This window comes from Dactylosporangium sp. NPDC049140 (genome assembly GCF_040648435.1).
The window spans coordinates 1-57,671 of the sequence record NZ_JBEZDS010000025.1; the positions used below are offsets into that span (position 1 = coordinate 1).

Sequence of the window (57,671 nt, forward strand, 5' to 3'; positions counted from 1 at the left end):
CACTCCTCGGCCGCCCCACGGACCTCGCCCGTCACCTCCGCAGGCTCCGGTGCCGGCGCGACGAAACTGTGCCCATGGTGAGCGGTCCGGAGCGGAGGGGCCGCTCATGGGACGAGCGGGCGGACGCGTTCCGCCACGAACCGTACGAAGCCCTCGGGGTCCGGGTCGTCCGGCGTGGGCTGCAGGATCACCCGGTCGACGCCGGCCTCGGCCCAGCGCCGCACGCTGTCCGCGACCGCGTGCTCGTCCCCGGCGACCAGCACGTCGGCGTCGGCGGCGTACTTCCACCGGACCCGCTCGGCCGCGAGCCGTGCCTCGGCGTCGGGGCCGGTCGCGCAGTGCAGGTACATCACGATCTCGTGGGCGTCGGTGCGGCCCGCGGCCGTGCGGCCCTCGTCGATCAGGGCGCGCGCCCGGTGTACCGTCGCGACGTCATTGCCTGCCGTGAGCACCGTGCCGTCGGAGACCTCGCCGGAGAGCCGCAGCGTCTTCGGCCCCGTGGCGCCGACCAGGATCGGCGCGGGCCCGGGCGGCGGCCAGTCCAGCGCGACGTCGTCGAGGCGGACGTAGCGGCCCTGGGTCGACAGCCGCTCGCCGGCCAGCAGGGCGCGCAGCGCGAGCGTGTACTCCCGCAGCAGCGTCAGCGGCGACTCCGCCCGCACCCCGACCTGCCCCATCCAGTCCTGCACCCCGTGCCCGCCGGCGATCGTCGCGCGGCCCGGGAACATCCGGAACAGCGTCGCGGTCTCCATTGCGGCGATCGCCACGTTGCGCAGCGGTACCGGCAGCAGCCCGACCCCGACCCGCAGCCGGCTCGACCAGGCGAGCGCGGCCGCGGCCGTGGTCAGCCCGCCCTCCAGGAAGCAGTCCTCCCACAGCCACAGCTCCTCGAGCCCGGCCTCGTCGGCGGCGGTCACGATGGACCGCAGCCGCTCCGGCGGCAGCTGCGGCAGAAATACGGCACCCAACGTCGTCATCTGGTAAGTGTTTCGCGCTCCCCTCGGTCGCTCCCCATCGGGGGAGCGCACCACGTTCGACCTCGGGGATGTGTCGGAAACCCGGCCGTTCCGCGCCCTGGCCCGGGATGGAACGCCGGGGGGAGCATGACGCACAGACACGCCGTCGTACTCGGCGGCAGCATGGCCGGCCTGCTCACCGCGCGGGTCCTGACCGAGCACTTCGAGCGCGTGACGATCGTCGAGCGCGACGAGGTGGAGGGGGACTGGAGCGCGGAGTCCGTGGAGCACGCGGTGCGCCGGGGGGTGCCTCAGGGGCGGCACGCGCACGGGCTGCTCGCGGCCGGGCTGAACGTCGTCGAGGGGCTGTTTCCCGGGGCCGCGCGGGAGCTGGCGGCGGCCGGGGTGCCGGTCGGCGACGTGCTGGGCAACGTGCGCTTCTGCGCCAACGGGTACCGGCTGAAGCAGGCGCCGATCGGCATGGAGGCGCTGTCGTTCAGCCGGCCGTACCTGGAGGCGTACGTGCGGGCCAAGGTGTTCGCCCGGCCCGGGGTCACCGTGCGCGGCGGGACCGACGTCGTCGGCGTCGAGGCGGACGCCGCGCGGACGCGGGTGACCGGTGCGCGGATCCAGTCCCGGGGCGGGGATCCGGAGGTGCTGGGGGCCGATCTGGTCGTCGACGCGACCGGGCGCGGCTCGCGGGCGCCGCGCTGGCTGGCCGAGCTCGGCTACCAGCGGCCGCAGGAGGAGCGGCTGCACGTCGATCTCGCGTACGTCTCCCGGCGGTACCGGGTCGATCCCGCGCTGCTCGACGGCGACATCGCGATCATCATCGGGCCGTCGGCCGCGGCTCCGCGCGGGGGCGCGGTCATGCTGCAGGAGGGCGGGCGCGCGGTCATCACGTTGTTCGGCATCCTCGGCGACCACGCGCCGCTGGACGACGCCGGCTACCGCGCCTACGCCAAGCGGCTGCCGCTGCCGTACGTCTCCGACATCATCGAGGCGTCCGAGCCGCTCGAGGACGAGGCGGTCAAGTTCCGCTACCCGGGCAGCACGCGGTACCGCTACGACCGCCTGCGCCGCTTCCCGCTCGGCTTCGTGGTCCTGGGCGACGCGATGTGCTCGTTCAACCCGATGTACGGCCAGGGCATGTCGGTCGCGGGCGTCGAGGCGCTCAAGCTCGGCGAGTCGCTGGCCCGGGGCGGCGAGCTCGACGCGCCGCGGTTCTTCCGCGCGGTCCGGCCCGTCGTCGACATCCCGTGGCAGATCGCCACCGGCGGCGACGCGGCCCTGCCGGGCGTGGACGGGCCCCGGGACGCGCGGACGCGGATGGTGAACCGGTACCTCGACCGCCTGTACGCGACCGCGGCGCACGACGAGGTCGTCTCGCTCGCGTTCAGCCGCGTCACGAACCTCCTGGACCCGCCGACCGCGCTGCTGCGGCCGGGGATCGCCCGCCGGGTGTTGGGCAGGCGACGGTTGGCGACGGTCTGAGTACGGCTCGTGGCACCATCGGGGGGTGCCGTACCGCCGGATCGCCGACATCGACTTCGCCGAGCTCACCCGGGGGCCGTTCCACCCGTCCCCGGACGACTGGGCCGACGAGGTCCTGTACTTCCTGCTGGTCGACCGCTTCTCCGACGGCGGCGAGCGCGGCTACCGGGGCAACGACGGGGAGCTCGTCGCCACCGGGAGCACGCCGCCGCTGACCGAGGCCGACCACGGCAACGCGGTCGCCACGCCGCAGGACGCGCAACGGTGGCGGGCGGCCGGCGTCGACTGGGTCGGCGGCACCCTGGCCGGGCTGCGGGGCAAGCTCGGCTACCTGCGCCGGCTCGGGGTCAGCGCGATCTGGGTGAGCCCCGTGCTCAAGCAGGTCGCGGGGCAGGCGTCCTACCACGGGTACGGTATCCAGGATTTTCTCGACGTCGACCCGCACTTCGGGCGGCCGGAGGATCTGCGGGCGCTGGTCGCCGAGGCGCACGCGCAGGGGCTGCGGGTCATCCTCGACGTGGTGCTCAACCACGCCGGGGACGTCTTCGGCTACGAGGGCGACCGCCAGCCGGTGTGGACCGGGCAGCGCTACCCGGTCAAGGGCTTCCGCGACGCGGACGGCGCCGCCGTGCTCCCGGTCGGCCCGGTCCCGCAGGCGTACCCCGACGGCGGCGTCTGGCCCGCCGAGCTGCAGAGCACCGCGACGTTCACCGGCAAGGGGCGCATCGTCGACTGGGACCGGTTCCCGGAGTACCTGGAGGGCGACTTCGAGGGCCTGAAGGACATCGCGCTCGGGGAGGGCCCGGCCGACGACTACCGGCCCTCGGCGGCGCTGGTGGCCCTTGCGCGCGCGTACCAGTACTGGATCGCCTACGCCGACCTCGACGGCTTCCGCGTGGACACGGTCAAGCACATGGACCCGGGCGCGGCGCGCTGGTTCGCCTCCGCCGTCCACGAGTTCGCCCAGTCGATCGGCAAGGAGCGCTTCTACCTCGTCGCGGAGATCACCGGCGACCGGGCCTTCGCGTACCAGACCCTGGACGCGGTCGGCATGGACGCCGCGCTCGGCCTCGCCGACGTGCAGGACCGCCTCGAGCGCGTGGTGAAGGGCACGGCCGACCCGGCCGAGTACTTCGCGCTGTTCCGCAACTCGCTGCAGGTCGGCCGCGAGTCGCACGCCTGGTTCCGGGACAAGGTCGTGACCAGCTACGACGACCACGACCAGGTGCGCAAGGGCCCGTGGAAGGCGCGGTTCGCGGCCGGCGAGCCGGGCCGGCGCCTGGCCCTGGTCGCGCTCGCCTTCAACGCCGTCACGCTGGGCATCCCGTGCATCTACTACGGTTCCGAGCAGGAGTTCGACGGCGAGGGCGGGCACGACCGGTACATCCGCGAGGCCATGTTCGGCGGCGCCTTCGGCCCGTTCCGCAGCCGCGGCGGCCACGCGTTCGACGAGGAGCGCGAGACGTATCGCCAGCTCAAGCAGGTCCTGGCCGTGCGCCGGCGGCTACCGGCGCTGCGGCGCGGGCGGCAGTACCTGCGCCCGGTCTCGGCCGACGGCGTGGTCTTCGGCCCGCCGGGCCCGCGGGGCCTGCTGCCCTGGTCGCGGATCTTCGCCGATCAGGAGGTGCTCGTCGCGGTCAACACCGACCCCGACCGCGTGCGCACGGCCTGGGTGACCGTCGACAACGACCTGCACGCCGAGGGCGACCGGCTGACCTGCCGGTACTCCAGCGAGCCGGCCTTCGCCGGCGGCCAGGTCTCGGTCTCGGCCCGCAACGGCAAGGCGGTCCAGCTGACTCTGCCCCCGGCCGGGGTCGTCATCTATTCCCGTTAACCCTTCGAAGCGGTAGGATCACCGGTCGTTACATCGATCGGCGGGAGTGCGATGGTGCGAACGCGCGAGGTGCCTGACCACATCTTCGAAAAGCTCATCGGCGCGCTGGTCTGCGAGTCCGCGGCCACGCTGCTGGCCCAGCGGGCCCGCGGCGCGAGCCTGCACGCGGGCGAGGCGTTCGGGTCGGTGCTGGCGTGGCTCTGGGAGACCTCGAGCGACGACGTGGTGCCCTACGTGGCCGACCTGATCGCCCAGGCGCGCTACCACGCGCCGGGCGCGGACACGACCGTGCCGCTGGAGGAGGTGCTGGCCGCGATCGGGCGCGCCGCCGCGACCATGTCCCCGGCGGAGAGCGCGGCGATGCTGGCCTGCCTGAGGGCGGGGCTGCCGGCCTACCTCTGACGCCACTCGCGGAGCAGCTCGGCCTCGCGCTCCTTGCTGAGGCGGCCGGGCTGCGGAGGTTCGTTGCGAAGGTCTTCGATCGTCTCCCGCAGCGGCCGCATGGTGAGGCCGGCATTGATGGCCTTCGCCGGGTCGGCCTGATTGACGGCGGCCTCTTCGTCGAGGGCCGGCCAGAGTGGCAGGTCCTCGTGGCCGACACCGCGCTCGATCAGGAACTCGGGATCGACCCAGGTGAGGGTGGCGTCGGTACCCTGCTGCATCGCCGTCAGCAGCTCGCCGAACGAGAGCCGCTCCGCCGGGCCGGAGGGGTGGAAGATGCCCGGGCTGGGCATCTCGGTCATCGTGAGCGTCCACCTGGCAAGATCGCGGGCGTCGATGAGCTGGATGGGCTCGTCCGGGTGGCCGGGCGCCAGGATCTCCCCACCCGCCGCGATCCGCTTGACCCACCAGGTGAACCGCACGAGGTGGTCGTAGGGTCCGACGACGTACGGCAGGCGCAGGATCAGGGGATCCTTGAAGCGGGTCCGGGTGACCCGCTCGCACGCCACCTTGCGGCCGCCGTAGGAGTCGTCCTCCCGGAGGCGGGCGTCCTCGGTGTAGCCGGGCGGCGGGTCGGCATACACCGACACTGTCGAGATGAACGTGTAGTGCCCGGTGCTGAGCACGTCGGCGAGGCGCCCGACCTGCTCCGGCTGATAGGCGCTCACGTCGATGGTGGCGTCCCAGCGCTCGTGCTCCAACCCGCTCAGGTCACCGTTGCGGTCGGCGATGATGTGCCGCGCCTCCGGGTAGAGATCTCCGCCGGTCTTCCCCCGGTGCAGCAGCGTGACGTCGTGCCCGTTCGCCAGTGCCGCCTCGACGATGTGCCGCCCGACGAACTGCGTCCCGCCGACGATGAGCATCCGCATACCCTGCATCTTCGCAGAGCCGGCCACCCGGAATGGCTCGCCCGTTGTGCCGTTCGCCGCGTCTGATCAACGGAGTGCTTCCGGATGGGGACCGACAGTACGGTGCCTGCATGTCCCCTGCGGCAACGTTGGCGCACTGGTGGGACGGGCCGCCGCGCCGCCAGGTGAGCCATCTCGACGGGGCGGCGCCGGAGTTGCTCAGCGTGGCGCTCGACCCGCTGCCGTCCGCCGCGCCGGCCGTCGTGTCGTTCCGCCCGGCCCCGCCCGGGACACCCGGCGATCAGGTGCACGTCATCCTCCGGGAGCTCGACCGGGCGGCGATCGCCCTGTACCCGCTGTGGCTGCCGGGCGCCGACGCCCTCGACGGACCGAGCGCGCTCGGGGTCGCCGCGGTCCGGGCCCTGGCCGAGCGCGCGGCCGCCGGCTCGCACAACTTCGGCCCGTTCCTCGCCGACCTCGCCACCCGCGCACTGCGCGGCGCCGTGGAGCGCACCCCCGCCCTGCCGGCCGAGGTCCGGGCGGCCGGCCTGGCCCGGGTCATCGCCGCGGCGTACGGCCGCGACCATCTCGTCGTCATCATCGAGCTGCCGGCCGGTGAGCACCCGGCCGCGGAGCGGGCGCTCGTGCACGCCGCCGAATGGCTGGTCCGCCACGCCGGCGTGACCGTCTGGCTGGCGGGGTCGCCACTGCGCAGCGTCGACCGGGTGCGTTCGGTCCGGATCGCCCTGCCGTTCCCGATCGCCACCCTGGGCCCCTCGGCGGCCGGCCCGGCCCCGGGCCCGCGGGTGACGTACCCGCCGCGCTCGGGCTACCCGCGGGCCGACAGCCGGGCCGAGCAGGCCCTGGAGCGCGCCCTGGCGGCCTGCGAATGGGCCCGCGGCCGCCACTGGAACCACGACTACGACCCCGACATCCTGGGCCGCCGCTACCGGCTGGACCTGTTCTGGCCGGCCGAACGCCTGGTGGTCGAGGTCGACGGCGAGGAGCACCGCGGCGCGGTCAAGTTCGCCGACGACCACCGCCGCGACGTGCACCTCCACCTCCACGGCCACGTCGTCCTGCGCTTCACCAACGAGGACGTCCTGACCGACGTCCGGCTCGTCGTTCACAACATCAGACAGCTGCTCGAGCAGCTGCGGAGAGGCTCCTCGCAATGAAGCAGTCCCTGATCAAAGTCCTGACCGCCCTGCGGGACCACGGCCCCTCGAACAACAAACGGCTCAAGGAACTCGGCGTCAGCGGCCTCACCGGCGCGGACAACGCCGAACTGGTGGCGCAGGGCCTGGTCACCACCGAGAAGGCCGGGCGAGTCCTGGTCCACACCCTGACTCCGGCCGGGGACGACTACCTGAAACGGCCGGCGCCCGAACTGCTGTCGCCGACCCAGATCCTGGCCTTGGTCGTGCTCATGGCCGAGGCGCGCGAGCTGAGCAACAACGAGTTCGCCCGGGCGGCCGGCTTCTCGCTCACCGGCAAGGACAACGAGGCGCTGGTGAAGCGCGGCCTGGTCGAGACCGACAAGAGCACCAGACCGTTCGTGCATCAGCTCACCGACAAGGGCTGGAAACTCGTCCGGACGCTGCACGAGGGCGAGGTGCCGAAGGAGGGCCGCTCGGCGATCCGGACCCTGTTCAGCCTGATGGCGAACGTCGGCCGGGCGCTGGACCGGCTGCAGATCAGCCACGGGGAGTTCTTCAAGCAGACGCAGACGGTCACCGCGGTGCCGCAGGACGTCGAGGGTGCGATCCGGGCCGCCTATGTCGCGCTGGCCAACCCGCCCGGTGACTGGGTCGGGCTCGCCGATGTGCGGGACCGGTTGCCGGGGGTCGACCGGGCCGCCGTCGACGCGGCCCTGCGAGGCATGCTGTCCCAGCCCGGCGTCCGGGTCATTCCGGTGGCCAACCTGAAGGCGCTGCAGCCCCGGGACCGGGAGGCCGCGGTGCGGATCGGCGGCGAGGACAGCCACATGATGGCGATCGAGTCGTCATGATCACCGAGATGCAACGTGCGGTCCTGAAGGCGTTCGACTTCAACCCGGCGCCAACTCCGGACGACGTCTGGCGGGAGTCGCGGTACAACGTTCCCGAGCTGCACGAGAGGGCGGCCAAGGAGATTGTCAGCGGGGTCAACCGGGCGCGGCGGGACGATGTCTCCAAGCCGTTGAGCGTCGCGATGCAGGGCCGGGCCGGCGCCGGCAAGACGCACCTGCTGGGCGCCATCCGGGGGACGATCCAGGCCAGCGGCGGCTACTTCGTCCTGGTCAACATGATCAGCGGGCGGACGTTCTGGGCCAGCACCGCGCTGTGCATGGTCGAGTGCCTCGATCAGCCGGCGAAGGGCTGGCCCAGTCAGCTGGTGCGGTTCCTGCGCACGATCACCGTCGACCTGCACCTGCCGACCGACGTGCGTAACGCCATCGCCGGCGACGCGGTGCTGACCCGGGACCACCTCGACGCCTTCATCCTGGCCCTGCGCAACGAGCACAACGATGTCGGCAAACAGTGCCAGGACACGGCCCGCGCCCTCGTGCTCAACGGGTCGAAGGACTACGAGGCGCAGGACGTCGGCTACGCGCACCTCATCTCCGAGCTCGGTGACCCCGAGGGGCGAAGGAAGTGGGGCCTCTCCCCGGCGGTCCGCAGCCCGCAGCAGATCGTGCAGGACATCTCCCGGCTGATGGCGCTGCCGATGGACCCGACGGTGATCGCGATCGACCAGATCGACACGCTCTTCGCCCAGACCACCACCACGGTGTTCGGCCCCACGGAGAGCATGGAGGACGACGAGGCCGGCCTCCTGGGCCAGGTCGCCGACGGGCTGCTCGGCCTCCGCGAGATCACCCGCCGCACGCTGGTGGTCGTCTCCTGCCTGCCCGACACCTTCTCGCTCATCGAACGGAATGCGCCGGGCCCCGTGCGGGAGCGGTTCCGGAGGGAGCTGCTGCCCGACCGGATCCCCAAGGACGAGATCGCCGAGGCGATCGTGGCCCGGCGACTGCGCGCCAAGAGTTTCGGCGCCGAATACGACACCTGGCCGGTCCGGCCCGAGGCATTCAAGGGGATCGCGAACCGGTACACGCCGCGCGCCCTGCTCCGCAAGGTCGAGGCGCACGTGCGCTGGTGCCTCGACGAGGAGCGGATCGTAGAGCTGGGCCAGTTCCGCGACGACGAGCCGGAGCCGGGGCCGGTGGTGGACGTGAGGCCGCCGCCGGCCCAGGACAACCTGGCGAAGATCGACGCGCGGTTCAAGGAACTGGTGGGGGCGCTCGACGTGTCTGCGGCGCTGCAGTACGCGACCGAGGACGCGCAGATGCCGGCACTGCTGGCCGCCGGGCTCACCGCCTGGATCGACGAGCAGGCGCCGACCGGGGTCACCTACAAGCACGATCCGTTGCCCAGCCGGAAGCCGGCGCTGCACGGCCGGCTCATCGAGGTGCTGAACGAGTCGACGGAGAACGAGGCGCACTGGGCGTTCCGCGCGATCAACAGCCCGAGTGCGGTCGCCGTCATCAGCCGGGTCAAGGCGGCCTCGACCATGGCCGGGCTCGACCGGGCCGTGCCGCAGCGGCGGCTGGTGGTGCTGCGGAACGCGCCGTGGCCGTCCGGGAAGCGGACCAAGGAGGTCACCGAGGAGTTCCTGAAGGCCGGCGGGGTCGTGGCGCGGATCTCGGAGCAGGACCTCAAGGTCTTCGCCGCGCTGAAGCACCTCACCGTGGCGCCGCCGCCGCATTTTCAGGAGTGGCTGCGCGCCCGCCGGCCGGCCGGCCGGACCGTGCTCTTCTCGGCGGTGCTGGAGCCGGCCCCGTCGGAGGGTGAGCCAGTCCGCGAACCGGTGGCCGACCCGGCCGCGCCCGTTGCCGAGGGGCGGATCACGCTGGGGAAGGTGGCCGAGTCCGCGGCGGCGTTCAGCATCGGGCTGGAGTCGCTGCGGCGGCACACCGTGGTGTTCGCCGGGTCCGGGTCCGGCAAGACCGTGCTCATCCGGCGGCTCGTGGAGGAGTGTGCGCGGGCCGGGGTCTCGTCGATCGTGCTGGACCCGAACAACGACCTGGCCCGGCTCGGCGACGCGTGGCCCGAGGCGCCGGCCGGATGGGGCCCGGGCGACGACCGGCGGGCCGCGGACTACCTGGCGAACACCGACGTCGTCGTCTGGACGCCGCGGGTGACCAGCGGGCGGCCGCTCGCGTTTCAGCCGCTGCCGGACTTCGGGCCGGTGCGGGACTCGCCCGACGAGTTCGACCAGGCCATCACGTCCGCCGTCGAGGCGCTGGCCCCGCGGGCCGGGGTGCACACCGGGGCGCGCCTGGCCAAGCAGGGCCGCGCGGTACTGACCGAGGCGCTGATCGCCTACACGCGCGCGGGGAACTCGGGGCTGCGGGGCTTCACCGAGTACCTCAGCGACCTCCCGGACGGCGTGAGCAGCATCGCCAAGGCCGGCAAGCTCGCCGCCGAGAGCGCCGAGACGCTCAAGGCCGCCATGGTCACGGACCCGCTGTTCGGCGGGCACGGGGCGCCGGTCGACCCGGGGGAGCTGCTGACGCCGCGGGCCGGGCGCCGGGCCCGGGTGTCGGTCATCAACCTGGCCGGGCTGGGCTCCGACGAGCAGCGGCAGAGCTTCGTCAACCAGCTGCAGATGGCGCTGTTCGCCTGGATCAAGCGGCATCCGGCCGGGGATCGGCCGCTGGGCGGGCTGTTCGTGATGGACGAGGCGCAGACCCTCGCCCCGTCGACCGGGAGCACGCCCTGCACCGCGAGCACGATTGCGCTGGCGTCGCAGGCCCGCAAGTACGGGCTCGGGCTGGTCTTCGCGACCCAGGCGCCGAAGGGGCTGCACAACCAGATCTCCGGCAACGCGACGACGCAGTTCTTCGGGCTGCTCAACGCGCCGGCGCAGATCGATGCGGCGAAGGAGCTGGCGCAGGCCAAGGGTGGGCGGCTGCCGGACATCGGGCGGCTGTCCAGCGGGGCGTTCTTCGCGGCGGGGGAGGGGTTCTCGTTCGTGAAGATCGCGGCGCCGATGTGCCTGTCGCATCACCCGTCGGCGCCGCTGACCCCGGAGGAGGTTGTGGCGAGGGCGCGGGGGTGAGCACCCCACGCCCTCGCGAGCGGTCCTAGCTCAGCGCGAACTTCTGCGCGGCGGAGCCGTTGCAGTCCCAGATCTGCAGGCGGGTGCCGTTGGCGGTCGCCCCGTTCGGGGAGTCCAGGCAGCGGCCCGACTGCGGGTTGCGCAGGGAGCCGTCGGCCTGCTGCTGGAAGACCTGGCCGCCGACCCCGTTGCAGTCCCAGAGTTCGACCAGCGTGCCGTTGGCGGTGCCGTTGCCGTTGATGTCGAGGCAGCGGCCCAGGGTACGCAGGGCGCCGTTGGACTGGTGGAACCAGTGCTGGTCCGCGGCGTACGACTGGCAGTCCCAGAGCTGGACGGCCGAGCCGTTGCCGCCCGTGTCGTCCGCGGCCACGTCGACGCACTTGCTGCCCGGGCCGACGTTGGTGCCGCCGCCGTTGACGGCGAACTTCTGCGCCGCGGAGCCGTTGCAGTCCCAGATCTGCAGGCGCGTGCCGTTGCCGGTGTTGCCGTTCGGGGAGTCGAGGCAGCGGCCGGACTGCGGGTTGCGCAGCGAGCCGTCCGCCTGCTGGACCCACTTCTGGCCGCCGACGCCGTTGCAGTCCCACAGCTCGACCTGGGTGCCGTTGGCCGTGCCGTTGCCGTTGATGTCCAGGCACCGGTTCAGGGTGCGCAGGGAGTTGTCGGCGAAGTGCGTCCAGTGCTGGTCCTCGGCGTAGTTCTGGCAGTCCCACAGCTGGACCCCGGTGCCGTTGGCGCCGGTGTCGTCCGCGGCCACATCCACGCACTTGCCGCCCGGGCCCGTGATGGTGCCCTGCGGGCCGTTCGGGACGTTGGTCTGGCCGCCGTAGCCGACGCTGACCACGTTGGCCTGGACCGCGTTCTCGGCGGCGTCGGAGGGGTAGCCGTACACCATCGCGCCCTCGAACCAGGTCCCGCGGTTGCGGTTGGAGTTGTCGCCGCCGATGCCCAGGATGATGCCGCCCTCCTGGTGCATCGGGCGGTAGCCCTGCTTGTCGGTCGGCAGCGCGCCGTTCCACCAGGTGGTGAGCCCGCCGGACTGCGAGTTGCCGCCCTTGAGCGCGTACGTCGTCTGGCCGTTGTTCTTCAGCACGGCGGTCACGTACGCGGAGTTGTTGCCCGGGTTCGGGTTGGAGCCGTTGCCGCCCTGGAACATGCCGTTCTCCATGTCCGCCTCGATCCACGGGCCGGAGCCCTGGCACGGCGCGAAGAAGCACGTGGTGGCGATGCTGACGGCGTCCATGTGGCCGTTGCCGGTGTCGTACGGCGTCGACTCGGCGTTGCCGTAGTCGAAGCAGCAGTCGGAGCCGACGTGCGTGCCGCTGGCGACCATGTAGACGCCCTCGGGCTGGCCGTTGACCGCCACGCCGGGGGCGCGGCCGTTGAAGCGGTAGCCGACGCCCGGCGACACCCACAGGCCGTACACCTTGTGCCCGCCCGCGGTCACCGCGATCTCGCCCGCGTCGGCGCCGCGGTCGCCGGACCCGGCCCCGCCGTCCGGCGCGATTGTCAGGTCGCTGTGGTTGCTCGTCTGGTCGTAGATCCGCGTGATGCGGCACGTGGTGCCGTTGCAGAACGCGTCCTGGTCGCCGGCGTTGGCGTACCCGCCGGCGGCGAGCAGCCCGACGTTGTGCGTGGCCCCGTTGTCGGCGCGCTGCACGGTGTAGAGCGGCCCGTTGTACGTCGCGAACAGTGCGCGGGTCGTGCTGTGGGCGGCCACGCACGCCGTGCCGTTGGAGGCGTAGATGTCACAGGGCAGCGGACCGGCCGCCTGGGCCGTTCCGCTGAGCCCGACGACGGCGGCGGCGGTGAGGGCCAGGCTGGCGGCGGCGGAGAGAAGCACTCTCCGGCGCCGGCCCGGTCGTGATCGATCGACCACGGGAAGACCTCTTTCGTTCAGGGGTCGTGGAGGGGGAGGGGCCCGATTGGCGGCGGACCCCGGCAGCATCGATGTCTCAGTATGCGTATTCGCGGTGGTCTTTGGTAGAACTTGTTGACAAGTGTTGAATCTGCGGTCCCGGCGTGTGCCGGACCCGGAACGCCTCCGCTACCGGGCGACGCTCGGCGGCGGTGGGCGGCGCCGATCGGCCGCGGGACCGGAGCGGTTTCTCGAGTCGCTGCGGGAGGCGGCGGCTGAGTAGGTCGTACCTCACGGGGGGTTGCATGGTTATGCACTCCGTCGTATATGCTTGAGTCGTGTCCAAGGTCCTCAACTCCCTGCCTGTCGGCGAGCGGGTCGGCATCGCGTTCTCCGGCGGTCTCGACACCTCGGTAGCTGTCGCGTGGATGCGCGCCAAGGGCGCCATCCCCTGCACCTACACGGCCGATCTCGGCCAGTACGACGAGCCCGACATCGCCTCGGTGCCGGGCCGCGCCACCGCCTACGGCGCGGAGATCGCGCGTCTCGTCGACTGCCGGGCCAGCCTCGTCGAGGAGGGCCTCGCGGCGCTCGCCTGCGGCGCCTTCCACATCCGCTCCGGCGGGCGGGCCTACTTCAACACGACCCCGCTGGGCCGGGCCGTGGCCGGCACGCTCCTCGTGCGCGCGATGCTCGAGGACGACGTGCAGATCTGGGGCGACGGTTCCACCTTCAAGGGCAACGACATCGAGCGTTTTTATCGGTACGGCCTGCTGGCCAACCCGGCCCTGCGCATCTACAAGCCATGGCTGGACGCCGATTTCGTCGGCGAGCTCGGCGGGCGCAAGGAGATGTCGGAGTGGCTGCTGGCCAATGAGCTGCCGTACCGCGACAGCACGGAGAAGGCGTACTCGACCGACGCCAACATCTGGGGCGCCACCCACGAGGCCAAGTCGCTGGAGCACCTCGACGCGGGCATCGAAATCGTCGACCCGATCATGGGCGTGCGCTTCTGGGACCCGCAGGCCGAGATCCCGTCCGAGGACGTGACCGTCGGCTTCGCGCAGGGGCGCCCGGTCTCGATCAACGGCAAGGAGTTCGCGACCGCCGTCGACCTGGTCCTCGAGGCCAACGCGATAGGCGGGCGGCACGGTCTCGGCATGTCCGACCAGATCGAGAACCGCATCATCGAGGCCAAGAGCCGCGGCATCTACGAGGCGCCGGGCATGGCGCTGCTGCACGCCGCCTACGAGCGGCTCGTCAACGCCATCCACAACGAGGACACGGTCGCGGCGTACCACAACGAGGGCCGCAAGCTCGGGCGCCTGCTGTACGAGGGCCGCTGGCTCGACCCCCAGGCGCTCATGCTCCGCGAGGCGCTGCAGCGCTGGGTCGGCTCGGCCGTGACCGGCGAGGTCACGCTGCGCCTGCGCCGCGGCGAGGACTACTCGATCCTGGAGACCACCGGCCCGGCGCTGTCGTACCACCCGGACAAGTTGTCCATGGAACGCACCGAGGACGCGGCATTCGGCCCGGGCGACCGCATCGGCCAGCTGACCATGCGCAACCTCGACATCGCCGACTCCCGGGCGCGCCTGGAGCAGTACGTCTCGCTCAACATCATCGGCAGCCCGCACCCGATGCTCATCGGCGCCAACCAGACCCCGTCCGCCGACCTCCTCGGCGCCATGCCGGCGGGCGGCGCGGCCGCGATCGCGTCGCGCGGCCAGGCCGACCACGACGGCGAGCTGCTGGACAACGCCGCGATGGAGTTCGGCACCGACTGAGGATGAGATCGCGGCCGACCAGCTCGCATCCGCGATCTTCCACGAGCGCCCGAACGGCTGGCCGGCGCCTGAGGGTTTCGGCCACGCCGTGCGGGTAGCGCCAGGCCATGACTGGATCGCGTCTCGCCGTCGACGTCGGTGGACCGTTCGACGACGCCGTCGCGCGGTACGAGGCGGCGGTGCCCGCGTTCCCGGCCGAACAGTTCGAACGGCTCGCCGACTGGCCGGCGGTGACCGAGCTGACGGACCGCCTCGCCGTGCACGGCTTCCTCATCTACTGGCGGTTCCAGGCCGACCCGCTCATGGGGATCGCCGGGAACACCGCACGCTGCCAGATGTACCTCATGGGCAACCACGTCATCGCCGAGCGGATGTACCGCCACGACCCGGCCGTCATGCTCTACGCCCCGCTGCGCACCGTCATCACGCAGGTGGCCGGCGGGCCGGTGCGGTTCTCGATCGACCAGCCGAGCCGGCAGTTCGCGTCGTTCGGGGATCCGGGCATCGCGGCGGTCGGGCGCGAGCTCGACCACAAGCTCGCCCACCTGCTCGAAGTCCTGGGCTGGCCGGTGCCGCCGGAGCTCGCCGGCTAGGCCGCGCGCGTGATCAGGTCGTGCATGCGCTCCCGGGCCAGCTCCATGCGTATGCGGCGGTCGCGGCGCGGGTCCGTCGTCGCCGGCACGATCGGGGCGCCCAGCACGATGACCATCGTCGGCTTGCGGCGGAACAGGCGGCCCACGCCCGACGGGGCGGTGAAGCGGATCGACAGCGGGATCACCGGCACCCGCGCCCGGGCCGCCAGGTGGAAGGCGCCCTGCTTGAAATCGCGCAAGCCGGTGTCGTACGGCCGCAGCTCCCCCTCCGGGAAGAAGTGCACGATCCGCCCCTGGGCGAGGAAGAGCTCCATCTCGTCGAGGAAACGGGGCAGGCCGGCCGCGGTCGGGGGGACGGCAACGCCGCCCAGGAGGCGTACGAGACCGCCGTACCACGGGTTGTCCAGGTTCATCGCGGCCGCCGTGAAGACCGGGCGGCGCGGGAACAGGGCGAGCCCGACGAGCGCGCTGTCGAGCAGGTGCACGTGGTTGCACACGGTCAGCGCGCCGCCGGTGCGGGGCAGGCGGGCGTCGCCCTCGGTGCGTACGCCCAGGATCAGGCGGGTCAGCACGAACAGCAGCGGGATGGCGACCGCGTAGTAGAAGGCGTTCGAGAGCAGGCGGTAAACCCGGCCGCTGTACCCCGTCGGCGCCTCCCACCCGTGGCCCGCCCGGGCGTAGACGCGCTCGATCGCCTTGACGCTGCGCTCGACCGTGTACATCTCGGCGTAGCGCGCGTACGTCGCCGACGCCGTCGCCAGGGCCTCCGGGTTCTCGATCCAGGCGTCGATCCGCTCGGCGAGCGAGGACGGGTCGCCGGCCCGGAACAGGTTGGCCGGCTCGAGCGCGAACTGGCCGGTGGCGCTGCGGCGGCTGTCCGAGATGACCGGGACGAGCCCGCAGGAGAACGCCTCCATGCACGAGAGGCCCTCGATCTCGGCGTCGGAGGCGTGAACGTACAACTGGCAGGAATGAATCAGCTCGACCAGCTCGGGCTGCGCGTAGTGGCCGAACCGGGCCGGCACCCGCAGCCTCGCCGCCAGCCGGCGCAGTCGCGGCTCGCGGGGCCCGTGCCCGGCGAAGTGCAGCTCGATGCGCCCGGCGTGGCGGGATCGCCGCACGGCGCGGATCAGCACGTCCTGGCGCTTCTCCGGGGAGAGGCGGCCGACCATGAGCACGCGGAACGGCTCGCCGGGCGCGCGCACCGGGGCGGGACCGGGCCGGAAGGCGCTCCCGACGCCGTTGGAAATGACGTGAAGGCGGCTGCGGTACCCGTGCTGGCGCAGCTGCGCCGCGATGAACGTCGACGGGCAGTGGATGTCGGTGAAGCGCCGGTAGAACAGCAGGCGCAGCAGGATGTAGACGAAATGGGCGGCGGGCGGGAACCAGCCCAACCCGATGTTGTACGTGATGTTCTCGGGCTGGATGTGGAAGGCCGCGATCGCCGGCACCCCGAGCCGCCGCGCGATGCGCTCGGCGGCGCGCCCGAGCGGCCAGGGCTGGTAGATGTGCACGACGTCGGCCCCGGCGATGGCCGCGACGAGCGTGTCGCGGACGGGCCGGGCGAACACCGTGTGCTGGCGGTGCGCGAACCGGCTCGCGACGGGCACGACGAGCTCGGGCACCCAGAACATCTCGAACGGCGTGTCGCCGCCGGGCTCCCCGCACGCGACGACCCGCACGGTGTGCCCTCGCGAGACGAGCGTGTCGGCGAAGCGCATCGCCGAGATGGTGGTGCCGTTGTTGCCGACGTTGAACGTGTCGATGACCAGCGTGATGAGCATTGCCGCCCCGCGGACCTGAACGAATGATCAGAACGTTATGCAACACGTACGGGCGGGTCAATCTTCCTGCCGTCGATGGACGCCGACGTGACGCGGGTCACGCTAGCCGGTACTTCCGCCTTGGCCACGCCCTGTCCGGGGCTTGGCCGAGCGCGGCGGGGAAGCCCGCATGTGCGCGCGGACGCGGCCGAGCACGTCGCCGAGCGCGGCCAGGTCGCCGTCGGTCATCGCGTCGAACAACAGTCGCCGGATGCTGTCCACGTGCCCGGGCAGCACCCGCGCGACGAGGTCGCGCCCGGCGCCGGTGACGGCCACGATGACGCTGCGCTCGTCGTCGGGGGAGGGCGAGCGGGTGATGAGGCCGCGCTTGTCCAGCAGCCCGGCCTGATAGGTGAGCCCGCTGCGGCTGTACACCACACCGTCGGCCAGATCGGTCATGCGAAGCCGGCCCCCGGGCGCGTCGACGAGCCGGGCGAGAATCTGGAACTGCACGTAGCTGAGGTCACCGTCGGCGCGCAGATGCTCCTCGACGGCGTAGTGCAGAAGGCTGCTGACCTCCATCAGGGCGAAGTAGGCGCCCAGCTGTTCGGAGTCCAGCCCCGGTTCGGGGTCGCTCACACCGCAAATCTACGGGTTGCACCACACTCGCGAGCGCTGCGCGGCACGATCACCGTGTGCTGGCTCGGGTCATTGCCGCGGCATTGCTCGGTTCATTGTCGCGGCAGCGCTCGGTTCATTGTCGCGGCATTGCTCGGTTCATTGTCGCGGCATCGCCGGGGACCAGCGCACCGGCGGCGTTCCGGCCGCCACGAGCGCCGCGTTGACCCGGCTGAACGGGCGGCTGCCGAGAAAACCGCTCTGGTTCATCGGGCTCGGGTGCCCGGCCCGCAGTACGACATGACGGTCGTTCGTCACCAGTGGCGCCTTCGCCTTCGCCGCCGCGCCCCACAGCACGAACACGACCCGGTCCGGCTTCTCGTTCAGGGCCCGGATCGTGGCGTCGGTGATGTTCTCCCAGCCGTGCCCCTTGTGCGAGTTCGGGGTGCCGGCGCGGACGGTCAGCACGGAGTTCAGCAGCATCACCCCCTGCCGGCACCACGCGGTCAGGTCCCCGGACGGCGGCGGCTCGACGGCGAGGTCGTCGCGCATCTCCTGGTACACGTTGCGCAGGGACGGCGGGACCGGGACACCGGGCGGCACACTGAAGCTCAGCCCGTGGGCCTGCCCGGGCCGGATGTACGGGTCCTGGCCCAGGATGAGCACCCGGGTGGCGGCGAGCGGGCACAACCGGTACGCGGCGTAGATGTCCTGCTTCCGCGGGTACACCGTGGCGGACCGGTACTGCTCGACGACGAACTCGGACAGCGCGGCGACGACGCCGGGGTCGACGTGCGGGGTTACCGCCTCGCGCCAGTCCTCGGGCATGAAGTCCAGGAGGTAGACGGTCATGGCCCGCAATCTATCGAGCGGCCGGCCCGCGAGCGCTCGGGGCTTCACGGTCCGACGCGGATCTTGTGACCGACCGAGAGGCCCCGTGACGCCATGATCAATGGTGAAATGGCCTCTACCTCTGTGGACACCTGGCCGCTGCGACGCGGCGTCAGGCGGCGTCGAAGCCCAGGTCTGCGATCTTGTCGGCGGTCGCGGCAAGGTGAATCCACGTGCCGAGCTGGTCGAGGTCCGTGCAGTTGGTGATGTCGGCACGAACGTTCTCCGGAACCTCCACGCCGCGGGCATTGAGTACGGCCAACACGGCGCGGGCTTCGCCCTTGGCTTTGCCCTCGGCTTTTGCTGACAGCGCGGTGGAGCGGGTCCCGGGCATCGCGATGAGGATCGTGTGGAAGGGGGATGGCACAGCTGAGGACGCTAGCGACGGGTGCTCACACGACGCCAGCCCTTGTGTCACGCACTGTGAACCATGTTGCCGGCGGTCACCAGCCTCGGGCGCGCCTCGCAAACGCGGAAGTCAAGGCTCTGCAGATGCGGAAAATATTTGGCTGATCTGCGGATTTAGGGCATGGTTGACGGGTGGATGGTGCGCTTACGGGCCTGGCCGAGCGGCGCTTGGCGGCCGTGCTTGGCGATCGGTTGAACGAGGAGCCGACGGTCGTGCTGAACGGGCCGCGGACGGTCGGCAAGAGCACCCTGCTCACCGGGTGTGCCCAGCGGCTCGACAGGACCGTAATCGACTGCGACGATCCGGCCACTCGGGCCGCGGTCCGGAATGACCCCGGGCGATTCGTGGAAGGGCCCGGCCCGATCTTTATCGACGAGTTTCAGCACGTTCCGGAGCTTCTCGATGCGATCAAGGCCGAGCTCAATCGTGATCTGAGCCCAGGGCGCTTCGTACTCGCCGGATCGACCCGGTATTCGACGCTGCCCCAGGCCGGCCAGTCGTTGACGGGGCGCGTCGACATCATCGATGTTCTGCCGCTCGCTCAGATGGAGATCGACGGCAACGACGCGGAGCCGTTCGTCCACCGGGTGCTCGCCGGCCTCGCGTTCGCGAACTCGGCGGAGCGCTCGATGACAAGCCGGGACGAGTACGCCCGGCGGGTGACCTCCGGTGGCCTGCCCGTCGCGTTGCGGCGTCCTCCGGGGAGGTCGCGGTCGCGCTGGTACAGCAATTATCTCGATCTTGTCATCGAGCGTGACGTCATCGAGCTCAGTCGCGTCCGGCAGCGCGAGATGCTTCCCCGCCTGCTGAACCAGCTCGCCGCGCGATCGGGACAGGTGCTGAACATCGCGGCGACCGCGCAGGCGGTCGGGATGGAGAAGAGCAGCGCAGAGAACTACCTGCGACTACTGGAAGCGGTGTTCTTGATTCAGCGCCTGCCCGCCTGGGGTACGACCTTGGGCTCCCGGGTTGCGCGTCAGCCCAAGGTGCACATGGTTGACGCCGGCGTGATGGCGTGGCTGCTCGGGCTGAGCCCGGAGAAAATCTCGCGGTCGGACCCAGCCGTTCTGACCGACTACGGTCACTTGATCGAGACGTTCGCCGTGGGCGAGATCCTCAAGCAGCTCAGTTGGTGGGACGCTCCGGTCGCGGCAGGTCATTTCCGAACCGCGACCGGCGACGAGGTCGACCTTGTTCTCGAGGGCGACGACGGCGACGTCGTTGCTTTCGAGATCAAGGCCGGCTCTCGTATCCACGGCGAGGATCTACGCGGGATTCGGGCCTTGCGGAGCCGGCTCGGCGATCGGCTGGTCGCCGCCGTCCTCCTGTACACGGGGGATCTTGCGTTCACGCATGAGGAGGGTGCGTCGGTCGTACCCCTCGACGCGTTGTGGAGATGACCGGCTACCAGCCTCGGGCGCGCCACTCGTCCAGGGATGGGCGCTCGGTGCCGATGGTCGAGCTCTTGCCGTGGCCCGGGTAGAAGGTGACGCCGTCGGGCAGGCGGTCGAAGAGCTTCGTGGTCACGTCGTGGTACAGGGATTCGAAGTCGGCCTTGTTGCCGTGGGTGTTGCCCACGCCGCCCGGGAAGAGTGAAGCACATTAGCGGGTAACATGCAATGCATGTCGATGCGCGACGCGGTGTACGCCCGGATCTCGGAGGATGACCTCGGCACCGAGAGGGGCGTGAACAGGCAGTTGGAAGACGGTCGAGCGCTCTCGGCCGCTCGCGGCGGCCAGGTCGTAATGGAGCTGCACGACAACGACGTCTCGGCCTTGAACGGTGCCCACCGACCCGGCTACGAGACCGTGATGGCCGCTGCCGCAAGCAGGCAGATCGACCGGATCATCGTCTTCCACACGTCGCGCCTTTGGCGCAACCGCCGCGAGCGCGCCGACGGCATCGACCAGCTGAAGGCGGCCGGCGTCTCGGTTCTGTCGGTGAAGGGCCCCGAGCTGGACCTGTCGACCGCCGCTGGACGCATGATGGCCGGCATCCTCGGCGAGTTCGACACAGCCGAGAGCGAGATCAAAGGGGAGCGGGTCGCCCGAGCCGCTCTGCAACGCGCGCAGGAGGGCCGTGCCAACGGCGCCGTCCTGTACGGCTGGCGCCGGGTGCACGAGTTTGACGACCAGGGCAGGGCGACCGGCTTCGCTGATGAGGTCGACGAGGAGTCGGCGGACGTGGTCCGCGCAATTGTCGCGCGTTTGCTGGACGGCGAGACGCTCCGTGGCATCACCGAGCGCCTCAATGAGCAAGGCGTTCCTGCGCCGGGCGCCGGCCGACGCCGTAGCCATCGCGCGAAGGGCCAGAGCGACACCGGTGCGCTGTGGAACAAGACCAGCGTCAAGAAGCTCGCAATTCGCCCTGCCAACGTGGCGCTTCGCGTCTACCACCGCGGCCGACCCGACGAGGCACTCCTGCCGGCCGCGTGGCCGCCGATCGTGTCTCAGGACGACCACGACCGCGTGGTCGCGCTCGTGACCGCGCCAGATCGCGGCGTGAAAAGCGTTGCCAGGCCAGGATCTCGGGTGCATCTGCTGTCGTGGGGGATCGGGGAGTGCGGCGTCTGCGGAGGTCACCTCAGAGTCGCCCGCAAGGGCAACATGAGGTACGGATCGAAGAAGCTGCTGTACTTCTGCGACACCAAAGGCTGCGTCGGCCGCGGCCGCGACCGCGTTGACGACTTCGTCGGCCGGGTGGTCATCGCTCGCCTATCCCAACCTGACGCCGCCGACCTCCTGGCCCACGACGACAAGGCGATGGTCGAGGCACTCGCCCGCGCAGACGTGCTCCGGGCGAAACTGGCGAGCGCTGCCGACGACTACGTGGATGAGCGCATCACGGCAGAGCAACTGCACCGCATCACAGCACGCCTGCGCGGCCAGCTCGACGAGGCCGAGGCCCTGGCCCGTTCAGCCCAGCTCACGCCGCACGCGAAGTTGGTACTCGACTTGGCTGGCGAGACGGCAGCCGCCACATGGGCGAGTTTTTCGCTGAGCCAGAGGCGGGCCGTGCTGGCGACGCTGTTGGAGTCCGTTCGCATCCTTCCAGTGCTTCGCCGAGGTCCCGGATTCGATCCGCGCACGGTCGAGATTGTCTGGCGCGAAGGATCCGCCCGCCACTGATCACCGGGTGGCATCGACGCTGATGCACGCCATCTGCACCACGTGCGGAACAATACTGCCGTGAACCTGCAGCAGGCGCTGGACGTCGTCAGCACGCCACTTCGAGTCCGCGGATATAGCGACGATGATCTTGTAGCTAACGTCGCAAAGCATGCCCCATCCGATGCGCCGCGCTTGTCCACTGTCCCGGCACTGCATGGCGACCGGGCGATCAGACCAGCAGATGTCCTACTGCGCCTCGCCACGGCAACCAGGCCGCTGTATCAGGCGGAGGTGTACGACGTCCATGCGCATTGGGGTCTGCTCCGATATCTCGGCTTGTTCGCCGAGGGTAGCGGCGGACGCCTGGCCTTGTCAGCTGCGGGGAGGCGGATCGTTGCCAACCAGCGGCGCGTCACCTCTGAGGAACTCGGCATCGGCTTCGCGGTCCTCCTTTCCGAAGAATGGATCAATACCTGGCGACGCGGTCGGTCAACCGTCCGCACGGTCGATGTCGATGTGGCGTTGGCGAGCGGTGCAATCTCTGCTGCCGAGTTACGGCTCCTGGTGGAGAAGACAAAAGCAAATCGACCGGACTACCTCGCAATCGCGGAGTCGATCAGCCGGCCAGGTCGTTTCAGCGTGGGCCTGCTGGAGTGCAAAGGCACCAAGAATCGGCCCAACGCCTACAGGCAGCTGGCGCGTGCAGGTGCTCAGCTCGACAGCATCATGGTCGGAGGTCGAGCACCCAGCGGACTGGCCGTCAGTACTGTCGCGGCAAACGGCTCGATCACCTACCACGCTCTCCAGCACCGGCCGGAAATGACACGACGAGCAGCTGACGCATCCGTGAGCGAAATATTGTCACAGCCGTCGGGCACTGCTGACGATGAGCTGGAGGTCGACTTCAATGAGGTGCCGCTCGAAGAGCTGCCTGAGGTCGACCTTGGGCGTGGCCGGCCAGTAGATCTGCTTCAGATGACCGCCACCGCACTTCGTGGCTCATGGGCGACGTTGGCTGAGTTGTCGGGGAACGACCAAGCGTTTCAGCGGTGGGCTCCAAGTGTCATGCGAGCACGGGTCAGCCGGACCGATGCTGATCGGCCGCGACGCGAGAGGGTCGATGTCGACGGCGTCAGCGTCATCGGAGTCAGCAATGCGATTTCGCTGCCCGGCGGGCAGCTTCAGGTCGTGCTCGGCGTCGAAGCCGAAGTCGACGAGGCACTCGCCGCCGGTGACTCGACCGACGTCATCGCTGCCCAACGCGGGGTCTTCCGTCGAGAACTGCGTTACCGGCATGGTGAACGGCGATCTGCCTCGGTCGTCAGCATCGCGGACGACGGCTCAGCCCTTGTACTGAATCCGCGGTAGCCCCGCCGATCAGGCCGGTGGCACTGTTCCCTCGTGCCACCGACCCCGTCGATCAGGCTGCCTCGGTGCGTTCTTCGCGAGCACGGAGGAACGAGGCAATCTTTGCGCGCTGAGCGACGGTGAGCGGCGGAGCTTGTTTGATCAGCTCCTGTACGTACTGGTCAAGGTCCTTTTCGGTCCAGCGACGGGCGAGCCGTCCACCGTCGGCGGACGCCGACGTCTGCGTTGATGTCGAGCTGCGCGCGGTAGTGGCGTTGGATGCCACATCGCGGCGTCGAGGCATGTCCCTCCACGTTGATAAGCGGTCGGGTTCGACTGCGCTGGGTCATGGGCATCCCTCCTTCCTTGGGTTCGGTTCGACAGAGTCGGGTTCCTGGCTGCTTGAGCTACGCGGCCGACTCGTTGGAGTCGTGGACGGCGTTGCTCAGTTCTGTCAGGGCGAGCAGGGCGCCTTCATGCCGGTGCAGCCACCAGACGGCCTCGGCCGGCGACCAGAGGTCGCTCGTCCTGGCTGTCGTGGCGATGGGCACCGCCGTTGGACGTTCAGTCAGTCGGCGCTGCAGATTGACCGCCCGCGCCGGGCTGTGAAGTGAGAAGAGCACCGGCCACAGGCGGCCGGTCACTCGTGCGAGATCGAGGTAACCGTCGACCTTGTCGATCAGCTTCCACAAAGGTTCGGTGCCGGTGTCGTACTCCAGGAAGAACGGCACCGTCCGGTCGCCTTCGGTCCAGATGCCGTGCCCATCGGGGCGGACACGCGCTGTGTACGCCCGGACCTGGACGGAGTCCTCTGGTTCCGCGAAGGCGCCGCTGCCCTGGCAACGCGCGGCCGGCCACCACCGGTCGAGGCTGGCTTCGTTGTGCGTGCGGGCGTAGGACGCGAGGTCGATGAAGAACTGGTTGGTGCCGAGCAGATGCGGCAGGTTGGCTCGGTTGGTCAGGTGCCAGCGCCGTCGCCGGGCCTGGTCCTTGCGCGGAAGGTCTTCGCCTCGCTGGGCGGCGATGACTTCGGTACCCAGCTGTGCAAGGACGTAGTGGTACGGATACGAGCCGCCGTCCGCTCGTTGTGGGCGGAATCGATCGACCACGCGGAGCGCGAGCAGCTTCCGCAGGCGCCGTTGAGCGAAGTTGACGGACGGATAGAGGGCCGCTGCGATTTGTGCGCTGGTGAGCAAACCGTGATCCGCGAGCCAGCCGAGCAGCACGATGTCACGAGCAGTGAGCGCGGATTGAACCCGCAGCAGTGGCTCGGTCAGAGATACCGCCGTGTAGGGCTGTACCCCGTCGGGAGACCCCTAGGAGTAGGGTCTGTCGGGCCAAGGGCAGGTGTCAAGATCTGAAGGCTGACCTGGGCTGTTGGGTCGCCGAGGGGGTCCTGTTCGGTGTCCCGCTCAAGCAGGACATCCAGGTTGCTATCCAGCGGGATCAAGGACAGGACACCCAACCGGCCGTACCGCAGATGAAGAGCATTCGGTCGTTCACGACGATGAATAGACTGCACAGTCCTCCACGTATTTGGTGGTTGGGCGAAGTGCACTCCAACGGGTCGACGTTGACCTCGTGCGTTGTTGGAGCGCTGTCGCCTGGCGTGGCGCAATTGTTAGCCGGTAGCCGCTGGACATGCAATATCTGATAGACGAACTTCTCTTTCTGCTACCCAACAGCTCCAGAGCGTTACCGACTCCCGGCCTTGAAGGCGCCGAGAACCGGTATGTTGGCGACCTGATTCGGGCCGAGGTGATCGAGAATGATGCCCGCCGGGCGTCGTGGCGGTCCGCACGTGATGACCTCGTTGGGAGTCACGATCACGTCGACGCTGAAGTCGTGTTCCGTCTCCGGCAGGTCGTCATCGACGACCTGGAGGTCGTGAACGGTGGTGACGATGGTGGTCGCTGGCCCGATGAGGCCCGCCTCGGCGAGCAACGCCACCTCGATGTCGGAGTAGCCGGCTCCTTTGCCGACTCGCACGCCGGCGCGGTTGACCGCGACGCTGCCGCAGACGATGAGGTCGACCGGCTGCATGCGATCCACGCCGACCTTCTCGGCCAGCTCCGCGGCGCCGCCACTAGTTGCGAGGACCTCGATCGGCGCATCGATAGCGGCTGGGTCGAGCCGATAGAAGGGCTCGGGCGTCGCGAGCTTCGGCACCGCCATGAACAGCAGTTTGCCGGCGTTGACCGCGGCAATCCGTACCGGCAGCTGCGCCGTGTCGGGGTTGGCCTTGATGACGGCAGCCGCTCGCCACACGTCCAGCGCGGCGAGGCGCTCTGCGGCTTGCTCAGCGCCGAAGAAGCTCGGGATGTGGCCGTGTACGTCAGGCGGGGCGGCGCCTTCGGACTGCAGCGCGTCCCACACTCTGTGCCGGGCGGCGGTCTTGAGGTCGTCGACTGAAGTGTCCGGCATGGCGGCTCCTACGCGGTCGTCATCAGCGTCAACAGCCTATCCATTACGTCGTCGACGACCGGTTGCTCACGCCAGGGCCGCAACTCGCGCGCGGCGGCGAACACCACCGTCAACCCACCTCCGCTACGAGTCCGTTCGACTACGTCGATCGCCTCGTTCAGCCGTACAACAGCGGCATCGACATCGCGTTGGCGGATGCTGGCGAGCGCCAGGTTGCCCAACACGATCGCGGTCGACTTGCGCTGTTGGGTAAGGAACTGCCGCGTGGACTCCAACGCCGCTTCGGCTCGCTGCGGCTTGCCGAGGGAGAGCCAACAGGAGCCCGCAAGGCGTCCGTACTGGCTGGGGCAGAACAACATCGCTGCCGACTCGTCTGGAGCAATCCGCGCGAAGTGCTGCTCCGCGGTACCAAGCGCAGTCTCGCAGCCGCGGCGGTCACCCAACATGGCACGCGCCTCACCAACGTGCAGTTGGGCAAGGCCGGCGATCACCTGACTGTCGTTCCGGCTCGTCATCGCCGCCCGGTGCGCCAACGTGAGGCCAGCAGCGGGATCGGCGGTCCCGTACAGCGCGAGGTAGCTCTTGCGCAGTTCCGCGTTTGCCGCTGCAACCACGTCGCGGACCTGATGCGCGGCGTCGATCGCCTGGTCGAAGTAGGCGCCTGCGGCGGCGTGGTCGCGTCGCTGCGAGGCGTCCCAGACCAGCTGCCCCATCAGCGTTGCCGACTCTACGGTTGCCGCGATCAACGCCCGCTGCAGCACTCCAGTGGTTGCGAACCGACGAAGGAACGCTACCTGCCCGTGCAGTTGGCCAACCGAGGCCAACAGCAGCGACGACGGCACGGACTCGTACTGCTCATCGAACCGTTGGAGCCGATCCCGTAGGTAGGCGACCGTCACGAGGTCGACTCGGCCGGGATGCTTGAGGACGTAGTCAAGGCGATCGTCGGGTCGCGACGGTGCCTCGCCGACGTCGGCGATGAGTTCGGCCAACTCCTCGACCGTAACTTTCAGGGCCGCAGCCAACCGCGGCCGATGCCAGGGCTGTGGCTCGGTGTCCGCCCGCTCCCAGCGGACCACGGTCGACCGATCCACCTGCATGATTTCAGCGAGTCGCTCCTGACTCAGCCCAACAGTCTTGCGGCGCTGCGCCAGCCGGTGACGCCTGTCGGGCATTGGTTGGCCTCCCCGTCGCCGCACAAAGTCGTGATGACCAACCCATTCACGCAGCTCACGGCCCACGACGCAACGAGGATGCAACAGTTCTGCGCACTCGACGCAATGGGACCAATGCCCGGATCGCGGTTGATTGGACTCATGGCCCGAGGCGGGTGCTGGCGGCCAGCGGACAACGGCACAAGTCGCTGCCCTCGCGAACCAAAGCCCGCCCGCCTCGGCGCCGCCAACCGACGACGATACGCGGGAGCCTGACATGACATCCATTGTCTGGGAAACCCCGGCAGAGCTCGAAGAAGCTTCGACCCGGAGGCAGCTAGACGATGCTCACGCGCAACTCGCCGAGCGGGCTGTCGAACTGGAGATCGCACACCAACGAGCCGAGGTGGCACTTGCTGTCGCGCAGCTCGTTGGTCTTCTGGTAGAGAACGACGGCCTTGCCTACGTCACCGTCGACATCGTGGACTGCTGGCGAAGCCTTGATCCCGAAATCCGGGACAGTTACGTTGATCAGCCGCACGAGACGTGCCTTCAAGTGTTCGCAGGCGAGTACGTGGCTCTGGTAGACCGATCCTGGCATTCTCCTTGCAGAAGCGATGAACTAGACCACGACGTAGTAGAAAAGTTGTGCGTGTTGAGTTGGCAGATGCACATCGCTCGCGTACGGCAGCGGCAGATTTTGTGCGAACCGGTAGACTCAACTTGGTTGGAACAGTTCCCAGTACCGACGGGTGCCCTGTAGGGCCTCACCTAACTCTCCTCCGTGCCAGGTGGCGGCTTCGCTGTTGCTATCACGGGAACGCTAGAAGCGTCCACCCATTGCGTAAGTGATAATTCGTGCAACGATGGCAATTCCCTGATTGAGATGTTCCAGTACTGGAAGCCCTGCCGCGCGGCCGTGGACCACATCGTTTCGGATTCTACGCAGTGAGACTAGTGTCTCGACTTCTTCAGGGGAAATAGGTATTCCGTCTTGAGCGAGGCGAAACCTGAACTTTGCCATCGTGGGTGCATCGTTCAAGTAGCCGATCATGTCTTCGACACGACGTTTTTTCTCGCCAGTAAACATGCCGCGAAGTTTCTTTCGAATTTCTGACAATTCGGACTGTGAGAAGGTGTTCGGTACGCGGGTTCCTCCGACATAGAACTCTATTGCCTCCCAAAGCGCTGTGATCTGGAGGACCGGAGATTCTGACAGGATCGCTCTAGCTGTAGCAATTAGAGCCTGGTCGAGGCCTGCTCGAAGTGATCGATTCAACGAAGGCTTTAGTTCGGCAGCGTCATGCCCAATGTGCATCGTTCGGGTCGTCGCTGGATCTATGAGGTCCCGAATCCATGAGCGCTTCGATCTAAGTCCTCGCATTGCCGCCATAGGAATTCTCCTAGGTCGAAAATGAAGCGATCGCCTTGTCCAATGGTTGACCTCGCCATTGGGCAATTGGGCGTACGAGTAGCGGGTTCTGACTAGGAGCCATGCTAACGATGTATCAATGACGGCCATTGCTGTCCGCTCCGCATCGATTAGCAGATTCGCACTCTCGTATGCTACGGCGTAAGCAGAAAAGTCCGCAAATGTCGAAGCCGGGGGCGAACTCACATCGTAGCCCTCAAGGAGAGGGCCGATTGCACTCCGAGGAACTATTGCTATATTTCCCACCCGGATCGGGTTGCTTACCTCAATCCCTTCCACTGGAGAGGCAATTTCGAATGTCTCATATGGAAGGGAATCCAAGCCTTCAATGTCGATCTTGTCCGCTGTTAGCCCGCCGCCTCTCGCCAGCGTGTAGATTGCCTCTTTCGCTGGAATTCTGTATACCCAAGCGCCAATAGTTCGATCGTTGAGTTGAGGGAGGGGTTCTGCCTCAATTCTAATACCCTCACCTGCGGCAGCAACGCTTGTTACCTTCCCGGTAAATCTTCTTGCTCCTGTATGTGCCTCGTCGACCGTGAGTTGACTGCTAAAATCTGCAGTTCTAATGGCGGGATGCGCCAGTGATAAATCAATATTTGCTCTAGTGTTTCGATTCATCCCGACATTAAGTACACCCCCGGTGTATGCATTTGAAAGGTTGGCCTCGCCGAGGCGAATTTTGAATTTTCCTAGAACACCTGAAGCGGCAAGGTGGAAGGGATCTTCGGGTAGGGGTGCAAGTCCTTCCTTACGCGCCATCGCCAGCCTCCTTGATAGCCGCCCTGATTGCCGCCTGTTCCCTGTATAGAGTGCGGGTGATCTGATCTAACCAGTACCGAACGAGCGGTATTATAGTCCCGAGTTTCGGCGGTTCTCCGGAGCTTAAGCGAAGTGCAAGATCGCTGATCCTTGTAAATTCATCTGCATTGAGAAGTCGGCGAGCGGTCTCGACTGTCTTGGACAGATTTGCTACCAAGCCAAGATAGATCAGAGCGCCCTCGTAATAGCCACGATCCGCACAATTCTGTGAAAGTGACAGGTATTGGAGCACCTGTTGGTCGGCGTCAACCTTGGTGCCGTTCGCAAGCGCGTCGAGTTCGTTTTCCATCCGAATCGCCGCTACGCCGACGTCTCGCGTTAACGAGAATCCCCCCATCTCCCACCACGTTAAGATTCTGCCGCTTTCGATGTCGACTGCTTGGGCAGTCGGCTCGCGGAGTCCTCTCATTGCGCGCAGAAGATCCTTCACAATGCAAATCTCGGCCAACAGAGATTGTGTCATTTGCTGTTGGCCGGTCGCATCCGGATGTATCTTGGCAGCATCGGACGCGGGCAATGGGTCCGCAGGAAGGCGATCGTTGAGGTTGTTGGAGTTGATAGTGTGCGACCTTTCATTAACCGCGCTTATCATCGCCGCAATCACTGATGCCCACTTTTCGGACGCTGGTTTCGCCCAGTCGTTAACGACTTTTAAGGCGTCGGACCACATTCGCTCGATGTCGGTCGAAAGACTGCTCGCCTCGGCGATGAGCAATGTTAGATCGATCGCAGGTTTGGCGTGATCATCAGGAGCTTTAGCGGTCGCATCTTTTGCGTCGGCACCAGGATGGTTCGTGGCAGGGTCGGCGCGGCTATTGCTCACTGCAGCCCGGGCCATGTCGCGTCTGCCCAGGATGTGATGAGCGGCCCTTATAGCGTGCATTGTCTGCTGCACGTCACTCAGCGGTAGATTTAGAATCTTTAGCTCAGAACTGCCCGCACGAACGATCGGCACACCGTATACAACCTCGGCGGCCAGCATTGCTAGCTTTTCGGCGGCAGAGGCGATCTCCGCTTCACCAGCTACCAAATCCATAGCGGCAATGACCTGCATGTCATTCAAGAGTGCCGCGATGAATTGGTCAGCGCGTACTGGAGGCCCTCCGTTCGGCGTGAGCGAGGATGCCAGTATTGGTATCAAGACTGGTGGCAGGGTATCCGTCGGAATGAGGGCAAGGATTTCATCGGACGTGATCTGTGCGAGACGCACGGCGTAGGCAATTGATTGCGTTACGGGGGTGCCTGGTCGATCTCGAAGCCAGTCTGCGGCGGTAGTAAGAATGCGTCGAAATATGCGATTTGCTTGCGCGATATCTTCTCCGTTTATTGCTCGCGCTTTTGCGACGGCATCGGTTGCGCCTTCGATGTGGTGATAGAATTCGCGAGCTGCAGCATCTAGCTGATTCCAGCTCCAGTTAGAGCCGAATGCGTACATAGCATGATTCGCGGCAATGATGGATTCGTATTCGGCGGGATCGAGCTGTCGAATATCGGTGAACTCGTGAGGCATTCCAATTTTGCTGTCCCCGGCAGATTGTCTCGCCAGGAACCATACTTCTTGTTTCGGCCGGGAATTTTGATCGTTTGACAAAACGTGCTCCGCTGGGGGCGAGTGGTAATGGCTATTGCGTTTCTCCGTGCCGTTTAGTCCTGCTTCTGCGGTAATTCGGAAGATTGGACCGCGTTGTTGGAGGGTTTGTCTGCTTCGGATGCAGAGTATAGTCCTGTGGCTCAGGACTGCATATCCGGTTTAGTGCCAGGGGCTGACGTAGCTTGCCTGTAGTTGTTAAGCTGTGCGGTCTTCGGTGGTTAATCTTGACTAGAAGTGCTGAGTGGCATCGTGCACAACGAACAGAGACATCGACGACGAGGGTTCGCACCTGCCATGACTGGCCTGCGAACCAGGTGGCCAGTTCCTGATGGCACCGAAGTTGCAATTTCTGCCGCGAGTCGAGCCTTGATGACGAGTTCGTGTTCGCCGTCGAGTGGCTCGTTTGTCGACGGTGCAGAGTCGCTCGGGTCGACAAGCTTCCACCGCCGAGGAGTACCAGCGGCGGGGGATCGCTTCGCGACGCTGCGAGAACCCTGGACTGGAGCGGTACACGGGCAATGAGCATCTCGTCGATGCGGGAGCATCCGGGCATTCTGGCGCGTGGTCTGCGCTGATGTCCTCGGCTCCTACTTGCGGCGACCTGTGCGCGCACGTCACTCCTCGCTGAGTGACGCACGCGTCAGGTTCGTTAGCCCTGAAGGGGGCTTGCCAACAGCCGGCGGACATGCCGTTCGGACAGGCCAAGTGCCTGAGCAATGTCCTGCCGCGTCGCGTCCGGACGTTCCATCCGAATCTTTGAGATGGCGTGAGCGGTATCGGCTGCTGAACGGCGGCGGACATTCGGCGAGGAAGACCTTGCGGTCTCGCCCTGCGGCGCTTGTACGGTGGGCGAGGCGTCGACGGTCGGTGGCTGTGCGGCGTGTGATCGGCGGGCGCGTGCGAGCATCTCAACCACCAACAGCAGTGCAACTGCCGGCCATGCTGCGACGATCCGCGCCCCAGCGGTCGGTTCGGCAGCGGCTATGTTCGCGGCGACGCTCGCAGCTACCCCGGCCACGAACGCGATCCGTGCCGACCATCGGACACGTCCGCCGTGGCGCTTGTCGTCGACCATCACGGTTGAGGCGACGATGAGCATCCCGTCCACGGAGATGGGTAGCACGTAGGCCACCTCTGGCCGCTCGCCGAACCGCAGAGCGACGTGGACCATGTGACTCCACGATGACCAGGCCGCAATCGATGCGACGGCCGCCGTGCTGGCGGCACGCGCCAGCCGTATAGCGTTCATCAAGCGTCCTGAGGTGACGGCCGGAGGCGTGTCCGGATGTCCGCAGCAATGGCCGGGTCAACGGCCGGACGTCCGCCGAGGTTCAGAGTGCACTGGACATCGGCCCAGTGTGACCACCGGACATAGGCCTCGTCCTCGGTGAGTCCGGTCGCACCCGCGACGTCGCTCAGCGGCGCGCCGGACTCGAAGGCGCGGTGCATGGTGAGTGGCTGCCACCGGCTCCACCACGACACCACAGCCGCGGCAAGGGCAAGTTCTTCGAGTGCTGCTTCGGCCGGCTCGCCGGCAGGCTGCCGGCGCTGGGTGTGGTTGAACAGGTCCAGCAAGAGTTGGAACGGATTGCGGTCCGCGGCCTCAGCGAACGTCAACGGCGGGGTGCTCATCGGCGCCGTCCTTCGTCCGCGAGGACGGCGAGGATTCCGACGACGCGGCGGAATGCGGCGTACGCCTCGGCGTCATTCGAAAGGGTCCGGTCTTCCAGGACCTCCAGAAGCGTCCGCACCAGTTCGACGATGTACGGGTCGCGGACGACGCGCGTCAGTGGCATGCGCGCCACGACCCAAGGTGAGATGCGTGGGATGGATGGGACGGTCATTGCTCAGGAACTCCTCCGACATGGGGAACAAGGTCGGGGGTCCTGAGCCGGCAACGGCTACCAGCCTCTGGCGCGCCACTCCGGGATCGACGGCCGCTCCGTGCCCAGTGTCGAGTCCTTGCCGTGCCCCGGGTAGATCACCGTCTCATCCGAGTAGACCCCGAAGATCTTCTCTTCCAGGTCGTCCATCAGAGACTTGAAGTCCGCTGGGTTTGTGGTCCGTCCAGGACCCCCGGGGAACAGGGCGTCGCCCGTGAAGAGGTGGCCGCCCTCCTCGGGGTAGTACAGGGCGATCGAACCCGGGGTGTGGCCCACCAGGTGGATGACCGAGAGGCTGCAGTCGCCCACGTGCAGGGTGTCGCCCTCGTTCAGGTGGGCCGTCACCACCGGGATCTCCGGGGCGTCGGCCGGGTGGGCCAGGGACTGTGCGCCCGTCGCGTCGACGACCTCCTGGAGGGCCATCCAGTGGTCCGCGTGGCGGTGGGTGGTCACGACCGCGCGGATGCCGCCCGGCTCGATGAAGCGCAGCAGGCGCCCGGCGTCGTTGGCCGCGTCGACGAGGACGGCGTCGCCGTTGGCGCGGCAGCGCAGGAGGTATGCGTTGTTGTCCATCGGGCCGACGGACAGGGACGAGATCTCGAGTCCGGTGCTCATTTCCAGGCCTCCAGGTCGGGCAGTTCGCCGGTCAGGCCGGCTCCGTCGCCGCGGCCGGTCAGCCAGGCGGCGAGTGCGTGGACCGGTCCGGTGACGGTCGGGGCGTCGGGGACCGTGAGCAGGACGGTGCCGTCGGGCGTGGCGAGGGTGGCCGCGCGCGGGGTGGCCGGGTCGTGCAGCAGGCGCAGGGGGAAGGCCTCGGGCCAGTCGGCCGGTTGGTACGCGGCAGCGAGGTCGACGTGGTGCAGCTCGACCTCGCAGAGGCGCGTCCAGACCAGGCGGGCGGCCGGGATCTCGGCGCCGGAGGGCAGTGCGACGACCGCGGACCACGCCTCGGGCGGCAGCGCGTCGATCGCGGTGGCCAGGCGGGTTGCGGCGGCGGCGAGGTCGGCGCGCTGGACGGCGGCCGGGCGGCCCGCGCCGGCTTCGATGTCGGCCTCACGGGCGTCGGCGCCGGCGTAGGCGGGGGTGCGAATGCCGGTGCGGGCCCAGGTGAGCAGGTTCACGTACGCGTCGGCGTTGCGGGCCAGGTGCGTGACCACGTGGCCGCGCGTCCAGCCGGAGCAGAGCGAGGGCTCGGCGAGGCCGGCGTCGTCAAGGGATTCGACGGTGGTGAGCAGGCGCTCGGTGGCTCGCCCGAGCTCGGGCGAGAGGACCAGTGGATCGGCGGTCACACCGAACACATTATCGCTGTCGTACCCCCACCGCGGGCGGGAGGTCGCCGACGGCCCAGTGCAGTTCGTCCTCCCAGTCGGCCACGCTGAGGTCGACGGTCTCGAAGGACAGGCGGGCGCCGATGGGCTTTCCGAGGTACCCCGCGAAAAGATCGTGCACCACGACCAGCCGCTGGCCGACCGCGAAAGCCGCGGGGTCGTCACCGCGCGCGGTGCGCACCTCGAGGCGGCCGTAGATGCCCATGTCCGCGTCGGTCCCGCGCTCCTCGACGATCACGTCCAGGATCTCGTCCTCGGCCCCCACATGAAAGCCGTAGCACATCCCGCCGAAGGTGAGCCAGAACCGCATCAGCGAGTCGTCCTGCCCAGGGGACACGTGCCACTGTACGTCGGCCCGCTCGAGGCGGAGTCCGACGGCGCCGGCCAAGACATGCGAGGGGAGCACGTCCCCGACCATAGCCCCGATATTCGGTTTCGCGTTGTGGACGCGCTACCTACCGTGGGTTTCCGAACGCCAGTTCGGTTCTGAGAGGATTACTGTGAGTGTTGACCTGTCGGCCCTCGGATGGGACGACGGTTTCGCCGAGGCTTTCGGGCGCTTTGCCGTGCTCGGGCAGCGTCCCGCGCGGGTGAGCCGTGTGGATCGGGGCGTCTGCACCGCGCTCGCGGCCGGCGGACCCGTGCGCGCCAGCGTGGCCGGTGGGCTGCTCGCCCGGGCCGCCCAGGACCCGGGCGCGCTGCCGTGCGCGGGGGACTGGCTGGTCGTGCGCGACTGGCCGGACGGGCGGTTGACGGCGGAGGCGGTACTGCCGAGACGCACCGCCATCGTCCGCGCGACGGCCGGCGAGGAGTCGTTCGGGCAGGTCCTCGCGGCGAACATCGACGCCGTGGCGGTCGTCGAGCCCATCGACCCGTCGCCCGACCCCGGCCGCATCGAGCGCCTGCTGGCGCTCGCGTGGGAGTCAGGGGCGAAACCTCATCTGGTACTGACAAAGGCCGATCTGGCCGCGGACCCCGAGGCGATCGCGGCGCAGATGCCGGGCCGGGCCTCGGGCGTCACGGTGCACGCGGTCAGCGCGCGCACCGGGCTCGGCCTGGACGGGCTGCACCCCCTTGTCGCGCGCGGACGCACGCTCGGGCTGCTCGGCGCGTCCGGGGCGGGCAAGTCGAGCCTGGTCAACGCGCTCGCCGGGGCGCCGGTGATGCAGACGCGGGCCTTGCGCGCGGACGGGCGCGGGCGGCACACCACCACATACCGCGCGTTGATCCCCATGCCGGACGGCGGGGCGGTGCTGGACACGCCCGGCGTCCGCCTGGTCGGCATGTTCGACACCGTCACCGGTCTCGATCGGGCCTTCGCGGATGTGACGCTGCTCGCCCAGGCCTGCCGGTTCGACGACTGCCGCCACGGCGACGAGCCCGAATGCGCCGTGCGCGCGGCCGTCGAGGAGGGCGAGCTGAGCCCGCGGCGCTATGCGAGTTGGCAGAAACTGCAAAAAGAGCAGAAGCTGGCAGCGGTACGCCGGGTGCGTCGTGAAAGCCGCGAGCGCCGCCGTCCGGCCCGGGGCTAGCTGGTGCGCTTCCCCCGTTCGAGGACCCCTCGGGCGGGCGGCGGCCAAAAAATGTCATACCCCCTGGCTAGAGTTGTCGGCTGGCACCGGGACGGTGTTCCAACCGGACGAATACTGCCAAGGGGAAGCATGTCCGACCGCTTGATCATCCGTGGCGCACGGGAGCACAACCTCCGCGACGTCAGCCTCGACCTGCCGCGCGACGCGATGATCGTGTTCACCGGGCTCTCCGGCTCGGGCAAGTCGAGCCTGGCGTTCGACACGATCTTCGCCGAGGGGCAGCGGCGTTATGTCGAGTCGCTGTCGTCCTACGCTCGGCAGTTCCTCGGCCAGATGGACAAGCCCGACGTGGACTTCATCGAGGGCCTGTCCCCGGCGGTCTCCATCGACCAGAAGTCGACCTCGCGCAACCCGCGCTCGACGGTCGGCACCATCACCGAGGTGTACGACTACCTGCGCCTGCTCTATGCGCGCGTCGGCGAGCCGCACTGCCCGGTCTGCGGCGAGCTGATCACCAAGCAGACGCCGCAGCAGATCGTCGACCGCGTGCTGGCCATGGACGAGGGCACCCGGTTCCAGGTGCTCGCGCCGGTCGTGCGGGGGCGCAAGGGGGAGTACGTCGACCTGTTCGCCGAGCTGCAGTCCAAGGGCTACGCGCGGGCGCGCATCGACGGCGTGGTACACCCGCTGACCGAGCCGCCGAAGCTCAAGAAGCAGGAGAAGCACACCATCGAGGTGGTCGTCGACCGTCTCGCGGTCAAGAAGAGCGCCAAGCAGCGGCTCACCGACTCGGTGGAGACCGCGCTGAAGCTCGCGGCCGGCATCGTCATCCTCGAGTTCGTCGACCTGCCCGAGGGCGACGAGCACCGCGAGCGGCTGTTCTCCGAGCACCTCGCCTGCCCCAACGAGCACCCGCTGTCGGTCGAGGATCTCGAGCCCCGGTCGTTCTCGTTCAACGCGCCCTACGGGGCCTGCCCCGACTGCACCGGCATCGGCACCAAGAAAGAGGTCGACCCCGAGCTGATCATCCCGGACCCGGAGCGCACGCTGCGCGACGGCGCCGTCGCGCCCTGGGCCACCGGGCACACGCTGGACTACTTCCTGCGGCTGCTCGAGGCGCTCGGCGAGGAGGAGGGGTTCAACCTCGACACCCCGTGGCAGGGGCTGTCGTCGCGGGGCCAGAAGGCGATCCTGTACGGCTCCGACGACCAGGTGCACGTGCGGTACCGCAACAAGTACGGCCGCGAGCGCTCCTATTACACCGGCTTCGAGGGCGTGGTGCAGTGGATCGAGCGGCGCCACGCCGACACCGAGAGCGACTGGTCGCGGGACAAGTACGAGGGGTACATGCGCGACGTGCCCTGCGGCACCTGCGGCGGCACCCGGCTCAAGCCTGAGATCCTCGCCGTGACGATCGCCGGGCGCAGCATCGCCGACGTGTGCAACCTGTCCGTCGGCGACTGCGCCGAGCTGCTCGGCTCGATGGAGCTCACCGACCGGCAGAAGCTGATCGCCGAGCGGGTGCTCAAGGAGATCAACGCCCGCCTGCGCTTCCTGGTCGACGTCGGCCTGGACTACCTGTCGCTCGACCGGGCCTCCGGCACGCTGTCGGGCGGCGAGGCCCAGCGCATCCGGCTGGCCACGCAGATCGGCTCCGGCCTGGTCGGCGTGCTGTACGTGCTCGACGAGCCCAGCATCGGCCTGCACCAGCGGGACAACCACCGGCTCATCGAGACCCTCACGCGCCTGAAGAAGCTCGGCAACACGCTGATCGTGGTCGAGCACGACGAGGACACGATCCGCACCGCCGACTGGATCGTCGACATCGGGCCCGGCGCCGGCGAGCACGGCGGGAAGGTCGTGCACAGCGGGCCCTACGAGCAGCTGATCAAGACCGAGGAGTCGGTGACGGGGGCGTACCTCTCCGGCCGCCGCAGCATCCCGACGCCGGAGATCCGCCGGCCCCGCACGCCCGGGCGCGAGCTCGTCGTGGTCGGCGCGCGCGAGCACAACCTGCACAACCTGACGGTGTCGTTCCCGCTCGGGCAGCTCACCGCGGTCACCGGCGTCTCCGGCTCCGGCAAGTCCACGCTCGTCAACGACATCCTGCACGCGGTGCTGGCCAACACGGTCAACGGCGCGCGCATGGTGCCGGGGCGGCACACCCGCATCTCCGGGCTCGACCTCGTCGACAAGGTGGTCGGGGTCGACCAGTCGCCGATCGGGCGCACGCCGCGGTCCAACCCGGCGACGTACACCGGCGTCTTCGACAACATCCGCAAGCTCTTCGCCGAGACGACGGAGGCGAAGGTGCGCGGCTACGGCCCGGGCCGCTTCTCCTTCAACGTCAAGGGCGGCCGCTGCGAGGCGTGCGCGGGCGACGGCACGATCAAGATCGAGATGAACTTCCTCCCGGACGTGTACGTCCCCTGCGAGGTGTGCAAGGGCGCGCGGTACAACCGCGAGACCCTCGAGGTGCACTACAAGAGCCGGACCATCGCCGAGGTCCTCGACATGCCGATCGACGAGGCCGCGGGCTTCTTCGAGGCCATCCCGGCGATCCACCGCCACCTCAAGACCCTGGTCGACGTGGGCCTCGGCTACGTGCGCCTGGGCCAGCCGGCCCCGACCCTCTCCGGCGGCGAGGCCCAGCGCGTGAAGCTGGCCTCGGAGCTGCAGAAGCGCTCGACCGGGCGCACGGTGTACGTGCTCGACGAGCCGACCACCGGCCTGCACTTCGAGGACATCCGCAAGCTGCTGATCGTGCTCCAGGGCCTGGTCGACAAGGGCAACACGGTGATCGTCATCGAGCACAACCTCGACGTCATCAAGGCCGCCGACTGGCTCATCGACATGGGCCCCGAGGGCGGCCACAAGGGCGGCACGGTGGTCGCGGCGGGCACGCCGGAGGAGGTCGCCGAGCTGCCGGAGAGCTACACCGGCCAGTTCCTGCGCCACACCCTGGGCCTGTCGGGCGAGCCGACGGGCGACCCGGCGGCGCGGAACCGGGCGGCCCAGGCCAACGGCACGAAGCCGGCCCCGACGCCGCGCAAGACCGCCGCCGCGAAGGCCACGACCCCGGCGAAGACCACGGCGGCGAAGGCCGCGGCTCCGGCGAAGGCGGCAGCGCCGGCGAAGAAGGCGGCGGCGCCGCGCAAGACGGCCGCGAAGAAGGCGGCCGCGAAGCGCTGACGTGCGGTAGGCCCTGGGCGCGGTTGATCGCTCGGGGCCTTCGCGTTCGGGGTGCACGCCGGGGCTCTGTTCACGGTATGTCGGGCGCTCCGCGCCGCGACATACCGGATTTATACCCCGACAGGTCCTATGTCGTATTCAGGGGTTTCAAAAGCGGTCACGCGGCGCTGCTACGGTTGCCGCTGGCGAGGCTGACCTCAGGAGGAACCACGTGCCAGACGAGGACGTCTTCAACCTCTGCGCCGCGCGGCGCACGCTGCTGCTCGGTGCGGGCGCGATGGGCATCGCCGTGCTGGCCGGCTGCGGCGGGGACGATCCCGCGCCGAGTGCCGGCGGCAACCCGGGCGGCTCGAGCGCGCCCTCCGCACCGGCCACGACCGGCGGCAACCCGTTCGACGACAACGGCTCGGGCGGGGGCGGCGATCCCCAGGTACCGTCAAATGCGCTTGTCGCTGTCGGTGAGGTGCCCGTCGGCGGCGGCGTGATCGTCAAGGACACGGTGCTGGTGCTGCAGCCGGCGAAGGGGTCCTTCAAGGCGTACGACGCGGTCTGTCCCCATCAGGGCGCGATCGTCGACCCGCCGTTCGACGGCAACCCGATCATCATGTGCCCGCGCCACAACTCGAAGTTCAAGGTCGCCGACGGGTCCAAGGTCGAAGGGCCGGCGCCGGGCGGGCTCAAGACCATCAAGGTTGCTGTGAAGAGCGGGTACGTCGTTCGGAGCTGAAATCACGCTCCGTGGGTGCCTCGATTGCGGTTTGGGTGCCGAATTCACAGTTTTTGTTGAGCATTGAACCGTACCCTCCATGACCTGTGTATCTCTGGCCGCGGCCTGCGGGCCAACGACCATTGGAGGAGCTTGATGAGTGAGACGACCCGCCGTGCGGTGCTCGCCGGGGCGGTCGGCGTGACGGCCGTGTCCGTCCTCGCCGCCTGTGGAGACGACGACAAGGGTGGATCGGACAGCACCGCCGGCTCCGCCTCCACCCCCGGGGGGCCGATCGCGAAGAAGGCCGACATCCCGGTGGGTGGCGGCAAAATCACTTCGGACGACGGCGGTACGGTCATCACCCAGCCGGAGGCCGGGACGTACAAGGCCTTCACGGCGATCTGCACCCACCAGCAGTGCGTGGTGACTGACGTGGCGAACAACAACATCAACTGCAAATGCCATGGCAGTACCTTCTCGGCCGCCGACGGGAGCGTCACGAACCCGCCCGCGAACGCGCCGCTGAAGGAGAAGAAGCTGCGCGTCGACGGCGACGACATCTACCTGACGACGTGACCGGAGTCGGGGGCTGGTCACCGCGACCGGCCCCCGATTTTGTCGTACCCCCCGGATAGTCTCGAAGCGTGCCTGACCCGTCCACGTATAGACCAGCACCGGGGACCATTCCGGACACCCCGGGTGTCTACCGTTTCTACGACCCCTCCGGCCGGGTCATCTACGTGGGCAAGGCCAAGAGCCTCCGGCAACGGCTCAGCAGCTACTTCGCCGACCTCTGGACGCTGCACTCGCGCACCCAGCAGATGGTCACGACGGCGGCGCGGGTCGACTGGGTCACCGTCGGCACCGAGGTCGAGGCGCTCCAGCTGGAGTACAACTGGATCAAGGCCTACGACCCGCGGTTCAACGTCCGGTACCGCGACGACAAGAGCTACCCCTACCTCGCCGTCACGCTCGACGAGGGCTATCCCCGGCTGCAGGTCATGCGCGGCGCGAAGCGCAAGGGCGTGCGGTATTTCGGGCCGTATGCGCACGCGTGGGCCATCCGCGAGGTGCTCGACCTGCTGCTGCGCGTCTTCCCGGCCCGCACGTGCTCGTCCGGTGTCTTCAAGCGCGCGGGGCAGATCGGGCGGCCGTGCCTGCTGGGGTACATCGGGAAGTGCTCGGCACCGTGCGTCGACCGGGTCAGCGAGGACGAGCACCGCCAGATCGTCGAGGCCTTCTGCGACTTCATGGCCGGCAAGACCGACGTGATGGTCAAGCAGCTCGAGCGGGAGATGTACCAGGCCTCGGACGAGCTGGACTTCGAGCGCGCGGCGCGGCTGCGCGACGATCTCGGGGCGCTGCGGCGGGCCATGGAGAAGCAGGCGGTGGTGCTTGGCGACGGTACCGATGCCGATGTCGTCGCGTTCGCCGACGACCCGCTCGAGGCGGCAGTGCAGGTCTTCCATGTGCGCGGCGGGCGGGTGCGCGGCCAGCGCGGGTGGATCGTGGAGAAGACCGAGGACCTGACCCCGGGCGACCTGGTGCACCACTTCTGCACGCAGATCTACGGCAGCGAGGCCGGGGCCGAGGCCGCCGACCTGCCGCGCGAGCTGCTGGTGCCGGAGCTGCCGGCCGACGTCGACGCGCTCGCCGACTGGCTCACCCGGCTGCGCGGGAGCCGGGTGTCGATCCGGGTGCCGCAGCGCGGCGACAAGAAGGCGCTCGCCGAGACCGTCGCGCGCAACGCCGAGCAGGCGCTCATGCAGCACAAGCTGCGCCGCGCCGGCGACCTGAGCACGCGCAGCAAGGCGCTCGAGGAGATCGCCGAGGCGCTCACGATGGCCACCGCGCCGCTGCGCATCGAGTGCTACGACATCTCGCAGATCCAGGGCACCGACGTGGTCGCCAGCATGGTGGTCTTCGAGGACGGGTTGTCGCGCAAGAGCGAGTACCGGCGCTTCGCGATAAACGGCGCGACCGACGACGTGTCGGCGATCTCGGAGGTGCTGCGGCGGCGGTTCGCGCGCTACCTCGACGCCAAGATCGAGATCGACGAGGCCGCCGAGACCGACCCCTCCCGCCCCGGCATCGACCCGACGACCGGGCGCCCGCGCAAGTTCGCCTACCCGCCGCAGCTCGTGGTCGTCGACGGCGGCCAGCCGCAGGTCAACGCGGCCGCGCAGGTGCTGCTCGACCTGGGCATCGACGACATCACGATCTGCGGGCTCGCCAAGCGCCTCGAGGAGGTGTGGCTGCCGGACGACGAGTTCCCGGTGATCCTGCCGCGGGCTTCCGAGGGGTTGTACCTCCTGCAGCGCGTCCGCGACGAGGCGCACCGGTTCGCCATCACGTACCACCGGCAGAAACGCTCGAAGCGCATGACGGCCTCGGCGCTCGACTCGGTGCCCGGCCTCGGGGAGATCCGCCGCAAGGCGCTGCTGCGGCACTTCGGGTCGCTCAAACGGCTGAAGGCCGCGAGCCTGGAGGAGATCGCGGAGGTCCCGGGCATCGGCCGGCGTACGGCGGAGGCGATCCAGACGGCGCTGAACGGCGATCCGCTGGCGTCGGCGCGTCCGCCCGCGGATGCCGTGTTGTCGGCTCCGGATGCTTCGGAGGACCTGCAGGCTTCGGAGGATCTGCAGGCTTCGGAGGATCTGCAGGCTTCGGAGGATCTGGGGGCTTCGGAGGGGCCGGACGATCTGGATGCTTCGGACGGCCTGGCGACGTCGGGCGGCTCGGCGGATCCGGAGGTCTCGGGCGCCGATGGGCCGGACGGAGCGGCTCATTCGGCCGTTTCGGATGCCGAGGGGCGGCCTGGCGGGTCGGCGCATCCGGGCGTTTCGGACTCGGGCGGGCGGCTTGGCGGGTCGGCTCATTCGGACGGTTCGGAATCGAACGGGTCGGGTTATTCGGATGTTTCGGACTCGGGTGGGCCGGCGCATCCGGGTGCTTCGGGCTCCGGCGGACCCGAGCGGCCCCGTGTCGACGTCTCGCACGTGGGCGAGGACCTCGATGTGTCGGTCGAGGGCGCCGCGGTGGCCCCGACGGGCGTCCGGCCGACACGAACGGGGGACACGCCCGAGGTGGAGGAGGGGTCTGGCGACACGCCCGAACGCGGGTCAGGAACCGGGGCAAGCTGGGGCGGAGCGGAAATCGAGGTGCCGCTGAGAGATACCGCGAACTAGTGCAAACTGACCGACCGTCCGATGCGGCGCGCCGTACGACATAAACTCTTCGACGTGTCGAGACAAGGCGACGTGCCGAGAGACGCCACCGCGCCGGACAGTGGCGATGAACCGCCCGCCACCACCGCCGTCGACTTCGCGGAGGGTGTGTTCGCCGGTGCGGAGCGTGCTGTGGTGGAGGGCTTCGGCGTCGGGGAGGTGGACCCGGACGAGGGGGTCCTGCCCGGGCGCAACACGACCGACCTGGTGATCGTGACCGGGGTGTCCGGCGGCGGGCGCAGCACCGTGGCGCGGGCGCTGGAGAACGTCGGGTACTACGTCGTGGACAACCTGCCGCAGGCGCTGCTGCTCGACATGGCCGAGCTAGCGCACGCGGCACAGGGGGCGGTGCGGCGCACGGCGATGGTGCTGGACGTACGCAGTCACGCCTTCTCCACCGACCTGCCCGGGGCGATGAAGTCGCTGCGGGAGCGGGGCTTCAACCCGCGGATGGTGTTCGTCGACGCCGACGACGAGGTGCTGATCCGGCGCTTCGAGAGCGTGCGGCGCTCGCACCCGCTGCAGGGCGCCGGGCGGCTCTCCGACGGCATCGCGGCCGAGCGGAAGCTGCTGCAGGAGGCGCGCGAGCAGGCCGACGTCCTGATCGACACGAGCCACCTCAACGTGAATCAGCTGCGCGGGCGCGTGGAGGAGATGTTCGGCGAGGAGGACACGACCCAGATCCGGGTCACCGTGCTCTCCTTCGGCTTCAAGTACGGCCTGCCGCCCGACGCCGACTTCGTGCTCGACGCGCGGTTCCTGCCCAACCCGTACTGGGTCGCCGAGCTGCGCGAGCACACCGGGCGGGAGACGGAAGTCAGCCGGTACGTGCTGGGGCAGCGCGGGGCGATCACGTTCGTGGAGACGTACGCGCGCCTGATCAACGCGACCGCGCCGGGCTTCGAGCGCGAGGGCAAGCGGTACCTCACGATCGCCGTCGGCTGCACGGGCGGCAAGCACCGCAGCGTGGCGATCGCCGAGGAGCTCGCCCGGCGGCTGCGCGAGATGCGGCTCTCGGCCTCGCCGCAGCACCGCGACCTGGGACGCGAATGACGAGCCGACCCACGGACGAGCTCGGAGCCGCACGAACCCCGGCCGCGAGCAACCCCGCGCCCCCGGCCGACCCGACGCCCTCGAAGCGCAGCCCGTCCGCAGTTGACGCGGCCGGCGCGGCGCTGCCGAGTGCCAGTCCGTCGGCCGGCGCGGCCCTGCCGAGTGCCAGTCCGTCGGCCGGCGCGGCCCTGCCGAGTGCCAGTTCGTCGGCCGGCGCGGCGCCGTCGGACGGGCGCACACGGACCCGGGCCGTCGCGGCGAGCGACTTCGGCCGTGGCCGGGTGGAAGTGCGCGTGCCGGATGCCGTTGCCGCCGAGCCGGCCCCCGACACCGAGCGCGCGGGCGCGCCCGTTCGAGTCGTGGCGTTCGGCGGCGGCCACGGGCTGTCCGCGACCCTGCGGGCCCTGCGCGTGGTACAGCGCGGGCGTCCGCTCGAAATCACCGCCGTCGTGACCGTCGCCGACGACGGCGGGTCCAGCGGGCGGCTCCGGCAGACGCGGGACATCCTGCCGCCCGGGGACCTGCGCCAGGCGCTCGCGGCGCTCGCCGACGAGACGGCGACCGCGGACCTGTTCCAGCACCGGTTCACCGGCGACGACGACATCGCCGGGCACCCCGTCGGCAACCTGGTCCTGGTCGCGCTCATGGAGCAGGCCGGCGACCCGGTGGCCGCGCTCGACCGGGCGGCCGCGATGCTGCGCTGCCGCGGCCGGGTGCTGCCCATGTCGCGCGATCCGCTGCACATCGAGGCGGATCTTTCGGAGGGTGGCGAGGTCGTCACCGTACGCGGGCAGCACGAGGTCGCGGTCACCGCCAAGACCATCGACCGCGTGCGGCTGACGCCGGCGGCGCCCGAGGCATGTGCGGAGGCGGTACGGGCGGTACGCGAGGCCGACTGGCTGCTGTTCGGGCCCGGCTCGTGGTTCACCAGCGTGATTCCGCACCTGCTGGTGCCCGGGCTGGCCGACGCCATTCGCGAGAGCCCGGCCCGGCGGCTGGTCACGCTCAACCTGGCCGCCGACAGCGAGACCGCGGGGCTGACCCTGCCGGAACACCTGGCCGCCCTGCCTCGTTATCTACCTGGATTGCACGTCGATGTAGTTCTTGCCGACGGGAAAGCCGTAGGCGACCCCGAACCGGTCCATCGTGCGGCAGAATCGCTTGGTGCGCGGCTGGTGCTGGCCCCGGTCGCCGTCGTCGACGGCGCACCCCGGCACGACCCGCAGGCGCTGGCGGCGGCCCTTGAGCCATTGCTGCGCGTCGACCCCGCCACCGCGACAGGTGCGGGCCGACCGAGCGACGCGAGTCGTTCGACCAGGGCCGGAACGGGCAGGACCGAAGCGAGCGGTTCGAGCCGCGGCAGCGGTGCGAACAAAAACGACCGCGGCGACGGTACGAGCACGAGCGGCGCGGAGGCGCGCGCGAGCACGGGTGCGGGGGGTGCCGGTGCGCCGGGCGGTGTAAGCCGTTCGGGTGGCGGTACGAGGGGCGACAACGGCTCGCGGGCCCACGCCGGCAACGGTGGACGGGCGCGAGCCGGTACGGACGACGACATGACTGCGAACACGAAATCCGCGAGGTGACGACAGAATGGCGATGACCGCTGCGGTCAAGGACGAGCTCAGCCGGGTGGACGTGGCCAAGCCCTGCTGCCGGCGAGCCGAGATGGCCGCGCTGTTGCGCTTCGCGGGCGGGCTCCACATCGTCTCCGGCCGGGTGGTCGTCGAGGCCGAGCTCGACACCAACGCGGCCGCGCGCCGGCTGCGGCGCGAGGTGTCGGAGGTGTACGGGTACGGCAGCGAGATCCACGTCCTCGCGTCCGGCGGCCTGCGCAAGGCCAGCCACTTCATCGTGCGCGTGGTCAAGGACGGCGAGGCCCTCGCCCGGCAGACCGGGCTGCTCGACGTGCGGGGACGTCCCGTGCGCGGGCTCCCGCCGCACGTCGTGTCGGCGAACATGTGCTGCGCGGTCGCCGCGTGGCGGGGTGCGTTCCTCGCACACGGCTCGCTGACCGAGCCCGGGCGCAGCTGTGCGCTGGAGATCACGTGCCCGGGGCCCGAGGCGGCGCTCGCGCTCGTCGGGGCGGCCCGGCGGATCGGGATCACCGCCAAGGCGCGCGAGGTGCGCGGGGTCGACCGGGTCGTGGTCAAGGACGGCGACGCGATCGCCGCGCTGCTCACCCGCATCGGGGCGCACCAGAGCGTGCTGACCTGGGAGGAGCGCCGGGTGCGGCGCGAGGTCCGGGCCACCGCCAACCGGCTGGCCAACTTCGACGACGCCAACCTGCGCCGCTCGGCGCGGGCCGCGGTCGCCGCCGCGGCGCGGGTCGCCCGGGCGATGGAGATCCTCGCGGAGAACGCGCCGGAGCATCTTTTCAGCGCCGGTACCCTGCGGCTGGAGCACCGGCAGGCCTCGCTGGAGGAGCTCGGCGCCCTCGCCGATCCGCCGCTGACCAAGGACGCCATCGCCGGCCGCATAAGGCGCCTGCTGGCCCTGGCCGACAAGCGGGCCCGTGACCTGGGCATTCCCGACACCGAGTCCGCGGTGACCCCGGAGATGCTGGTCGGCTGACCGCGGAATCCGATATAGGCCCTGTCGGGGTATAAATCCGATAAGTCGCGGCGCGGAGCGCCCGACTTATCGGGCGTGAGTGGTGTGTGCGCACTCAAAGCCGCGCGGAGCGTGCCTGCGACGGACCGGTGCCCCGGTATCGTGCCGCCCCCGGCCGCGCCGCCGTACTCTCGAACGTGGGCTCCGACACCCCCGCGGGGTCGTGACCGGTTCGAGACGATAGGGTTTCCCGTGTTCGGCGATGAGGCCGACTCGGGTCGCTCCTCGCTGTTCGATCGCCGCCGCAGCACGCGGCCGGGCTACGCACCAACGGGTGGGTCCGGACCGGCGGGACCAGGGTGGGCGAGCCAATAACACTCATCTGGCGCACGGCATCGGCAATCCAACGCGGCCGGAGCGCGAAGAGACGAGGAGATGTGTCGAAGTGACCATCCGGGTTGGCATCAACGGCTTCGGCCGTATCGGCCGCAACTTCTTCCGTGCGGCCCTGGCGAAGGGCGCCGACATCGAGATTGTCGGTGTGAACGACCTGACCGACAACGCGACGCTGGCGCACCTGCTGAAGTACGACAGCATCCTCGGCCGGCTGGGCGAGGAGATCAAGGCGACCTCGGACGAGATCACCGTCGCGGGCAAGACCTTCAAGGCTCTCGCCGAGCGTGACCCGTCGAAGCTGCCCTGGGGCGACCTGGGCGCGGACGTCGTCATCGAGTCGACCGGCATCTTCACCGACGCGGAGAAGGCCAAGGTCCACGTCGCGGGCGGCGCCAAGAAGGTCATCATCTCGGCCCCGGCCAAGAACGAGGACCTGACGATCGTGTTCGGCGTCAACGAGAACCAGTACGACCCGGCGAAGCACACGATCATCTCCAACGCGTCGTGCACCACGAACTGCCTCGCGCCGATGGCGAAGGTCATCAACGACACGTTCGGCATCGAGCGTGGCCTCATGACCACGATCCACGCGTACACGCAGGACCAGAACCTGCAGGACGGCCCGCACAAGGACCTGCGTCGCGCCCGCGCCGCGGCCCTGAACATCGTGCCGACCTCGACCGGCGCCGCCAAGGCGATCAGCCTGGTCATCCCCGAGCTCAAGGGCAAGCTCGACGGGTACGCGCTGCGGGTGCCGATCCCGACCGGCTCGGCGACCGACCTCACGGTCACCGTCGGCCGCGACACCAGCGTCGAGGAGGTCAACGCCGCGCTGAAGGCCGCCTCCGAGGGCGCGCTGGCCGGCATCCTGACCTACACCGAGGACCCGATCGTCTCCAGCGACATCGTGACCGACCCGGCGTCGTGCATCTTCGACGCGGGCCTGACCAAGGTCATCGGCAACCAGGTCAAGGTCGTCGGCTGGTACGACAACGAGTGGGGCTACAGCAACCGCCTCGTCGACGCCGTCACCCTGGTCGGCACCGGCCTGTGAAGACGCTCGACGACCTCCTGAGCGAGGGCGTCGCCGGTCGGCGCGTGCTGGTGCGCGCCGACCTGAACGTCCCGCTGGACGGCGACCGGATCACCGACGACGGCCGCATCCGCGCCGTCCTGCCGACCCTCAACGCCCTGCGTGAGGCCGGCGCGGCGAAGGTCACCGTCATGTCGCACCTGGGCCGCCCGAAGGGTGCGCCCGACCCGAAGTACACCCTGGCGCCCGTCGCCGCCCGCCTGGGCGAGCTGCTGGGCGTCGAGGTTGCCTTCCAGACGGACGGCGACGTCGTACTGCTGGAGAACCTCCGCTTCAACCCGGGGGAGACCAGCAAGGACGAGTCCGAGCGCAAGGCGTTCGCGCAGGAGCTGGCCGCGCACGGCGACGTCTACGTCGACGACGCGTTCGGCGCCGTGCACCGCAAGCACGCCAGCGTGTACGACGTGCCCGCGCTGCTGCCGCACTACAGCGGGTACCTGGTCGCCAAGGAGCTCGAGGTCCTCTCGAAGCTGACCGGCGAGGCCGAGCGGCCGTACGTCGTCGTGCTCGGCGGCTCCAAGGTCTCGGACAAGCTCGCCGTCATCGAGGCGCTGCTGCCCAAGGTCGACAAGCTGCTCATCGGCGGCGGCATGTGCTTCACCTTCCTCAAGGCCCAGGGCCACGAGGTCGGCAAGAGCCTGCTGCAGGACGAGATGGTCGACACCTGCCGCGACCTGCTCGAGCGCGGCGGCGACAAGATCGTGCTGCCGTCCGACGTCGTGACCGCGGACAAGTTCGCGGCCGACGCGGCGACGCAGACCGTGGGCGCGGACGCGATCCCGGCCGAGGAGCTCGGCCTGGACATCGGCCCGGAGTCGGTGGCGGCCTTCGCGGCGGCCCTCGACGGTGCGAAGACGGTCTTCTGGAACGGCCCGATGGGCGTGTTCGAGCTGGCCCCCTTCGCCGCCGGTACCCGGGGCGTCGCCGAGGCGATCACCAAGGTCGACGGCTTCACCGTCGTCGGCGGCGGCGACTCGGCCGCGGCCGTGCGCGCGCTGGGCATCCCGGAGGACGGCTTCAGCCACATCTCCACCGGCGGCGGCGCCTCCCTCGAGTTCCTCGAGGGCAAGGCCCTGCCCGGCATCACGGCACTGGGGGCCTGAGTCATGGCTGAGGTCACCGGACGCCGCCCGCTCATGGCGGGCAACTGGAAGATGAACCTGAACCACCTCGAGGCCATCGCGCTGGTCCAGAAGCTGGCCTTCACGCTCAACGAGAAGCAGCTCAACGACGTCGAGGCGGTCGTCCTTCCGCCGTTCGTGGACATCCGCAGCGTCCAGACGCTGGTCGACGGCGACAAGCTGCAGATCGGCTACGGCGCGCAGGACATCTCCGCGCACACCTCGGGCGCCTACACGGGCGAGATCTCCGGGGCCATGCTGGCCAAGCTCGGCTGCCAGTACGTGGTCGTCGGGCACTCCGAGCGGCGGCAGTACCACCGCGAGGACGACGCCCTGGTCAACGCCAAGGTGAAGGCGGCGCTGGCCAACGGCATCGCGCCGATCCTGTGCGTGGGCGAGGGCCTGGAGATCCGCGAGTCGGGCGAGCACGTGGGGTACACCCTCGCGCAGCTCGACGCCGGCCTCGAGAAGATCAAGACCGACGAGGTCGAGAAGATCGTCGTCGCGTACGAGCCGGTCTGGGCGATCGGCACCGGCAAGGTGGCGACGCCGCAGGACGCGCAGGAGGTCATCGGGGCGATCCGCACCCGCCTGGCCGAGAAGTACACGGGCGGCACGGCCGACCGGGTGCGCATCCTCTACGGCGGCTCGGTCAAGCACGACAACATCGCGGCGATCATCGAGCAGCCCGACATCGACGGCGCTCTCGTCGGCGGCGCGAGCATCGACGCCGAGGGTTTTGCGAGGATTGTCCGCCTCGGAAAGTAACAAAAACAGCACCCAGCGTCGCGCGGTCCACCAGGGCCGCGCGACGTTTTGCTGCCGGCTCAATGACGCCTAAAGTGGCTCCGTCCACCACCCCTTGACCTGGCGTCAAGCCACCGGGCCAGGGCGCATCCCGCCACGAACGGGTGAGCCCGGATCCGCGCGGCGCGCCGCGAAGGACCAGCATGCGCCGTCGTCGTACCACCATTGCGACAATCGCCGGATTAGCGCTGCTGGCTACCGCCGGGTGCAGCGACGCCGACGCCAAGAACGGGCCCAAGCCGCCGCGGACCGGCGGCACCGTGCACGTGGTGGTGAGCGCCAAGCCGGCCCACCTCGACCCGCAGCGGGTCGCCACGGCCACCGAGGCCAACGTCAGCCGCCTGATCACCCGGACGCTCACGACCTTCCGGTCGGAGCCGGGCGCGGCCTCCAGCGAGATCGTGGGCGACCTCGCCACCGACGCCGGCCGCCCGAGCGAGGGCAACCGGGTCTGGGACTTCCAGCTCAAGGAGGACGTCCGCTGGGAGGACGGCACCCCGATCACCTGCCCCGACGTCAAGTACGGCGTCGAGCGCAGCTTCTCCGGGCTGTTCTCCGTCGCCCAGCCGTACGCCAAGACCTACCTCGCCGACGCGGACGACTACGCGGGCCCGTTCGTCGGCGGCAACAACGGCGGCAAGGGCCTCACGTCCGTGCAGTGCGTCGACAACCGCAACATCCGCTTCACGCTCAACCAGCCGATCGGCGACTTCGGGTACACCGTCGCCATGTCGGTCTTCGCCCCGGTCCCGGCCAAGCAGGACACCAAGGCCGACTACGACAAGCACCCGGTCTCCTCCGGGCCGTACAAGCTGCAGGAGGTCACCGACCAGCAGCTCGTCTACGTGCGCAACCCGTACTGGGACCGCAAGACCGACGGCGTGCGCAAGGCCTACCCGGACAAGATCGTCGTCGCGGCCAACGGCGACCTGCCGACGGTCACCTCGAACCTGATCACCAGCGACGGCGACAACGCCGACACCATCGACCTGGACAAGAACGTCGCGCCGAACTTCGTGCAGCAGGTCATCAACGACCCCGACCTGTCGGCGCGGGCGGTCCAGGGCAGCTACGGCGGGATCCGGTACCTCGCGATCAACAGCCGCCGCATCCCGAGCCTCGCCTGCCGTCAGGCGCTGGTGTACGCGTTCGACAAGCGCAAGTTCCGCGCCGCGGCCGGCGGATCGGTCTACGGCGACTACGCGACGACGATGATCGCGCCGCAGCTGAAGGCCCACAAGGACTTCGACGTGTACGACAGCGCCAACAACGTCGAGGGCAAGCCGGACGTGGCCCTGAAGCTGATCGAGCAGCAGCAGAAGAGCGGCAAGCCGTGCGCGAACACGCTGACGCTGTCCATCCCCGACCAGAAGGACATAAGGCGGCTGGCGACGACGGTCGTGGAGACGTACCAGCAGATCGGCATCCAGATCAAGATCAACGGGATCGACCCCGAGACGTACTTCGACGTCATCGGCAACCCCGCGAACACCAACGACCTGCTGTGGGCCGGCTGGATCCCGGACTGGGCGAACGGCTCGGCGGTCATCCCGCCGCTCTTCGACGGCCGGTTGATCCCGACCAAGGCCAACGCCACCAACAACCAGAACTACGGCCTGCTCAACGATGCCGGCGTCAACGACCAGATCTCCGCGGCGCTCGCCGAGTCGGTACCCGACCGGCAGTACAAACTCTGGGGTGAACTGGACCAGAAGATCGCCGAGCAGGCGGTGACGATCCCGATCGTCTACATGAAGGCGCTGCGCATGGCGGGCACCAACATCCGCGGCGGCTTCATCCATCCGCAGTTCGGCCAGCCCGACCTGTGCGCGATCGGACTCGCCTAGTAAGCTGACACCCGCTCTGCCCGGACCGTGCCCTGACCGCCCTGTTGAGAGGACGACCGCGCCATGACGGCGTTCGCCTACACCCTGATCGTGCTGCTGGTCATCACCAGCGTGCTGCTGACCATGCTCGTGCTGCTGCACCGCGGCAAGGGCGGCGGCATGTCCAGCATGTTCGGCGGCGGCGTGTCCTCCAGCCTGGCCGGCTCCTCGGTCGCCGAGAAGAACCTGGACCGGTACACCCTGCTGGTCGGCATCATCTGGTTCGCCTGCATCGTGGGCCTCGGCCTGTGGCTGAAAATCGTGCAGAACGGCGGTGCCTGAGCCCTCGGCCGGCAGGCGTTAGACTCAGCGCGCGGTCCCGTCCAACTTGCGGGCCGCGCGCAGGTGTTTACGCCCACACTCCTGCACTCCGTAAGACGTCGTACCCTCCCGACGAACAGGAGCAAGCAGCCGTGGCAACTGGCAATGCCATCCGCGGAACACGAGTCGGCTCCGGCCCGGTGCGCTGGGCCGAGCGCGGTGAACAGGCCGCCCGGCGCAGTGTCGCCTACTGGTGCTCCAACGGGCACCTGACCGAGCCGGCGTTCGCCGCCGAGATCGAGCCCCCGGACACCTGGGACTGCCCCCGATGCGGCCTCCCGGCCGGCCAGAACGAGCAGGCACCCCCGGAGCGTCCGCGGCCCGAGCCGTACAAGACCCACCTGGCCTACGTGAAGGAGCGGCGCAGCGACGCCGACGGCGAGGCCATTCTCCAGGAGGCGCTGGCCCGCCTCCGCCAACGCACAGGTCGATGATGAGCGAAGGGCGCCGGTGAAAACCGGCGCCCTCGCTTTCACACCAGACTGCGGAACTTCGGTGGCAGTTCATGGGCCGCGGCCGAGTCGAGCAGCCACAGGGTGAGCTCCCGCCCGTGTACCCCGGCCGCCGGAATCTGGCGCGGCCCGGCGTCCGCGAGGGCCAGGCCCACCGCCTTCGCCTTGCCATCGCCCGCGGCGATCAGCCACACCTCGTCGGCCGTGTTGATCGCCGGCAGGGTCAGCGTGGTGCGCACCGGCGGCGGCTTCGGGCTGCCCCGCACCGCCGAGACCGGCCGCGACTCCAGCGTCACCGGGTGCTCCGGGAACACCGAGGCGACGTGGCCGTCCTCGCCGACGCCGAGCAGCACCACGTCGAAGTGCGGCAGCTCGGCGTGGCCGGGGCGGGCCGCCTGGACCAGCTCGTCGGCGTAGCGGGCGGCGGCCGCCTCGGCGTCGTCGCCGTCCGGGCCGTCGGAGGCCGGCATCGGGTGCACCCGGGCCGGGTCGACCTTCAGCGTGTCGAGCAGGGCCGCGCGGGCCTGGGTCTCGTTGCGCTCCGGGTCGCCGGCCGGCAGGAACCGCTCGTCGCCCCACCACAGGTTGACCCGCGCCCAGTCGACCGCGTCGCGGGCCGGGCTGTCGCGGATCGCCTGGTAGATCTGCGCGGCGATCCGCCCGCCGGTCAGCGCGACCGTGGCCTCGCCCCGCGCCGCCTGGGCGTCGGTGAGCCGGACGATGAGCCGGGCCGCGGCCGCCTCGGCCAGCAGCCGGGGCTCGGTGTGGACGACAACCTTGCTCTGGGTCATGAAGGCACGGCCTCCTGCAGCGGTGCCGTGGCGGCCGCCTCCGGCTTCTCGGCCAGGGCCGGGTCCTTCCAGATGTGCACGCGGGGCGCGCCGCGCTCGTCGAGGCGGCGCTTGCCCGTGCCGGCGGCCAGCGCGGCCGCGTAGGGCTGGTCGGGGTCGAGCCGGCGCAGCTCCTCGGCGAGCTCGTCGCCGAGCGGGCGGCGGCTCAGCGGGAGGATGCGGTCCGGCTGGCCGGTGCGCTCCAGCGTGGCGACGCCCGCGTTGAGGTCGCGGATCAGGTTCATGGAGTCGCCGTTCTCGAGCTCCATGTTGACCGCCTCCATGATCTTGCCGGAGCCGGTGCGGCGGGTCGGGTGCACGCCGAGGCGGGCCTCCAGCCAGCCGCCGAGCAGCAGCGCGGTCGGGTCGTGCTCGGGCCCCACGATCTCGGCCGAGCGCACGCCTATGCGGCTGGCGTCGAACGCCCCGGCCAGCAGGGTGCGCCACGGGGTGATCCGCGACCAGGCCAGGTCGGTGTCGCCGGGCACGTAGTCGTCGGAGCGCACCCGCAGCGCGGCGACCGGGTCGTCGGCCTGGGCGCTGTCGGTGATGCGGCGGTCGGCGACCACGCCCAGCGGGTCGTACGCGATCCGCTCCGGCGGCGAGCACTGCCACCACGTCACCACCGGCACGTCCGGGGCGAGCAGCGGCATGACGACCGACTCGGCGTGCAGCGCCAGCCGGCCCTGCATGCGCATCACGACCGCCTCGCACGGGCCGAGCCGCCCGCCGACGACGATCTCGGCGTCGAGCCGTGACCGCTGCTGGGTGACGTCCGCGCGCACGATGATGAGCAGGCGGCACGGGTGCGCGGAGGCGGCGATGGTGGCCGCCGCCTCGGCCTCGCGGACCTGCCGCTCGTCGACCACGGCGATCAGGGTCAGCGCCAGGCCGCTGGTCAGCCCGCCGGCGCTGCGCCGCTCGTTGGCCAGGGCCTTGACCACCTCGATGCCGGTGGTGTCCCACAAACCGATCATGTCCATGTCTCCCTTTCGGCCCCGGTCAGGCCCGGCGCCAGGCGCGGCCCTCGCGGGCCAGCATCTCGTCGGCGGCCCGGGGTCCCCACTCGCCCGCGCGGTACGGCTCGGGCGTGGAACCCGCCCAGGCCGCCTCGAGCGGGTCGATCACGTTCCAGCTCGCCTCGACCTCGGCCGAGTCGGGGAACAGCGTCTTGTCGCCGATGAGCACGTCGAGGATGAGCCGCTCGTAGGCCTCGGGGCTCGCGTCGGTGAACGCCTCGCCGTACTGGAAGTCCATCGCGATGTCGCGGACCTCCATGGTCGTGCCGGGCACCTTCGAGCCGAACTTCAGCATCACGCCCTCGTCCGGCTGGACCCGGATGACGAGCTGGTTGTGGCCGAGCATCTCCACGTCCGCGTCGGCGAACGGCAGGTGCGGGGCCTTCTTGAACAGCACGGCCAGCTCGGTGACCCGCCGCGGGAGGCGCTTGCCGGCCCGGATGTAGAACGGCACCCCGGCCCACCGGCGGTTCTGGATGCCCAGCCGGGTGGCCACGTAGGTCTCCGTCTTGGAGTCCGATGGCACGTCCTTCTCCTCGAGGTACCCCGGGACGCGCTCCCCGGCGACCCAGCCGGTCAGGTACTGCCCCCGGACCGTGTTCGTGAACACGTCGGTCGGCACCTTGATGGCGTTGAGCACCTTGAGCTTCTCGGTGCGGATGGCGTCGGCGTCGAACGCGGTCGGCTCCTCCATCGCCATCAGCGCCAGCAGCTGCAGCAGGTGGTTCTGCAGCACGTCGCGGGCGGTGCCGACCTTGTCGTAGAAGCCGGCCCGGGTGCCGATGCCGACGTCCTCGGCCATGGTGATCTGCACCGAGTCGACGTAGTTGGAGTTCCACACCGGCTCGAAGAGGTTGTTGGCGAACCGCAGCGCCATGATGTTCTGGACGGTCTCCTTGCCCAGGTAGTGGTCGATGCGGAACACGTCCTGGGCGGTGAAGGCGTCGTCGACGAGGTCGTTGAGCTGCTTGGCCGAGACGAGGTCGTAGCCGAACGGCTTCTCCACCACGACCCGGCGCCAGCCGCCGGACTTCGCGTTGTCCGACATGCCGGTGCGCTCGAGCTGCTTGAGCACGACCGGGAAGGCCGAGGGCGGGATCGACAGGTAGAACGCCGCGTTGCCGGGGATGCCGGACTCGTCGTGCAGGTCGTTCAGCGTCTGCGCCAGGTGGTCGAAGGCCTGGTCGTCCTCGAACGAGCCGGGCACGAACTTGATGTTGCCGGCCAGCCGGGACCACACCTCCTCCCGCCAGGTGGTGCGGGCGCCGTTCTGGGCCGCCTTGCGGGCGAGGTCCTCGAAGTCGCCGTCGCCCCAGTCGCGCCGGGCGAAGCCCAGCACCGCGAAGCTGGGCGGCAGCAGACCCCGGTTGGCCAGGTCGTAGACGGCCGGGATGAGCTTCTTGCGGGCCAGGTCACCGGTGACGCCGAAGATGACCAGCGCACACGGCTCGGGAATCCGAGGCAGTCGCCGGTCCTGCGGGTCCCGCAGCGGATTGGTCATCAGTTCTCACCCTCCGAGGGCGGCCAACAGTTGTCCTACACCGGTTGCCCGGTCGGTCAGATGCAAACGCAGCCACGGCCCGGCAGCCGGGGCGGCGGCGGACGCGGCCTGGAGCTCGCCGAACGTGTACGGCCGGCCGGGCACCCGCACGTCGTGGTCCACCGCGCCGGTGATGAGCAGCGTGGCACCGGCGCCGGGGGCGGCGCGCGGTCCCCAGCCGAAGGTCACCGCCCGGGCCACCCGGCCGCCGAGGGCGTCGCGCACTCCGGCCGCCGCGGCGTCGCCGTCGGGGTCGAGGTGCGCCTCGATCGCCACCCGGCCGCCGGGCGCGACGGCCCGGGCAAGCTCGTCGATCGCCGCGATGAGCGTGGGGGCCGATGTCCGGCCGTACACCTCGATCGCCCCCTCGACGAGGGCGGGCGTCTCGGCGGGGACGCCGCTGTCGAGCCGGTGCAGCAGCGCGTCGTCGCCGGGAGCGGGGCTCGGCGCGGCCCCGGCCACGAGCGCGGCCTGCTCCCAGGCGAGCAGCTGCGCGCCGAGCGGGCCGTTGACGGACAGGTCGGGGGTGATGCCGCCGCCGGGCATGATCGCGCGGCCCAGGGCGCCGCCGACGGTCACGCCGAGGACGTCGGGGCCCTCGTGCCCCCAGGACGACGGGTTCTCCAGGGCGACGGTGACCAGGGCGGCGCCGAAGAGGCGCTCGATCCACGGGCCGAGGCCGTCGATGCCGGTGCCGTCGGGGGCGACGGCGAGCTTGTCCCGCCCCGCGCGCACGGCCGCGGCGATGGTCTCTCCGAGGGCGACGCCGGGGAGCACCGGCACCGCCGGCGGCTCGGCGGGGGCGCGCGGCACGGGGGCGGCGAACCCGGCGGGGGCCCGCGGCGGCGGAGGGGTCTGGAACGCGGCGGCCTCGGCGAGCAGCGCCGCGGTGTCCGCCCCGGCCAGGCCGGCGGGGACGAGGGTGTAGGCGCTCAGCGCGGAGGTGGTCGGCGCGGCGAGGAAGAGCGGCGCCCCCATCTCGCGCGCCACGGTCTGCAGACCGGAGCCGGGCGCGGTCACGACGACGAAACGCCGGCCCACATCGTGCAGGCCGGCGTCCTCGAACGCTTGCAGGAACGCCCGCCGATGGGCGTCGGTGACGACGGTCGGCGCCGGCACCGCCAGCACGACCACCGTCCGCTCCAGCCGGTCGGCCAGGGCCGCGTGCACCCGGTGCGGATCGGCGGTGTCGAGCACGGTCAGGTCGAGGCCGAGGGTGGCGGCGATCGCCTCGGCCCCGGCGCCGGGCCCGCAGAGCACGACCCGATCCAGCCCCCGCGCGCGGACCGCGGCGATCTGGCCGGTCAGCTCGGGGCCGGGAAGTAAGGGAAAGGGGGCGGGTGCGCCGGCCGGACGCGCAGTCGCGGCAGCGCCGAAGACCGTTAGTCCGGCCGCCGCCACGACGTCGTCGAGCAGATCAGACACCCGCCACCCCTTTGCATGCCCTCATCTTGGCGCCCGCGGATGGCGGGCGCGGCAAGAACGCGCGAACGTCAGGACGCGGTGTCCAGCGCCTTCTGCACGGTCTCGATCATTTCCTTGCCGCTGACGGTGAACTTCTCGACGCCCTCGCGCTCGAGCACCTCGACGACGTCGTTGTAGTCGATGCCCACCGCGGCCAGCCGGTCCATGACCTGCTGGGCCTCGTCGTAGCCGCCGGTGATCGCGTCGAGGCGCACCTCGCCGTGGTCCGCGAAGGCGTGGATCACGGCCTCCGGCATCGTGTTGACCGTGCCGGGGGCGACGAGCTCCTCGACGTAGACGACGTCGCGGTACTCCGGGTTCTTCGTCGACGTCGAGGCCCACAGCGGCCGCTGCGGCTGCGCGCCGGCGTTGGCCAGGGACTGCCAGCGCTCCGAGGAGAACAGCTGCTCGTAGAGCTTGTAGGCGAGCTTCGCGTTGGCGATGGCGGCCTTGCCCTTGAGCGCCTTGGCCTCGTCGGTGCCGATCTTGTCGAGGCGCTTGTCGTACTCGGTGTCGACCCGCGACACGAAGAACGACGCCACCGAACCGATCTTGGACAGGTCGTGGCCGTTCTCCTTGGCCTTCTCGAGGCCCTCGAAGAACGCGTTCATCACGGCCTCGTACCGCTCCAGGGAGAAGATCAGCGTCACGTTGACGCTGATGCCCTCCGCGAGCGTCGCGGTGATCGCCGGCAGGCCCTCCTTGGTCGCCGGGATCTTGATGAACAGGTTGTCGCGGTCGACCAGCCACCAGAGCGCCTTGGCCTCGGCCACGGTGCGGGCGGTGTCGGCGGCG

The 57,671-nt window shown here is 69.5% G+C and carries 47 protein-coding genes and 3 pseudogenes (1 of these 50 running past the window's edge); 25 read left to right on the plus strand and 25 right to left on the minus strand.

Annotation, left to right across the window (positions count from 1 at the left end; all coding sequences use genetic code 11):
* Positions 1-104: 104 nt before the first annotated feature.
* Complete coding sequence (locus AB0B76_RS32830) at positions 105-977, minus strand: LLM class flavin-dependent oxidoreductase (RefSeq protein ID WP_360382691.1); 873 nt, start codon at positions 975-977, stop codon at positions 105-107.
* Positions 978-1,103: 126 nt separating this feature from the next.
* Here AB0B76_RS32830 and AB0B76_RS32835 point away from each other — a divergent pair, with 126 nt between their 5' ends.
* From AB0B76_RS32835 to AB0B76_RS32845, 3 genes are all read left to right on the plus strand, one after another.
* Positions 1,104-2,450, plus strand: coding sequence for an FAD-dependent monooxygenase (locus AB0B76_RS32835; protein ID WP_360382693.1), 1,347 nt, complete (start codon positions 1,104-1,106; stop codon positions 2,448-2,450).
* A gap of 25 nt (positions 2,451-2,475) precedes the next feature.
* Positions 2,476-4,284: an alpha-amylase family glycosyl hydrolase gene (locus AB0B76_RS32840; RefSeq protein WP_360382695.1), complete on the plus strand. Its 1,809-nt coding sequence runs from the start codon at positions 2,476-2,478 to the stop codon at positions 4,282-4,284.
* 69 nt (positions 4,285-4,353) lie between these two features.
* Positions 4,354-4,686, plus strand: a complete 333-nt coding sequence (locus tag AB0B76_RS32845) for a hypothetical protein (RefSeq protein WP_360382696.1) — start codon at positions 4,354-4,356, stop codon at positions 4,684-4,686.
* On the opposite strand, the gene AB0B76_RS32850 is transcribed toward AB0B76_RS32845, so the two are convergent.
* A complete protein-coding gene (locus tag AB0B76_RS32850; RefSeq protein ID WP_360382697.1) occupies positions 4,677-5,594 on the minus strand; it encodes an NAD-dependent epimerase/dehydratase family protein in 918 nt (305 codons plus the stop codon). The two genes, AB0B76_RS32845 and AB0B76_RS32850, sit on opposite strands and share 10 nt — an antisense overlap.
* Positions 5,595-5,704: 110 nt before the next feature.
* Between AB0B76_RS32850 and AB0B76_RS32855 the strand changes: the two genes are divergently transcribed.
* Genes AB0B76_RS32855 through AB0B76_RS32865 form a run of 3 tightly spaced genes read left to right on the plus strand, consistent with a single transcriptional unit; the run spans position 5,705 to position 10,679 of the window.
* Positions 5,705-6,751, plus strand: coding sequence for a DUF559 domain-containing protein (locus AB0B76_RS32855; protein WP_360382699.1), 1,047 nt, complete (start codon positions 5,705-5,707; stop codon positions 6,749-6,751).
* Positions 6,748-7,584, plus strand: a complete 837-nt coding sequence (locus AB0B76_RS32860; protein ID WP_360382701.1) for a hypothetical protein — start codon at positions 6,748-6,750, stop codon at positions 7,582-7,584. The genes AB0B76_RS32855 and AB0B76_RS32860 overlap by 4 nt, the downstream gene beginning before the upstream one ends.
* 8 nt (positions 7,585-7,592) lie before the next feature.
* Positions 7,593-10,679 carry a DUF87 domain-containing protein gene (locus tag AB0B76_RS32865; RefSeq protein ID WP_360382702.1) on the plus strand — a complete coding sequence of 1,029 codons (3,087 nt, stop codon included), beginning with the start codon at positions 7,593-7,595 and terminating at the stop codon, positions 10,677-10,679.
* 25 nt (positions 10,680-10,704) lie between these two features.
* Here AB0B76_RS32865 and AB0B76_RS32870 read toward each other — a convergent pair whose 3' ends face one another.
* Positions 10,705-12,519, minus strand: a complete 1,815-nt coding sequence (locus tag AB0B76_RS32870) for an arabinofuranosidase catalytic domain-containing protein (protein ID WP_360382704.1) — start codon at positions 12,517-12,519, stop codon at positions 10,705-10,707.
* Positions 12,520-12,872: 353 nt separating this feature from the next.
* Here AB0B76_RS32870 and argG point away from each other — a divergent pair, with 353 nt between their 5' ends.
* Both argG and AB0B76_RS32880 read left to right on the plus strand, forming a co-directional pair.
* A complete protein-coding gene (gene argG / locus AB0B76_RS32875; protein WP_360382706.1) occupies positions 12,873-14,321 on the plus strand; it encodes an argininosuccinate synthase in 1,449 nt (482 codons plus the stop codon).
* 107 nt (positions 14,322-14,428) lie between these two features.
* Positions 14,429-14,914, plus strand: a complete 486-nt coding sequence (locus AB0B76_RS32880) for a DUF302 domain-containing protein (protein WP_360382708.1) — start codon at positions 14,429-14,431, stop codon at positions 14,912-14,914.
* Here the strand turns inward: AB0B76_RS32880 and AB0B76_RS32885 are convergent.
* The 4 genes from AB0B76_RS32885 to AB0B76_RS32900 form a co-directional block, all read right to left on the minus strand.
* Positions 14,911-16,698, minus strand: coding sequence for a glycosyltransferase (locus AB0B76_RS32885; protein WP_360382710.1), 1,788 nt, complete (start codon positions 16,696-16,698; stop codon positions 14,911-14,913). The genes AB0B76_RS32880 and AB0B76_RS32885 overlap by 4 nt on opposite strands.
* A 102-nt stretch (positions 16,699-16,800) precedes the next feature.
* Positions 16,801-17,316, minus strand: coding sequence for a MarR family winged helix-turn-helix transcriptional regulator (locus AB0B76_RS32890; RefSeq protein ID WP_360382712.1), 516 nt, complete (start codon positions 17,314-17,316; stop codon positions 16,801-16,803).
* Between the two features lie 138 nt (positions 17,317-17,454).
* Entirely contained in the window at positions 17,455-18,147 is a 693-nt protein-coding gene (locus AB0B76_RS32895) for a uracil-DNA glycosylase (protein WP_360382713.1), read from the minus strand.
* Positions 18,148-18,298: 151 nt separating this feature from the next.
* A complete protein-coding gene (locus tag AB0B76_RS32900; RefSeq protein WP_360382715.1) occupies positions 18,299-18,553 on the minus strand; it encodes a hypothetical protein in 255 nt (84 codons plus the stop codon).
* A gap of 173 nt (positions 18,554-18,726) precedes the next feature.
* On the opposite strand from AB0B76_RS32900, the gene AB0B76_RS32905 reads away from it, so the two are divergent.
* The gene (locus tag AB0B76_RS32905; RefSeq protein WP_360382717.1) at positions 18,727-19,995 is read left to right on the plus strand and encodes an ATP-binding protein; all 1,269 of its coding nucleotides are present in this window, start codon (positions 18,727-18,729) and stop codon (positions 19,993-19,995) included.
* Between the two features lie 4 nt (positions 19,996-19,999).
* Here AB0B76_RS32905 and AB0B76_RS32910 read toward each other — a convergent pair.
* Positions 20,000-20,191 (minus strand): annotated as a pseudogene (locus AB0B76_RS32910) (MBL fold metallo-hydrolase); the annotation flags it as partial.
* 27 nt (positions 20,192-20,218) lie between these two features.
* Between AB0B76_RS32910 and AB0B76_RS32915 the strand changes: the two are divergent.
* A complete protein-coding gene (locus tag AB0B76_RS32915) occupies positions 20,219-21,724 on the plus strand; it encodes a recombinase family protein (RefSeq protein ID WP_360382718.1) in 1,506 nt (501 codons plus the stop codon).
* Between the two features lie 60 nt (positions 21,725-21,784).
* A complete protein-coding gene (locus AB0B76_RS32920; RefSeq protein WP_360382719.1) occupies positions 21,785-23,074 on the plus strand; it encodes a hypothetical protein in 1,290 nt (429 codons plus the stop codon).
* A 386-nt stretch (positions 23,075-23,460) separates the two neighbouring features.
* Here AB0B76_RS32920 and AB0B76_RS32925 read toward each other — a convergent pair whose 3' ends face one another.
* From AB0B76_RS32925 to AB0B76_RS32980, 12 genes are all read right to left on the minus strand, one after another.
* Positions 23,461-24,330 (minus strand): replication-relaxation family protein, encoded by an 870-nt coding sequence (locus AB0B76_RS32925; RefSeq protein ID WP_360382902.1) that lies wholly within the window; start codon positions 24,328-24,330, stop codon positions 23,461-23,463.
* Positions 24,331-24,748: 418 nt separating this feature from the next.
* On the minus strand, positions 24,749-25,477 hold the full coding sequence (locus AB0B76_RS32930; RefSeq protein ID WP_360382721.1) for a 5-formyltetrahydrofolate cyclo-ligase: 729 nt from the start codon (positions 25,475-25,477) through the stop codon (positions 24,749-24,751).
* A gap of 8 nt (positions 25,478-25,485) precedes the next feature.
* The gene (locus tag AB0B76_RS32935) at positions 25,486-26,652 is read right to left on the minus strand and encodes a helix-turn-helix transcriptional regulator (RefSeq protein ID WP_360382722.1); all 1,167 of its coding nucleotides are present in this window, start codon (positions 26,650-26,652) and stop codon (positions 25,486-25,488) included.
* 316 nt (positions 26,653-26,968) lie between these two features.
* Positions 26,969-27,172, minus strand: a complete 204-nt coding sequence (locus tag AB0B76_RS32940; RefSeq protein ID WP_360382723.1) for a hypothetical protein — start codon at positions 27,170-27,172, stop codon at positions 26,969-26,971.
* Between the two features lie 282 nt (positions 27,173-27,454).
* The gene (locus AB0B76_RS32945) at positions 27,455-28,822 is read right to left on the minus strand and encodes a hypothetical protein (RefSeq protein ID WP_360382725.1); all 1,368 of its coding nucleotides are present in this window, start codon (positions 28,820-28,822) and stop codon (positions 27,455-27,457) included.
* Complete coding sequence (locus AB0B76_RS32950) at positions 28,812-30,392, minus strand: hypothetical protein (RefSeq protein WP_360382727.1); 1,581 nt, start codon at positions 30,390-30,392, stop codon at positions 28,812-28,814. Before AB0B76_RS32950 ends, AB0B76_RS32945 begins: the two co-directional genes overlap by 11 nt.
* Positions 30,393-31,122: 730 nt before the next feature.
* On the minus strand, positions 31,123-31,722 hold the full coding sequence (locus AB0B76_RS32955) for a DUF2637 domain-containing protein (protein ID WP_360382728.1): 600 nt from the start codon (positions 31,720-31,722) through the stop codon (positions 31,123-31,125).
* Positions 31,722-32,105 (minus strand): hypothetical protein, encoded by a 384-nt coding sequence (locus AB0B76_RS32960; RefSeq protein ID WP_360382730.1) that lies wholly within the window; start codon positions 32,103-32,105, stop codon positions 31,722-31,724. Before AB0B76_RS32960 ends, AB0B76_RS32955 begins: the two co-directional genes overlap by 1 nt.
* Positions 32,102-32,269, minus strand: coding sequence for a hypothetical protein (locus AB0B76_RS32965; RefSeq protein ID WP_327005497.1), 168 nt, complete (start codon positions 32,267-32,269; stop codon positions 32,102-32,104). Before AB0B76_RS32965 ends, AB0B76_RS32960 begins: the two co-directional genes overlap by 4 nt.
* 105 nt (positions 32,270-32,374) lie before the next feature.
* A complete protein-coding gene (locus tag AB0B76_RS32970) occupies positions 32,375-32,971 on the minus strand; it encodes an MBL fold metallo-hydrolase (protein ID WP_360382732.1) in 597 nt (198 codons plus the stop codon).
* Entirely contained in the window at positions 32,968-33,645 is a 678-nt protein-coding gene (locus AB0B76_RS32975) for a maleylpyruvate isomerase family mycothiol-dependent enzyme (protein ID WP_360382733.1), read from the minus strand. The genes AB0B76_RS32970 and AB0B76_RS32975 overlap by 4 nt, the downstream gene beginning before the upstream one ends.
* Before the next feature lie 10 nt (positions 33,646-33,655).
* Positions 33,656-34,090: a hypothetical protein gene (locus AB0B76_RS32980; RefSeq protein ID WP_360382735.1), complete on the minus strand. Its 435-nt coding sequence runs from the start codon at positions 34,088-34,090 to the stop codon at positions 33,656-33,658.
* A 94-nt stretch (positions 34,091-34,184) separates the two neighbouring features.
* On the opposite strand from AB0B76_RS32980, the gene rsgA reads away from it, so the two are divergent.
* The 14 genes and pseudogenes from rsgA to AB0B76_RS33050 all read left to right on the plus strand — a co-directional run bounded on the left by rsgA (position 34,185) and on the right by AB0B76_RS33050 (position 52,005).
* The gene (gene rsgA, locus AB0B76_RS32985; protein WP_360382736.1) at positions 34,185-35,216 is read left to right on the plus strand and encodes a ribosome small subunit-dependent GTPase A; all 1,032 of its coding nucleotides are present in this window, start codon (positions 34,185-34,187) and stop codon (positions 35,214-35,216) included.
* Positions 35,217-35,345: 129 nt separating this feature from the next.
* Entirely contained in the window at positions 35,346-38,408 is a 3,063-nt protein-coding gene (uvrA, locus tag AB0B76_RS32990) for an excinuclease ABC subunit UvrA (protein WP_360382738.1), read from the plus strand.
* Between the two features lie 211 nt (positions 38,409-38,619).
* Positions 38,620-39,135, plus strand: coding sequence for a Rieske (2Fe-2S) protein (locus AB0B76_RS32995; RefSeq protein WP_360382740.1), 516 nt, complete (start codon positions 38,620-38,622; stop codon positions 39,133-39,135).
* A gap of 135 nt (positions 39,136-39,270) precedes the next feature.
* The gene (locus AB0B76_RS33000) at positions 39,271-39,693 is read left to right on the plus strand and encodes a Rieske (2Fe-2S) protein (RefSeq protein WP_360382741.1); all 423 of its coding nucleotides are present in this window, start codon (positions 39,271-39,273) and stop codon (positions 39,691-39,693) included.
* A 68-nt stretch (positions 39,694-39,761) separates the two neighbouring features.
* Positions 39,762-41,669, plus strand: a pseudogene (gene uvrC / locus AB0B76_RS33005) (excinuclease ABC subunit UvrC); the annotation flags it as partial.
* Between the two features lie 834 nt (positions 41,670-42,503).
* Positions 42,504-43,397 carry an RNase adapter RapZ gene (gene rapZ / locus AB0B76_RS33010; RefSeq protein ID WP_360382904.1) on the plus strand — a complete coding sequence of 298 codons (894 nt, stop codon included), beginning with the start codon at positions 42,504-42,506 and terminating at the stop codon, positions 43,395-43,397.
* 359 nt (positions 43,398-43,756) lie between these two features.
* Positions 43,757-44,653: pseudogene (gene yvcK / locus AB0B76_RS33015) on the plus strand (uridine diphosphate-N-acetylglucosamine-binding protein YvcK); the annotation flags it as partial.
* A gap of 334 nt (positions 44,654-44,987) precedes the next feature.
* The gene (whiA, locus tag AB0B76_RS33020) at positions 44,988-45,968 is read left to right on the plus strand and encodes a DNA-binding protein WhiA (RefSeq protein WP_360382743.1); all 981 of its coding nucleotides are present in this window, start codon (positions 44,988-44,990) and stop codon (positions 45,966-45,968) included.
* A gap of 424 nt (positions 45,969-46,392) precedes the next feature.
* Positions 46,393-47,397: a type I glyceraldehyde-3-phosphate dehydrogenase gene (gap, locus tag AB0B76_RS33025; protein WP_360382744.1), complete on the plus strand. Its 1,005-nt coding sequence runs from the start codon at positions 46,393-46,395 to the stop codon at positions 47,395-47,397.
* Positions 47,394-48,539: a phosphoglycerate kinase gene (locus AB0B76_RS33030; protein WP_360382745.1), complete on the plus strand. Its 1,146-nt coding sequence runs from the start codon at positions 47,394-47,396 to the stop codon at positions 48,537-48,539. Before gap ends, AB0B76_RS33030 begins: the two co-directional genes overlap by 4 nt.
* A 3-nt stretch (positions 48,540-48,542) precedes the next feature.
* Positions 48,543-49,325, plus strand: a complete 783-nt coding sequence (gene tpiA, locus AB0B76_RS33035) for a triose-phosphate isomerase (RefSeq protein WP_360382747.1) — start codon at positions 48,543-48,545, stop codon at positions 49,323-49,325.
* 182 nt (positions 49,326-49,507) lie between these two features.
* Positions 49,508-51,211 (plus strand): ABC transporter substrate-binding protein, encoded by a 1,704-nt coding sequence (locus tag AB0B76_RS33040; RefSeq protein WP_360382749.1) that lies wholly within the window; start codon positions 49,508-49,510, stop codon positions 51,209-51,211.
* 63 nt (positions 51,212-51,274) lie between these two features.
* Complete coding sequence (gene secG, locus AB0B76_RS33045; RefSeq protein WP_345122998.1) at positions 51,275-51,532, plus strand: preprotein translocase subunit SecG; 258 nt, start codon at positions 51,275-51,277, stop codon at positions 51,530-51,532.
* A 131-nt stretch (positions 51,533-51,663) separates the two neighbouring features.
* Entirely contained in the window at positions 51,664-52,005 is a 342-nt protein-coding gene (locus tag AB0B76_RS33050; RefSeq protein WP_360382751.1) for an RNA polymerase-binding protein RbpA, read from the plus strand.
* Between the two features lie 38 nt (positions 52,006-52,043).
* On the opposite strand, the gene pgl is transcribed toward AB0B76_RS33050, so the two are convergent.
* The 5 genes from pgl to tal all read right to left on the minus strand — a co-directional run.
* The gene (gene pgl, locus AB0B76_RS33055; RefSeq protein WP_360382753.1) at positions 52,044-52,814 is read right to left on the minus strand and encodes a 6-phosphogluconolactonase; all 771 of its coding nucleotides are present in this window, start codon (positions 52,812-52,814) and stop codon (positions 52,044-52,046) included.
* A complete protein-coding gene (locus tag AB0B76_RS33060; protein ID WP_360382754.1) occupies positions 52,811-53,830 on the minus strand; it encodes a glucose-6-phosphate dehydrogenase assembly protein OpcA in 1,020 nt (339 codons plus the stop codon). The genes pgl and AB0B76_RS33060 overlap by 4 nt, the downstream gene beginning before the upstream one ends.
* Positions 53,831-53,855: 25 nt before the next feature.
* Positions 53,856-55,373 (minus strand): glucose-6-phosphate dehydrogenase, encoded by a 1,518-nt coding sequence (zwf, locus tag AB0B76_RS33065; RefSeq protein WP_360382756.1) that lies wholly within the window; start codon positions 55,371-55,373, stop codon positions 53,856-53,858.
* A 6-nt stretch (positions 55,374-55,379) separates the two neighbouring features.
* Complete coding sequence (locus tag AB0B76_RS33070; RefSeq protein ID WP_360382757.1) at positions 55,380-56,837, minus strand: glucose-6-phosphate isomerase; 1,458 nt, start codon at positions 56,835-56,837, stop codon at positions 55,380-55,382.
* A gap of 68 nt (positions 56,838-56,905) precedes the next feature.
* Positions 56,906-57,671, minus strand: partial view of a transaldolase gene (tal, locus tag AB0B76_RS33075; protein WP_360382758.1) — the 3' portion only. It continues 344 nt past the right edge of the window; only the last 766 of its 1,110 coding nucleotides appear in the window; its start codon lies beyond the right edge, outside the window; it ends in the stop codon at positions 56,906-56,908.

Coding starts and splice junctions, on each gene's coding strand:
- AB0B76_RS32830 (WP_360382691.1), bottom strand. CDS start 977: ATGACGACGTTGGGTGCCGTATTTCTGCCGCAGCTGCCGCCGGAGCGG.
- AB0B76_RS32835 (WP_360382693.1), top strand. CDS start 1,104: ATGACGCACAGACACGCCGTCGTACTCGGCGGCAGCATGGCCGGCCTG.
- AB0B76_RS32850 (WP_360382697.1), bottom strand. CDS start 5,594: ATGCGGATGCTCATCGTCGGCGGGACGCAGTTCGTCGGGCGGCACATC.
- AB0B76_RS32855 (WP_360382699.1), top strand. CDS start 5,705: ATGTCCCCTGCGGCAACGTTGGCGCACTGGTGGGACGGGCCGCCGCGC.
- AB0B76_RS32860 (WP_360382701.1), top strand. CDS start 6,748: ATGAAGCAGTCCCTGATCAAAGTCCTGACCGCCCTGCGGGACCACGGC.
- AB0B76_RS32865 (WP_360382702.1), top strand. CDS start 7,593: ATGCAACGTGCGGTCCTGAAGGCGTTCGACTTCAACCCGGCGCCAACT.
- AB0B76_RS32880 (WP_360382708.1), top strand. CDS start 14,429: ATGACTGGATCGCGTCTCGCCGTCGACGTCGGTGGACCGTTCGACGAC.
- AB0B76_RS32885 (WP_360382710.1), bottom strand. CDS start 16,698: ATGCTCATCACGCTGGTCATCGACACGTTCAACGTCGGCAACAACGGC.
- AB0B76_RS32895 (WP_360382713.1), bottom strand. CDS start 18,147: ATGACCGTCTACCTCCTGGACTTCATGCCCGAGGACTGGCGCGAGGCG.
- AB0B76_RS32915 (WP_360382718.1), top strand. CDS start 20,219: ATGTCGATGCGCGACGCGGTGTACGCCCGGATCTCGGAGGATGACCTC.
- AB0B76_RS32930 (WP_360382721.1), bottom strand. CDS start 25,477: ATGCCGGACACTTCAGTCGACGACCTCAAGACCGCCGCCCGGCACAGA.
- AB0B76_RS32935 (WP_360382722.1), bottom strand. CDS start 26,652: ATGCCCGACAGGCGTCACCGGCTGGCGCAGCGCCGCAAGACTGTTGGG.
- AB0B76_RS32945 (WP_360382725.1), bottom strand. CDS start 28,822: ATGGCGCGTAAGGAAGGACTTGCACCCCTACCCGAAGATCCCTTCCAC.
- AB0B76_RS32950 (WP_360382727.1), bottom strand. CDS start 30,392: ATGCCTCACGAGTTCACCGATATTCGACAGCTCGATCCCGCCGAATAC.
- AB0B76_RS32955 (WP_360382728.1), bottom strand. CDS start 31,722: ATGAACGCTATACGGCTGGCGCGTGCCGCCAGCACGGCGGCCGTCGCA.
- AB0B76_RS32960 (WP_360382730.1), bottom strand. CDS start 32,105: ATGAGCACCCCGCCGTTGACGTTCGCTGAGGCCGCGGACCGCAATCCG.
- AB0B76_RS32965 (WP_327005497.1), bottom strand. CDS start 32,269: ATGCCACTGACGCGCGTCGTCCGCGACCCGTACATCGTCGAACTGGTG.
- AB0B76_RS32970 (WP_360382732.1), bottom strand. CDS start 32,971: ATGAGCACCGGACTCGAGATCTCGTCCCTGTCCGTCGGCCCGATGGAC.
- uvrA (WP_360382738.1), top strand. CDS start 35,346: ATGTCCGACCGCTTGATCATCCGTGGCGCACGGGAGCACAACCTCCGC.
- AB0B76_RS33000 (WP_360382741.1), top strand. CDS start 39,271: ATGAGTGAGACGACCCGCCGTGCGGTGCTCGCCGGGGCGGTCGGCGTG.
- whiA (WP_360382743.1), top strand. CDS start 44,988: ATGGCGATGACCGCTGCGGTCAAGGACGAGCTCAGCCGGGTGGACGTG.
- tpiA (WP_360382747.1), top strand. CDS start 48,543: ATGGCTGAGGTCACCGGACGCCGCCCGCTCATGGCGGGCAACTGGAAG.
- AB0B76_RS33040 (WP_360382749.1), top strand. CDS start 49,508: ATGCGCCGTCGTCGTACCACCATTGCGACAATCGCCGGATTAGCGCTG.
- secG (WP_345122998.1), top strand. CDS start 51,275: ATGACGGCGTTCGCCTACACCCTGATCGTGCTGCTGGTCATCACCAGC.
- pgl (WP_360382753.1), bottom strand. CDS start 52,814: ATGACCCAGAGCAAGGTTGTCGTCCACACCGAGCCCCGGCTGCTGGCC.
- AB0B76_RS33060 (WP_360382754.1), bottom strand. CDS start 53,830: ATGATCGGTTTGTGGGACACCACCGGCATCGAGGTGGTCAAGGCCCTG.
- zwf (WP_360382756.1), bottom strand. CDS start 55,373: ATGACCAATCCGCTGCGGGACCCGCAGGACCGGCGACTGCCTCGGATT.